This window comes from Plantactinospora sp. B5E13 (assembly GCF_039871775.1).
In the GTDB taxonomy this organism is placed as follows: Bacteria; Actinomycetota; Actinomycetes; order Mycobacteriales; family Micromonosporaceae; genus Plantactinospora.
In genome coordinates, this window is record NZ_JBDPLT010000028.1 from 1 (window position 1) to 57,671 (window position 57,671).

Consider the following 57,671-nt stretch of genomic DNA (forward strand, 5'->3'; position numbering starts at 1 on the left):
GTGGGCGGTCGAGGTGGGCGGGGTGGGTGGGGGGCCCGGCGCCCCCGCACCCCACGGCGGTGCGGGGGCGCCGGCGAAGTCACCTGTCGGTGTGGGTCGCCGCTCCGGTGGGCGGGGGACGTGACCGGAGCGGACGACCGTCAACAGGTGAGGTCGGTGGTTTCGGACGGGATGTCCGTGCCGGGAGACCGGAGGCTCCCCGACCGTCGGCGCCCGGTACCGACGGCCGGGGAGCCCGGCCGACCACCGTGGTCCCGCGGTCTAGGTCGGGAACGAGAACGGTGGCGGTGGCGGTGGCTACGGACCGGTGCCGGCCACCACCGGTGGTCGCAGGGCCGACGGGGTCATGTCCGGGTCCACCGCTGGTTCGCCCCGGCGTGGCAGCTCCAGACCAGTACGGTGGTGCCGTTGGCGGTGCCGCCGTTGTTGACGTCCAGGCAGAGCGTGGGGAACCGGACGCTGCTGATGGTGCCGTTGCTGTTGAACGTCCACTGCTGGTTGGTCCCGCCGTTGCAGTCCCAGATCTGCACCGGAGTGCCGTTTGTGGCGTTCGGTGAGATGTCCAGGCACTTGCCGAGCACCTGCAGCGTCTGACCGGCCTGGGTGAAGACCTGGTTGGCCCCGGTGTGGCAGTCCCAGATCAACGTCGCCGTGCCGTTGGCCGTGTTGGAGTTGTTCACGTCCAGGCAGCGGCCACTCGCGTCGCCACGCAGTCGGAAGGTGGTCGGGGTGCCGGTGCCACCACCGCTGACCCGGTAGACGACCGTGCCGTGCGCCGGCACGCTGGCCGAGATGGTGCCGGTGGTCGTCGTGGTGGCGTTCGTCCAGGCGTCCAGGAGGGTGAACGGGCCGCCGGTCTTGCCGATCGCCGCTGCCGTGGTCGAGACGGTCGTGGTGGAGCCGCCCTGGTTGAACAGGGCCACCGCGACGTCGCCGTTGGCGAGCCGCTTGGCCAGTACCCGCCGGGTGCCGTCGTTGCTCACCTGCACGGCCTGCAGGCCCAGCGGATCCTGGTTGATCGCGACCAGGTGCTGGTTGCGCAGGATGTTGAGGGTCGCCGTACTGGCGTTGCGCACGTCGTTGCCGGCCATCAGCGGAGCCGCCATGATCGCCCAGAGCGCGAAGTGGCTGCGCATCTCGGTGTCGGTCATGCCGCCGTTGCCGACCTCCAGCATGTCCGGGTCGTTGAACGAGCCCGGTGCGGCGTACCCGGCCAGGGGCACGTTGACGTTGACGATGTTCTGGATGCCCATCGGGTACCCGTTGGTCTGGCCGGTGTTCCAGGCGTTGGTGATGTCCTCGGTGGTACGCCACAGGTTGGCCACGTCGCCCCAGTTGCGCTGGGGGCCGGTCTTCTCGTGGATGCTGTTCGGGTTGATGCTGTAGACGATCGGGCGGCCGGTGGCGGCGAGTGCGTCCCGCATGATGGCGAACCTCGCCACCTGCTCGTTGATCGTCCCGGTGGGCGAGCACCAGTCGTACTTGAGGTAGTCCACACCCCAGGCGGCGAACTGGCGGGCGTCCTGGGCCTCGTGTCCGAGGCTGCCGGTCGAACCGGGGAACGCGTCGAAGTACTGGGCGCAGGTCTGGTCCAGTGGTCCCTGGTAGAGGCCGAACAGCAGACCGCGGGCGTGCAGGTAGTCACCCAGCGCCTTCATGCCGCTCGGGAACCGGGTCGGATGGGCCTGCAGGTTGCCCTGGGCGTCCCGGTCCGGGTTGAACCAGCAGTCGTCGACGACCACGTACCGGTAGCCCAGGTCCCGCATCCCGTTGGCGACCATGGCGTCGGCGGTCTCCCGGATCAGGCTCTCGTTGATGTTGCAGCCGAACGTGTTCCAGGTGTTCCAGCCCATCGGCGGGGTACGGGCCACCCCGTTGTTCAACGCCTGCGCGGGCTGCGGCGCCCGGGCCGGTTCGGTGACGGTCACCGCGACCGCCAGCAGCGTCACGGCCGCGGCGGCCAGCCATCGGGTTCTGGTGCGCATGGGTCCTCCCGTCAGGGGGTTCAGATGAATCGCCAGAGGTGGTCGGCGGTGCCGTTGTCGTCCCAGAGCACGATCTGGGCTCCGGCCGCGGTCGAGGCGCCGGTGACGCCGAGGACCCGGCCGCCGTTGGCGCACTGGATCCGGAAGTAGCCGTTGCCGCCGTGGCGCAGCCGCCAGCGGTGGTCGGCGGTGCCGTTGTCGGCCCACTGGAGCACCCGGGCGCCGTTGCCGGTGCCGCCGTTCTCCACCCCGAGCACCCGGCCGCTGTTCGTGTTCCGCAGTCGCAGGTATCCGCCGGTGTCGACGATCGCCGTCCAGAGGTGGTCGGCGGTACCGGTGTCGCCCCACTGGATGACCAGCCCACCGTCGGCCGTCGACATGTTCTGTACGCCGAGGACGAGCCCACTGTGGAGGTTCTGGATCCGGCGGGCGCCGTTGGGTACGAACCGCCACTGGTTGTCGGCGCTGCCGTTGTCCGCGTCCTGTACCGCCTGGGCGCCGGCCGAGGTCGAGCCGCCCGAGATGGCGAGCAGCAGATTGGTGTGCACGTTGCGGAGCTTGTGGGTGCCGTCGCCGACGTCGACCACGGTCCACCGGTGGTCGGCGGTGCCGGTGTCGCCCCACTGCAGGACGCGGGCGCCGACAGCGGTGGACATGTTCTCCACCCCGAGCACCTTTCCGCTGTTGACGTTCCGGAGCCGGATCGCGGTGCCGTCCGCGATCACCTCCCAGCCGTGGTCCGGGGTGCCGGTGTCGTTCCACTGCACCGCCAGCCCACCGTCGGCGGTGGACATGTTCTGTACGCCGAGGACGAGTCCGCTCGCCGCGTTGACCAGCCGGTACCCCGCCCCACCGCCCTGGTTGCCGCCCCCGCCGGTGTTCCAGTAGACGGTGTAGTTGTGCCCGTGCGCGTCGTAGAACGGGCCGAGGTTGACCGTGGACCCGTTCGCGGTGGCGGTGAAGGCGAGCGTGGTGCCGCTGGTCCGGGTGATCGACGACGGGCTCAGCGCGGGCAGCGCGGCCAGGGTGGTGTCCCCGTAGTTGCCGGAGAGCACCACCGGCCCGTACGTGGCGGCGGCGACGGCGGGGTTGTCGTTGGCGGCCCGCATCACCACCCGCATCGGCAACCGGACCGTCACGGTGTCACCGGAGGCCCAGGTGCGGGTGAGCACGGCGTACGTGCCCGGCGTGGTGGGGATGTTCTGCGCGGTGCCGTTCACGCTGACCGTGGCCCCGGTTGTCCAGGCCGGGATGCGGATCCGCATCGTCCACGATCCGCCGGCGCTGCCGGTCACGGTGAGCGTCGTGGTGTCGCTGACCGGGTACGAGGTGGTCTGGGTGACGGTGATGCCGCGTTGTGCCCAGGTGAGCACCGAGGGCATGAACAGGTTCACGGTCAGGGTGTCGCCGTTGTGGAAGTACACCGAGTCCATCAGCTTGGTGTTCACCTCGATACCGGTGCCCTGACAGCACCAGAACGAGTTGTAGTCGGTACTCCAGGTACCGCCGCCCCAGGCGGGACCGACCCCGCGCCGACCACCGGGGTGCAGCGGCGTGAAGTAGGTGACGTGCCCACGGCTGTCGGCCGGGTTCTGCTGGCCGATGAGGTGGTTGAGCAGCGCCAGCTCGTAGTAGTCGAAGTAGGCCACCCGGTTCGGGTCGAGCAACCAGAGTTCCCGGGTCAGCTTGAGCATGTTGTAGGTGTTGCACGCCTCGCAGGTGTCCCGGGCCAGGTGGCTGGCGATGGCGTGCGGGGCGCGGAAGTGTTCCGCCTGGCTGTTGCCGCCGATCGCGTACGTGTGCGCGTTGACCGTGATGTTCCAGGCGTTGCTGGCGATGTCGCGGTACCGGGTGGTGCCGGTGGCCTTGTACTCCCGGGCGGCTCCGATCCACTTGGGCACCTGTGTGTTGGCGTGCAGACCGTTGAGCTGGTCCTGGTTGGCGGCCAGCGGGTTGAGCACGGCGGCGTGGTCGAACCGCTGTGCGACGGTCAGCCAGCGGGCGTTGCCGGTCTGCTGGTAGAGGTCGGTCAGGACCGCGCTCATGCCACCGAACTCGGTGCCCAGCATGGCCTGCATCTGCGCGGAGGTGAGCCTGCCGGTGCGCCAGTCGACCCAGCCGGCGAGCGCGAGCAGGACGTCCCGGGCCTGCTCGTTGCCGAGGTAGCGCCAGACGTCGAGCAGGCCGGCCAGGGTCTTGTGGATGCAGTAGTAGGGCACGTTGCCGTTGCTGAGCGTGCGGGCCTCGAGGCTGCTGAAGTCGGACTCGGGGAATCCGGAGAGGTAGCCGGTGTTGAAGCCGGCGGCGCTGTTGTTGGCCTGGCACCGGGCGAGTTCGGCGACCATCCGGTTGGCCTTGTCCCGGCAGGTCGTGTCGCCGAGCACCGCCCACATCTGGGCCCAGGCGGTGAGGAAGTGTCCCTGCATGTGGGTGCGGAACGGGAAGTTCGGGGCGTCCCAGCCGCCGGTGGCCGCGGCGCCGTTGGTGGAGAGCCGGTGGTTGGCCCGGAAGTTGTAGAGCAGTCGTTCGACGTCGACGAAGCGCAGGTAGTTCAGGGTCCGGTTCTGGTTGTCCAGCCATCGGCTGTTGGTCAGGCGTACCTGACCGAGGTCGAACGGGTACGCGGCGACTCCGATGTCGGGTCGGGCGGGGGCCAGCGCGGCGTGCGCCGGTGCGCCGGTCACGGTCGGCCCGATGGCCGATGCGACGGTGGCGGCGCCGGCGACCTGCAAGAGACGGCGACGGTTCAGGGCGGGGTTCGGCATCGGGTGGTCTCCGTTGACGTCCGCGGTGGGGCAAGGCGACCGCGTCATGGGCAAACTTCGATGTGAGCGCTAACATACGCTGTCGTTAACACGCCCGCAACCCAGACTTTCCGGCGACCCCGTCGGTGGTGCCGCTGTATTCGGTGGCGCGCGGTTCCGATGTCGTCTGACGCCGCCGACGTCCGCGCCTCACCGCCGGACCGGCCACTTCCGTGGCGACAACGATCCATGACGGCGTAGGGATCCCTGCGCCGACCGGCCTATTCGGGTGTTCTCGGTGGAGTCGGTGGCTCTCCGTCCGGACAACGGAAAAACCGACGGCGGCGCTTGACTCGACTCCCGCGGTCAACCACAGTCAACCACCACACCACGGACGACCCCGGCGCCGACGGCTACCGGGGTCGACACAGGGTGCCCGACCGATCGTGCCGTTCCCCTCCGGGTCGGCGCGTGTCGGGCGAGGGCGCCCCGGTCGGCACCTGCGACAGCGAAGTGGAAATGCGAGCTACCCGTACCACCGAGACGAGCCTGGTCCTCGCCGCGCAGGCCGGCGACCCCCGGGCGCTCGACGAACTGATCACGGCGTACCTGCCGATGGTGTACACCATCGTGGGCAGGGCGCTGAGCGGCGATCCGGAGGTCGACGACGTCGTACAGGAGACGATGCTCCGCGCCCTGCGGGAACTGCGGACGCTGCGGACGCCGGAGAGCTTCCGCCCCTGGCTGGTGGCGATCGCGTTGCGCCAGGTCAGCACACACCTGCACCGGCACCGGGCGAACGCCGCCCGCGCGGTCGCCCTGGACGAGGTGACCGAGGTCCCGGACGCCGGCGCCGACCTGGAGGGCCTGGCCGCCTTGCGCGCGGACCTGTCCGAGCAACGCCGGCAGGTGGTACGGGCCAGCCGCTGGCTCGACCCGGACGACCGGGCGCTGCTGTCGCTCTGGTGGCTGGAGACCGCGGGGCGGCTCACCAGGGCCGAGGTCGCGGCGGCGCTCGGGGTGAGCCTGGCCCACGCGGGGGTGCGGATCCAACGGATGCGTAACCAGCTCGAGCTGAGCCGGTCACTGGTGGCCGCGCTGGACGCCCGGCCCGGCTGCGACGAGTTGGCCACCGTGCTGACCGGCTGGAACCAGGTACCGAGTCCGCTGTGGCGCAAACGCGTCACGCGGCACACCCGGACCTGTCCCAGCTGCCTGCGGGCCGGCCGGGACCGGATCGCGCCGGAGCGGCTGCTCGTCGGTCTCGCCCTGCTCCCGGTCCCGCTGGCTCTGGCGGCCACCCTGACCGGTAAGGGCACTGCCATGGTCGCGGGTGCCGGCGCCGCCTCCGCAGCGGTGTTCTCGGGCACGACCGGTGGCTCCGGAGCCGTCGGGGCGGGTCTGAAGGCGGGGTTGCTCGGCCAACTCGGCCAGGTGATCGGGGCACACCCGGTCGCCGCGGCGGTAACCGCCGGCACGCTCGTCGCCGGTGCCACCGTCACCACGGCGACCTGGCCGGAGCCACCGGCGCCCGTGGTCGTCATCGCGGCGCCGACGTCGGCACCGGCGACCAGCGGGGCGCCCAGGCCCACCCTGCCGGAGGTCGTGCCGTCAACGCCGGAGCCCGGCACGACCGCGCCGAGGCCGAGCCGTCCGAGTCCGACCGTCACCGGGCCGTCGGGCGGCGGCGGGTCGTCGCTTCGGCCAGGGTCGGTGGCACTGGAGCCGGTGAACCAGGCGGGCCTGCTCGTCACGACGACCGACGACGTCGGTGTGCTCGCCCAGGTCGGTGCGGACAGTCCGGCGTCGGCCCGACAGCGGGCCACCTTCGAGGTGGTTGCGGGCCTCGCGGAGCCGAACTGTGTCTCCTTCCGGGCGGAGGACGGCCGGTACCTGCGCCACTCGTCCTGGCGGCTGAGGTTGAGCGTGGACGAGGGGACCCCGCTGTTCCGGGGGGACGCGACGTTCTGCGTTCGTGCCGGTGCGGCGCCCGGTTCGGTCCTGCTGGAGTCGGCCAACTATCCGGGATGGTTCCTGCGCCACCGCAACCACGAGTTGTGGGTCGACCCGTCGGCGCCGTCCGCCCAGTTCCTCGCCGACGCGTCCTTCCGTCCCCGGCCTCCGCTGGTCCGGTAGCCGTACGGTCCGGCGCGTCCCGCCCGGCGGCAAGGGGTCCGGTGTGCGCCCGCCCGGCGGCAGCGGGTCCGGTGTGCCCGCCCGGGTCGCCGTGGGTCCGGTGTGTGCCTGACCGGCCGCCGTGGGTGCGGTCCGGACGAGGTGAGTCGGGTCGACCGCAGCCCTTCCGGTCGGCGGCGATGGACCGGGATCGCGAGTGCCGGACAGTCACGGGGGACCGGGGGCGGGGCGGACCGGCCCGCGACCGATCGGCCCCGGCCGGCGTAACAGAAAAGCGGTGTGACGTTTTTTTCGATCCGCGCCGAGGTCGAGATTGGAAAAGGCGTTATTGGTCCGGAGGCCCGAGCGTCGTGCCAAAAGGAATGCAGGTGGAGGCGGTCCGATCCGCGTATCGACAGTCGCCCCTTGAAGGTGCGGTAACAGTCTGGCAATATCCGGTACATCCATCCACGTGTTTGTCTCGCTACCTCATTCGGCGAGGTCGGGAGACTCGGGCGAAGTTGTTAGCGCTAACACTTGCCGCCGGGTCATCATGCCCGGGATCGACCGGGAGACCCGCAGGGCGGCCCCGCGACGACCTCCGGTACGCCGCACCGCGCCCGGCTGGCCCCCGACAAGAAGGAGAGACGTCATGAACGACACCGGCCGAGCGCCCCTGCCGGCGGCGCCGCCCGAACCGGCCCGCCATCCGGCGGCCCGCCCCCGACTGCGTCGTTGGCGGGCCGCGCTCGTCGTCACCCTGGCCACCCTCCTCGTCGGCACCGCCGCCATCGGATTCGGCCCGAATCCGGCGTCGGCCGCGACGGTCGACACGTCGGCCTGGTACGTCCTGCTGAACCGCAACAGCGGCAAGGCGTTGGACGTCTACAACCTGGCCACCAACGACGGCGCGCGGATCACCCAGTGGGCCCGCAACGACGGTGCCCAGCAGCAGTGGCAGTTCGTCGACTCGGGCGACGGGTACTACCGGCTGCGGTCCCGGCACTCGGGCAAGGTGCTGGACGTCTCCAACCGGTCGACGGCCAACGGCGCGGGGATCATACAGTGGACCGACACCAACGGGACGAACCAACAGTTCCGGTTGGCGGACTCGTCCGGCGGACACGTACGACTGATCAGCCGGCACAGCGGCAAGGCGGTCGAGGTGCAGAACGCCTCGACCGCGGACGGGGCGAACGTGGTGCAGTACGACGACTGGGGCGGCAACAACCAGCAGTGGCAACTGGTCCGGGTCGACGGCGGCACCCCGCCGCCCACCACCCCGCCGGCCAGCGGCACGTTCGGCAACCCGGTGATCTGGCAGGACTTCGCCGACGTCGACATCATCCGGGTCGGCGAGGCCTTCTACCTCTCCGCGTCGACCATGCACTACTCGCCGGGGGCGCCGATCCTGCGCTCGTACGACCTGGTGAACTGGGAGTTCGCCGGACACTCGGTGCCCCGGCTGGACTTCGGGTCGAAGTACGACCTCTCCGGCGGCCACGCCTACGTGGACGGCATCTGGGCTTCCACGCTGAACTACCGGCAGAGCAACCGGACCTTCTACTGGGCCGGCTGCATCGACTTCGCCCAGACCCACATCTACACGGCTTCCGCGGTCGACGGCACCTGGAGCCGGCACGCCACCATCCCGAACTGCTACTACGACGCCGGCCTGCTGATCGACGACAACGACACCATGTACGTCGCGTACGGCAACGGCACGATCAGCGTCGCCCAGCTCTCCGCCGACGGCCGGACCCAGGTCCGCAACCAACAGGTGTTCCAGACCCCGTCGAACATCGGCACCCTGGAGGGAGCCCGCTTCTACAAGCGCAACGGCAGCTACTACATCTGGCTGACCCGCCCCGCGAACGGCCAGTACGTGCTCAAGGCGAACAACCCGTTCGGCCCGTACGAGATCCGTCAGGTCCTGCTCGACCTGCCGGGACCGATCGCCGGGGGCGGGGTGCCGCACCAGGGCGGGCTGGTCCAGACCCCGAACGGCCAGTGGTACTACATGGCGTTCACCGACGCGTACCCCGGCGGCCGGATGCCGACCCTGGCGCCGATCACCTGGACCGGCGACGGCTGGCCGGTGCTGCAGACCGTCAACGGGGTCTGGGGCGCCAGCTACCCGAACCCGTTGCCGCCGCGCCCGGTCAAACCGCTCACCGGCGTCGACACCTTCGCCGGGACCACCCTCGGCCCGCAGTGGGAGTGGAACCACAACCCGGACAACAGCCGGTGGTCGGTGAACAACGGGCTGAGCCTGCAGACCGCGACGGTCACCAACGACCTCTACCGGGCCCGGAACACCCTCACCCACCGCATCCAGGGGCCGACCTCGACCGCGACCGTGGAGCTCGACTACTCGACCATGCGGGACGGGGACCGTACCGGACTGGCGATGCTGCGCCAGTCCTCCGCCTGGATCGGCGTCCGGCGCGACAACGGCGCCACCCGGGTGGTGATGACCAACAACCTGACCATGGACGGCAACTGGAACACCACCGGCACCGGCAGCGAGATCGCCAGCGCGCCGGTCTCCGGCGGTCGGATCTGGCTGCGGGCCAACGCCGACATCAGACCCGGCTCCGGTCGGCAGGCCCGCTTCTCCTACAGCACCGACGGCGTCACCTTCGTCCCGCTGGGCAACACCCTGACGCTCAACAACGCCTGGCAGTTCTTCATGGGCTACCGGTTCGCGGTCTTCAACTACGCGACCCAGTCGCTCGGCGGCGCGGTGACCGTACGTCGGTTCGAGCTCGCCACGCCGTGACCGCACCGCGCCGGCCCGGCCCGACCCCCGGGCCGGCGCGGCGGCGCCTCAGCCCCGGTCCTCCACCAGACGGCGGATGGCCGAGGCGGAGGCGCCGCGCGCCCAGTCCTCGAAGGTGTACGGGCGGGCGACGATCCGGCAGCGGCCGGCCGCCCCGAAGACGTGGTCGGCGAACGCGGCCCGCAGCGGCTCCTCGAAGAGGTCGAAGTCGCTGACCGCTTCGCCGCCGATGATGACCAGTTCGGGGCCGGTGAGGTTCACCAGCGTCGCGATCGCGGTGCCGATCACGGTCGCCGCCTGCGCGAACACCCGTACCGCGAGTGGGTCGCCCCGGTGCGCCAGGGCGACGACCTCGGCGAGCGACAGGTTGCCGCCGTGCCCCCGGGCGACCTCGGCGACGATGGCGGGGGTACCGGCGACCGCCTCGACGCAGCCCCGGCGGCCGCAGGGGCAGACCCGGTCGGGTGAGGTCAGCGGCAGGTGCCCGATCTCGCCGGCCACCCCGTGGGCGCCCTCGACCACCTCGCCGTTGAGGTGCAGGCCGCTGCCGATGCCGCGGCCGATCGTGACGATCGCGAACGAGGCGGTGCCGACCCCCACCCCGAACCAGTGCTCGCCGATGGTGAGCGCCCGGACGTCGTTCTCGACCAGCACCTCCCGGCCGAGACGGTCGGTCAGGATCGTGCCGAGTGGCACGTCGGCCCAGCCCATGATCGCCGACTCGCGGACCACTCCGCGTCCGGTGTCGACATCGCCGGAGACGGCGACGCCGACCGCGCAGAGCCGTTCGGCCCGTACGCCGAGCAGGTCCACCAGTCCCGCCACGGTCGCCTCGATCGCGTCGACCACCACGTCGAGGCCGGTGGAGTCGAGCGGGCGCCGGTCGGTGACGAGGATCCGGGTGGTCAGGTCGGTCGCGACGCCGACGATCTCGTCCGCGTTCACCTTGACCCCGAGGGCGACCAGGGCGTCGGGTACGACGGTGAGCGGGTTCACCGGCCGTCCCGGCTGCCCGTCGCGCTGCGATCCGAGATGGTCGGAGACCAGGCCCACCTCGATCAGCGGCCCGACCGCCTTGGTGACCGCGGCCTGCGACAGGCCGGCGAGCCGGGCGATGTCGGTACGGCTGATCGGGCCCCGGGTGAGGATGCTCCTGAAGACCTCGGCTCCCGCGGCGGAGGCTCCTCGGAGCAGCGAGACCGCGGCGGCTGCGCCGTTCATTCCGGGTTCCCCCCTGTGGTTGCGACGCCGGCCGGAACGTGTGACACGCATGATTCCGAACACGACGATAGTCAGCGGCCGGGGCGGCCCGGCGCACCGCGCCACGCCGCCCCGGCACCGGTTCCTACTTGGCGAGGATCTCCCTGGTCTTCGCCGCCATCTCCGGGAACACGTCCTTGTTCCGCTCCCCGGTGAAGTACGCCTCGAACAGCGGCTGGATCGTGTCGACGACCTCCTGACCGTTCGCGGTCGGCGGCGCCGGGTACAGCTCGCCGTTGTTGAGCGCGTTGACGAAGCCGGAGATGTCCAGCCCCTGCTGGGCCTGGGTGTCGACGGTGACCTTCAGGGACGCGGCGATCGAGGGCAGGAAGGTGGCGTCCACCCCGGCGGCCGACTGGCAGGCCTCCGAGCCCATGTAGGTGACCCACTTCCACGTCGCGTCGAGGTTCTTGGTGCCGACGTAGATGTTGTTCGCGTTGGAGTTGCTGATCATCGCGCGTCCCTTGGGGCCCTGGACGGTCGGCGCGACCCCCACCTTCACCCCGGGGATCTTGGTGATCGAGGTCGCGTCCCAGGTGCCGCCCTGGACCATCGCGACGGCGCCGGAGCCGAGCTGTTGTCCACCCGCGGCGGTCAGTTGGCCGAAGACAGGCATCAGACCCCGGTCACCCAGGCCGCGGACGTACTCGAGGGTCTTGATGAAGTCGGGGTTGTCGTACTCGAGCTTGGTCGGCCAGGCCGGCTTGTCACCGAGCCGCCAGCCGAGCGTCGAGACGAACGGGTTCCACGAGGTCTGGCCGTTGAAGTCGCTGGCGGCGAGGCTGCCGATGCCGTACGTCGCCACGTTCTTCTTGTCGAAGCCGGGCTGGTCGCCCCGGACTCCCTTCTTGTCGACGGTGAGCCGGGCGACGACCTTGTCGAAGCTGCCGCCGTCGTCGGGGTTCCAGGTCATCGTCGCGATGTCGTTGGCGGTGAGGCCCGCCTCGGTGACCTTGTCCTGGTTGAAGTAGATCGCGGCGGCCGCCCAGTCGAGCGGGATGCCGTACTGCTTGCCGTCGGTGTACTTCCACGAGTCGACGCCGATGTCGAAGACCGACAGGTCGTAGCCGCTCTTGGCGATCAGGTCGTCGAGCGCCCGGATCTGCCCCTGGCCGGCGTACGCGCCGAGCAGCGGGACGCTGTTCTGGAACGCGTCCGGTGCCGAGCCGGAGACGAACCCGGCGGTCAGCTTGGTGAAGTAGTCCTCGACCGCGTACTGGGAGATCTTGACGGTGATGCCGGGGTTCGCCTGCTGGAAGCCGGGCAGGCACTTCTGGTACGAGGCGGCCTGGCGCTCGTCCCAGGTCCACCAGTTGACCGTGTTACCGCCGCCGGCGGAGTCGTCGTTGCCACAGGCGGTGAGCGACGCCGCGGCCAGGCCGGCCAGGGCCAGCGCTGTCGCGATTCGCGATATCTTCATCAATATCCTCATTTCGGGGGTGGTCGGGTGCCGTCGCCGGCGCCCGGGTGGGTGTGCGGTGTGTGGTGGGTCCGTGCGGGATACGGTGGGGGACTCAGCCGCCGGGCCGGGGCGGTCGGTGTCCGGCGGGCGGCAGTCCGACCTCGCCGTACGCCGGCAGGTCGAGGTCGACCGTGCGGTCGGCGTACTCGACGGCCACCCGGCGCGCGACGCCACGCAGGTCCCGCAGGACCGCGTGCGCGACGGCGCCGTCGGCCCAGTGGAGGTCGACCTCGACGCCGCCCCGGGCCCGCAGGCCGGTCACCCGGCCGTCCGGCCACTCGGCCGGCAGCGCCGGCAGCAGCCGGATCCGGCCGCCGTGGCTCTGCACCAGCAGTTCGGCGATCGCCGCGGTCAGCCCGTAGTTGCCGTCGATCTGGAACGGCGGATGCGTGCTGAACAGGTTCGGCAGCAGCCCGCCCCACTCGGAGCCGTCGACCGGGGCGAGCCGGCGGTGGTCACGGTCGAAGGCGGTGATCGCCTCGAGCAGCAGGGCCCGGGCCTCGGCGGCGTCCCCGAGCCGGGCCCGCAGCGCGATCTTCCACGCCCACGACCAGCCCATCGCCCCCGGCCCACGACCCTCGAGGAAGCGGCGGGCCGCCTCGGCGAGCCCGGGCGCACGATCGCGGCCGACCAGCTCGACCAGGTCGAGCGGATAGAGGGCGACCAGCGGTGACAGGTGCCGGTGGTGCGGGTCCTGGTCCACGACGTCGGTCGACCACTCGCGGAGCCGGCCGTCCGGCCCGGCGGTCAGTTCCGGGAGCCGGTCGAGCGCGTCGGCGAGTTGTGCGTCGAGCGGGTCGTCCGCGTCGAGCAGGGTGATGGCCCGGCGGGCGCGGTCGAACAGGGCCCGGATCAGCGCCACGTCCATCGTGGTCGAGACGCCGAGCGCCTCGGGGCGGCCGTCCGGGCCGAGGTACAGGTTCTCCGGCGAGGTCGACGGGACGGTCCGCAGCCGGCCGGTGGCCGGGTCGTCGACCAGCCAGTCCAGGCAGAACAGCGCGGCCGGTCGCAGCAGCGGCCACACCACCCGCTCCAGCAGGTCCCGGTCACCGGTGAACTCGTAGTGGTCCCACAGGTTGTGGGTGAGCCAGACGCCGCCCATCATCCAGATCGCCCAGCTCGGCGCGCCGTGGCCCATGCCGACCGGCAGGCTCCAGCCCCAGAGGTCGCTGTTGTGGTGGGCGACCCAGCCCCGGGCGCCGTAGAGGCGGGCGGCGACGTCGGTGCCGGTGCGGGCCATCCGGCGGACCAGGGCGGCCAGCGGTTCGATCGAGTCGTCGAGTCCGACCAGCGGCGCCGGCCAGTAGTTCATCTGGGTGTTGATGTTGATGGTGTAGTTGGACGACCAGGGCGGCCGCAGCTGGTCGTTCCAGATCCCCTGCAGGTTCGCCGCCGGACCGCCGGCGCGTGACGACGCGCCGAGCAGGTAGCGGCCGTACTCGGCGACCACCGTCGCCCGCAGGCCCTCGTCGGCGCCGTGCAGGACGTCGTCGGCGACGTCCCAGGTGCCGCTGCGCCGGCCGCCGATCGCGAAGCGCGCCCCCGAGACATGGTCCCGCACGTCGGCGACATGCTCGGCGAACCGCTCGTCCGCCGTCCGTCGGAGGGCGGACGCGGCGGTACCGCGGGCGCGTTCCCGGATCTCCTCCCGGGAGGAGATCCGCCAGTCGGTGCCGTCCGGGTCGGCCCACCACAGTCCGGCCCGGCTCGACGTCGACAGGGCGATCAGCAGCCGGCTCGCCCCGCGGATCCGCAGGGTGTCGCCGACGGAGTCCCGGATTCCGTCCCCGTCCACCGCGAGCGCCGCCACCGCGACGTGGTCGAAGCCGTCGGCCCCGTGGTCGAGGTAGCGGTGCGGCGGCTCCACCGCCGGTTCGTGTGCCGGCGCACCGTCGACCGGCGCGACCACGTCGAGGACGATGCCGGTCGCGCTGGTGTGCCGGCCCACCTCCCGCAGCGGCGTGGTCAGCCGTACGTCGACGTCGAGCACCGGGCCGGCGGCGACGTACTCGACGAAGAGGCAGCCGGCCGGCGCGGAGACGTAGGTCCGGCGGTTCACGGACGCGCCGCCGACGACCAGTGACTCGGTCAGGTACGCCTCGTCGAGGTCGAGCACCCGGGCCGGTACGCCGTCCGCGACCGCCCCGCCGTGCGTGGCCAGTTCCAGGTCGACGAAGGGCAGGAACTCCTGCGAGTACGGGCCCTCGAAGGTCATCAGCAGTGCCTCGGCCCGCCGCAGGTCCCCGGCGTCCATCGCCGACCGGATCTCGGCGAGGCGGTCGGGGCCGGCGCCGCCGGCGACCAGCGCGGCGAGCGCCTCGGCCGGCCCGTCCGGGTGTCCCGACCAGACGGTCGCGTCGTTGACCTGGATCCGGGCCCGGGCGCCGCCGAAGGCCATCGCCCCGATCCGTCCGTTGCCCAGCGGGGTCGCCTCGACCCACTCCCGCGCGGGTCCTCGCCAGGCGAGGCGCAGCGTCCCGGCCATCACTTGATCCCGGAGAAGCCGATGGAGTTGACGATCCGCCGTCCGAAGACCATGAAGAGCGCGAGCATCGGCAGGGCCGCGACCAGGGTGGCCGCCATCAGCCCCGCCCAGTCGGGTTGCGCCTGCGGCGACGACTGTTTGAACACGGCGAGCGCGAGGGTGAGCGGCTGTACGGACTCGTCGCTGGCGACCAGCAGCGGCCAGAAGTAGTCGTTCCACATCCCGATGAAGCCGAGGATGGCGAGGGTGGCGATCGGCCCGCTGCTCATCGGGAGGGTGACCCGGAACAGCACCCGGAGCCGGCCGGCGCCGTCGAGCAGCGCCGCCTCCTCGGTCTCGGTCGACAGCCCGAGCATGAACTGCCGGAGGAAGAAGATGTTGAAGGCCGAGAAGAGCGCCCCGGGCAGGATCATGCCGGCGAAGGTGTTGAGCAGGCCGAGTTCCTTCACGAGCACGAAGTTCGGCAGCAGGGTGAGGATGCCGGGCACCATCAGCGCGGTGAGGAAGAGGCCGAACATGAACTCGCGGCCGCGCCAGTGCAGCCGGGAGAAGGCGTACGCGGCCAGCGTGGAGAAGAAGACGATGAGCGCCGTGGAGACGCCGGCGTAGACCAGCGAGTTGACCAGGTAGCGACCGAGTTGGACGGAGGCGCCGGAACCGCCCTCGGCGATCGACTCCTCGGTCGTCGCGAGCCCGAGTACCCGCCTGAACGGTCCCCAGGTGAAGTCGACCGGAAGGATCGAGGCCGGGTCGGCCATCATCGCGTAGTTGTCGGAGAGCGCGGTCCGCAGGATCCAGTAGAACGGGAAGACCGTCACGAAGAGGACGCCGACCAGGTAGGTCCAGGCGGCGATCCGGCCGAGGCTGAGCCGGCGTCGGCGGGTGGTGGTGGGGGTGGTCATGCGTTGGTGTCCGATTCGCTCGCGCGCAGCAGGCGCATCTGGAGGAAGGTGATGACGAGCAGGATCGCGAAGAGGGAGAGCGACATCGCCGAGGCGTAGCCGAAGTCGAACTGGCCGAACGCCTTGCTGTAGATGTACATCTGCAGGACGTTCGACGCGTTGGCGGGCCCGCCCTTCGTCGCCACCTGGACGATGTCGAAGACCTGGAACGCGCCGATGACGTTGAGGACGAGCACCAGGGCGAGGATCGGCCGGAGCAGCGGAAGGGTGAGCCGGCGGAACATCTGCAGCTCGCCCGCGCCGTCGATGCGCCCGGCCTCGTAGACGGTGGGTGGGATGGTCTGCAGGCCGGCGAAGATGATGATCGACGTGTAGCCCATCTGTTTCCACACGTTGATCAGCGCGATCGAGGGGATCGCCCACTCGCGGGAGGTCAGGAACTGCACGCCGTCGCCGCCGAGCGCCTCGATGGCGATGTTGACGATGCCGAGCTGGGTGTCGAGCATCCACGACCAGACGGTGGCGGCGACCACCCCGGAGATGAGGAACGGCAGGATGATCAGGCCACGGATGACCGTCGACGAGGTGAGCCGGTGCAGCACCGCCGCGGTGACGACCGAGACGGCGAGGCTGATGGTCACCGAGAGCACGACGAAGTAGACGGTGACGCCGAGCGAGCGCCAGAAGACCTCGTCGCCGACGAGTTCCACGTAGTTGTCGAGGCCGACCCAGGTGGGCGGGGTGAGGACCTTGAAGTCGGTGAAGCTCAGGTAGAGGCCGCGCAGCGTCGGGTAGACCGCGAAGACGGCGAACCCGACGAGCGCGGGGGTGATGAGCAGCCAGGCGAGCCGGGCGTCCCCGCGGTGGGCGGGGGAGTTCGCGTTGATCGGCCGTCGGGCCGTGCTGCCCCGCCGCGTCGGCCGCCGGGCCGGCCGCGGGTCGCGGGTGGGTGTTTCCAAGAGCGCCATTGGTCTTCCTGCTTCCGCGTGCTCGACCCGTCGCGGGCTTCCTCGACGGCCGGCGTCTGGGCCCCGGCCCGGTCCGGCAACTTGCCGCGTCAGCCTAAGCATGATTAATTTACGCCGTCAAGTAACTGTTTCTGGAGGCTGTGACCCATGCTTTCCGGCGCTGACGCCGTACTCGCCCTCCGTGCCGGCGGCACGGCCTTCATCGTCGAGGTGCGCCATCCCGCCCCCCGGGTGCTGCACTGGGGGGCGGATCTCGGTGCGGTGGGGGAGGAACTGCACGAGGATCTCCGGCTCACCGCGGAACCCGCCGTCCTCAACAACTCACCCGACGAACCCCGGGTGCTGACCGTCTGGCCGACCGAGTACGACGGCTGGTCGGGAGTTGCCGCGCAGACCGGGAACGCCGGCGGCCACGCGACCACCCCCCGGCCGGTGCTCGACACGTACCGGATCGACGTACCGGACGACGGGATCGGCGGCACCATCGAGTTCCACTTCGTCGACCGGGTCACCGCGCTGCGCTCGTCGGTCGGCTACGACCTCGACCGCTTCGGTGTGCTCGCCGTCCGGATGACGGTCGAACGCGACGCCGCGCTGAACAGCTCGACCGGCCACCTGCCGTACACCCTGGACGGGCTGCTCGCCCTGCTGCCGGTGCCGGAACGCGCCACCGAACTGCTCGACTTCACCGGGAAGTGGTGCCGGGAGCGGGCTCCCCGGCGTACCCCGTTCGGCTTCGGCACCCACCTGCGGGCCACCCGGCGCGGCAAGCCCGGCCACGACTCGCCGTACCTGCTGGTCGCCGGCACCGAGTCGTTCGGCTTCGGCCACGGCGAGGTCTGGGCCACCCACCTGGCCTGGAGCGGCGAGCAGACGTACCTGGCGGAACGGCTGCCGGAGGGAGCCGGCGCCTTCGCCGCGGTCACCGGCGCGGGGGAGTCGCTGCGCTCCGGCGAGGTCATCCTCGCCGACGGCGACCGGTACGCGGCGCCGACCGTGCTGTTCGTCTGGTCGGACCAGGGCACCGACGGTGTCGCCGACCGGCTGCACCGCCGGCTGCGCGCCCGACCCGGCCACCCCGGTACGCCCCGACCCCTGGTGCTCAACACCTGGGAGGCGGTCTACTTCGACCACGACCTCGACCGACTCACCCGGCTGGTGGAACGGGCCGCCCGGGTCGGCGTCGAGCGGATCGTGCTCGACGACGGCTGGTTCCACCGGCGGCGGCAGGCGGACGCCGGCCTCGGCGACTGGTTCGTCGACCGGGACGTCTGGCCGACCGGACTCGGCCCGTTCGTCGAGGTGGTCCGCGCCCACGACATGCAGTTCGGGCTCTGGTTCGAGCCCGAGATGGTCAACCTCGACTCGGACCTGGCCAAACGGCATCCGGACTGGGTCCTCGGCCCCGCCGTCGGCCTCGGCCCGAGCTCGCGGCAGCAGTACGTGCTCGACATCGCCCGGCCCGAGGCGTACGGCTACCTGCTGGACCGGATCGACGCCCTGGTCCGCGAGTACGCGATCGACTACCTCAAGTGGGACCACAACCGGGACCTGCTCGAGGCGGTGAGCCGGACCGCGGACGGCGAACGGCCCAGCGTCCGGCGCCAGACGCTCGCCCTCTACCGGCTCCTCGACGAACTGCGTGACCGGCACCCGGGACTGGAGATCGAGACCTGCTCCGGCGGCGGCGGGCGGGTCGACCTCGGCATCCTCGACCGCACCGACCGGGTCTGGGCCTCGGACTGCAACGACCCGGTGGAGCGGGTGCGGATCGAGCGGTGGACCCGGGCCCTCGTACCGCCGGAGCTCATCGGGTCACACCTCGGCTCGGCTCGGGCGCACACCACCTCCCGGACCACCGACCTGTCGTTCCGGCTGGCCGGGTCGCTCACCGCGCACGCCGGCATCGAACAGGACCTCACCGTGGTCGACGACGGGGAACTCGCGACCATCGCCGCCTGGTCGGCCATGTACCGCGAGTTCCGGCCGCTGCTGCACTCGGGGCGGGTGGTGAACGCGGACCTCGCCGACGAGGCCACCGCGCTCTACGGCACCGTGGCCCAGGACGGTTCCCGGGCGCTGTTCACCTGGGTACGGTTCCAGACCTCGGCGGCCGGCCAGTCCGGACGGGTCCGCTTCCCCGGGCTCGACCGGACCGCCCGCTACCGGGTGACGGTCCGGGAGGAACTCGGCGCGGCCAGCCGGCACCAGGGCCGGGATCCCGAGTGGGTGGCCCGGGCCGTCGAGGCGCCGATCGAACTCTCCGGTGCCGTGCTCGCCGGGGCCGGCGTACCGATGCCGACGCTCAACCCGCAGCAGGCGATGCTCATCGAACTGGAAAGGACCGTATGAACACCCCGACCATCCTCTTCGTCGGCGACAGCGTCACCGACTGCGGCCGGCGCGACGACCCGGCCGGGCTCGGCGACGGTTACGTCCGCGAGATCGCCGACACCCTCGGCGGGGCGGCGTCCGTGGTCAACCGGGGGATCAGCGGCGACCGGAGCCGGGACCTGCGGGCCCGGTGGGACCGGGACGTGGTGGCCGCCCGGCCGGCGCTGGTGAGTGTGCTCGTCGGGATCAACGACACCTGGCGTCGCTACGACAGCGACGACCCGACGCCGGTGGCGGACTTCGCGGCGAACTACCGGGCGCTGCTGGCCCCGCTCGCCGCCGTCCGGGTCACGCTTGTCCTGGTCGAGCCCTTCCTGCTGCCGGTGTCGCCGGAGCAGGTCGCCTGGCGGGAGGACCTGGAACCGAAGATCGCCGTCGTCCGCGACCTCGCCCGGGAGTACCAGGCCGCGCTCGTACCGGCGGACGCGGCGCTGAACGCGATCGGCGACCCGGCCGGGCTGGCGCCGGACGGCGTCCATCCGGGTCACCGGGGCCACCGGGCGCTGGCGGAACTCTGGCGGGACCACGCGGCGGAGGCGGTGTCGACGGTGCTCCGCCGTTGAGCTGGACCGCCGGCCCGGTCGACGCCGTCCGGCTCCGGAGAGGCACCCTCCGGGGCCGGGCGGCGTTGCCATGACGCGGCCGGCGGCCTCGGTTCAGTCGTCGTCGACCTGGGTGAAGGTGACGGTGTCGGAGAGGTAACCCGGGAAGCTGAGGGTGAAGACGAGCACGTTGTCGACGGTGTCCGCGTCCTGGACGCTCCCCACCGCGTAGCCCTGGGGGAGGTGCCAGTTCGTCGGGGTGAAGCGGAGCATCACCGGCTGGCTTATCCAGCCGCCGCTGCCGCGCATCGACATCCCGAGGTAGGCCGCCTCGGCCGGCGGGTGGCTCAGGCGTACCCGGAAGCCGGCGCCGGTGCCCTCCGGGACGAACTCCGACTCGGGATCGGCGATCACTCTCGGAACCTCGTCGACGGTGGCCCGCGCCGGCCCGGCGGGGGCGACGATCGCGACGACGGCGAGGGAGAGCGCGCTGACGGCACCGGCCCAGCGGCGTACGGGAATGGCGGGCATGGGACTCCTTTCGGCGGGAGCGGACGTCACGGCGGCACCGCCAGAGCCCACCAGCGGTGCTGTTTCGGGTGCCCGTCCGCGCGAACGTATCGACAGTCTCCCATGGCTCGGGAACGCTTCGTATCGTTGTCCGCCGATTGACAAAGTTTAAATCCCAAACTTAATATCCGGGCGTGTGGACGGCGCCCGGCCTCCGCGCGGCCAGACCCGAAGGAGCATCATGGCCGGCTTGCGAAGCACAGTGCGGGGAGTCCGCTGGCGGCTCGGTCTGGTGGCGGCCACCGCCACGACCCTGGTGGCCGGCGTCGGCCTGGTCGCGGCGACCGGCGCCCAGGCGGCGGCCGGCTGCCGGGTGGCGTACACGATCGCCAGCCAGTGGCCCGGCGGCTTCAGCGCGACCATCGGCGTGACCAACCTCGGCGACCCGGTCCGCGGCTGGAGTCTGGTCTGGACGTATCCGGCGGGGCAGCGGGTGACCCAGGCGTGGAACGCCACCGTCACCTCCTCGGGCAGCCAGGTGACCGCGACCGACGTCGGCTACAACGCCGCCATCGGCACGAACGCGACGGTGTCGTTCGGGCTCAACGGCTCCTGGACCGGCGCGAACACCGCGCCCACCTCGTTCACGCTCAACGGCGTCGCCTGCACCGGCAACGTCGGCGGCACCACCCCGCCGGCCACCACCCGGCCGCCGACCACCCCGCCACCCACCACCCGGCCACCGACGCCACCACCGGCGACCGACCCGATGGCCGCGGTCGCCGCCATGCAACCCGGCTGGAACCTGGGCAACTCCTTCGACGCGGTCGGCGCGGACGAGACCGCCTGGGGCAACCCTCGGGTCACCGAGGCACTGCTCGACAACATCCGGGCACAGGGCTTCAACAGCATCCGGATCCCGGTCACCTGGAGCAACCACCACGGCGCCGCCCCGGACCACCAGATCGACGTGGCCTGGCTCAACCGGGTACGGGAGGTGGTCAACTGGGCCCTCGCCGACGGCTTTTACGTGATGATCAACCTGCACCACGACTCGTGGCAGTGGATCAACACGATGCCGACCGACCGGGCAGGCGTGCTCAACCGCTACACCGCGCTCTGGACCCAGCTCGCCACCGCGTTCCGGGACGCCCCGGCCCGGCTCACCTTCGAGAGCGTCAACGAGCCGCAGTTCAGCAACAGCTCCGGCGACGCCCAGAACGCGGCCCTGCTGCACGAACTCAACACCCGGTTCCACCAGGTCGTCCGGCAGTCCGGCGGCAACAACGCCACCCGGCTGCTCGTCCTGCCCACCCTGCACACCTCGGCCGACCAGGCCCGGGTGGACGAACTGGTCGCCACCTTCACCGCGCTGAACGACCGTAACCTCGTCGCGACCGTGCACTTCTACGGCTACTGGCCGTTCAGCGTCAACGTCGCCGGCGGCACCCGGTTCGACGCCACCGTGCAGCAGGACCTCACCGACCAGTTCGACCGGGTGTACAACGCTTTCGTCGCCCGGAACATCCCGGTGATCATCGGTGAGTACGGCCTGCTCGGCTTCGACCGGCACACCGGCACCATCCAGCAGGGCGAGAAGCTGAAGTTCTTCGAGTTCCTCGGCCACTACGCCCGCCAGCGACGGCTCACCACCATGCTCTGGGACAACGGCCAGCACTTCGGGCGTACCTCGTTCCAGTGGAGCGACCCCGAACTGTTCGCCCAGATCCGGTCGAGCTGGACCACCCGCTCCGGCACCGCCTCCAGCGACCAGGTGTACGTGCCGCGCACCGGCACGATCAGCAGCCGGAGCCTCACCCTCAACCTGAACGGCACCACCTTCCAGGGCCTGCGCCAGGGCGCCACCGAACTGGCCAACGGCCGCGACTACACCGTCTCCGGCAACCAGCTCACCCTCACCGCCGCCGCGCTCACCCGGCTCGTCGGCTCCCGGGCGTACGGCGTCAACGCCACCCTGCACGCCCGCTTCTCCCAGGGCGTGCCGTGGCGGATCACCATCCTCACGTACGACCCGCCGGTGCTCGCCAACACGACCGGTACGACGAGCGCCTTCGCGATCCCCACCCAGTTCCGGGGCGACCAGCTCGCCACCATGGAGGCGAAGTACGCCGACGGCAGTTACGCCGGCCCACACAACTGGACCGCGTTCAAGGAGTTCGACGTCACGTTCGCGCCGGACTACGGCGCCAACAGCATCACCCTGAAGCCCGAGTTCTTCGCCGAGGTCAACGACGGTGCCCAGGTGACCCTCACCTTCCACTTCTGGAGCGGGACGACTGTCACCTACCACGTCACCCGGTCCGGCACCGGCGTCACCGGCACCACCGGCTGACCGCCATCGTGGACCCGGCCGGTCCGGTGCCGGCCGGGACCAGGGCACCGGCGGCCGGTCCGAGGCGGTGGCGCCGGCCGGCGGGCTACCGTACCGGCCGGTTCGGTGCGGTAGCGCCGGCGAGCAGGGACTCCGCCACACTCGTCCGGGCGTAGAGCACGTACCGGCCGCGCCGGTACGCCTCGACCAGACCGGCCGCGCGCAGCGCGGTGAGGTGCTGGGACACGCCCCCGGCGGAGAGCCCGGTCTGCCGGGCGAGTTCGGTGGTGGAACCGGGCGCGTCGAGGGCCGCCAGCAGCATGGTCCGGGTCCGGCCGAGCACGGCGGCGAGCGCTGCCGGCGGGTCGAGCCGGTCGCGGCTCCACAGCCGGGCCACCCCTCGGGGCGGATAGCGCAGGGTGGGCTGCCAGGGCTGGTCGAGCCGGGCGAACACCCGGGGCCAGACGAACACCGACGGCACCAGCAGCAGCCCCCGACCGGCCAACTCGACCGAGCGCGTGACGTGGTTGTTCACCACGTGCAGGGTGTTGTCGTGCCACCGTATCCGGGGGTTGAGGTCGGCGAAGAGGAGCCGGGTGCCGCCGTCGGTCAGCCGGTGGGCCCGGTACCGCACGTCGTCCTCGAGCAGCCGGAGCAGCCGTGGCCAGTGCGGCGCGAGCACCAGGTCCCAGTAGCCACGCACGACCTCGACGAGTCGACGCAGGCCGGCGACCGGATCCGCGTACAGCGGCTCCAGCGAGCTCGGCCGGGGACCGGGCATCTTGTCGAGAATGTCCCGCACCCGGTCCGGCTCCATGGCCGACAGTGACCTCAGTTCCAGCTCCAGGTCCGGCGACGGCACCACCGGAGGCGGGCTGATCAGGCCGGGAATGCTGCGGGTCGGCACCGGTACCAGGTCCGACAGCATTCGCCAGTCGAGGTCGGTCTGGGCGAGCCGCCGTCGGACCTGGGCACTCCACTCCGCGTGCATCGGGTGGGCGTCCGGGTCCTTGACCACCCGTACGCTCGCCACGACCTCCCACAGCGGGGAGAAACCGAACCGGATGTCGGCCAGGTCGCGTGCGGTGAAGACCAGCCGGAGCATGCCGCCCTCCCGTGGATTCGGCCCATCCTAAATCGTCGTCGACGCAGGACCCGGCTCGGCAGGGTCGACGCCGTGACCATCCGACGCCGCATCGACGTGCGGGACCGGCGCCCGCCGGCCCCCGAGCCCTCGCCCAGTTCGCTGTTCCGGGACGACGGATTCCGGAAACTCTTCTCCGCCGCCGCGGCCAGTACGGTCGGCACCCAGGTCAGTTTCGTCGCCGTACCGTTGGTCGCGGTGATCGCCCTCGACGCGACGCCCGGACAGGTCGGTCTGCTGGGGGTGCTGAAAACCGTCGCCTTCCTCCTGGTCGGCCTGCCCGCCGGGGTGTGGCTGGACCGGATGCGTCGGCGTGGCGTGATGATCGGCACGGACCTCGCCCGGGCGGTGCTGCTCGGGTCCATCCCGCTCGCCTGGTGGCTGGACCTGCTCACCCTCACCCAGCTGTACGTCGTCGTGCTGCTCACCGGCGTGCTGACGGTCTTCTTCGACGTGGCGGCCCTGAGTTACCTGCCCAGCCTGGTGGGCCGCGATCGACTGGTCGACGCCAACTCCAAGCTGGTCAGCCTGGAGGCCGCCGCCGGGGTCGCCGGGCCGAGCCTCGCCGGCTTCCTGGTGCAGGTCACCGCCGCGCCGGTGGCGCTCGCGATCGACGCCGCCACCTTCCTCTGGTCGGCGCTGGTCCTGCGCCGGATCCGCCGCCCGGAGCCGCCGCCGGTGCCGGCCGACGGTCGACCGTTGTGGCGCGGCGTCGGCGCGGGGATCCGGTTTGTTCTCGGCCACCCGCTGCTGCGGCCGATCGCCGTCACCGGCGCGGCCACCAACCTGTTCCTCCAGATCGCCACCGTCACGCTGCCGCTGCTGGTGCACCGTGAACTCGGTTTCTCGGCCGGCATGCTGGGCCTGTTCTTCAGCTGCGGCGGAGTCGGGGTGCTCCTCGGGGCACTGACCGCCAGGCGGTTCGGGGAGCGTCTCGGCGTCGGACCGACCCTGCTGGTGTCGGGACTGCTCAGCACGCCGGCCGGGTTCCTGGTAGCCCTGGTCGACCGGGGCGGCTGGCTGTGGGTGGCGATGCTGGGCTGGCTGGTGTTGACGTACCGGATCGGACTCGACAACGTGCTGCTGGTGAGCATCCGGCAGCGGGTCACCCCGGATCCGATGCTGAACCGGATGAACGCCACGATGCGTTTCCTCTTCACCGGCGTGCTGGCGATCGGTGCCGCGGTGGTCGGCGTGCTCGGCGAGGTCGCCGGCGTACGGGTCGGCATGTGGGTGGCGGCGCTCGGCCTCGCGTTCGCCTGGCTGCCGCTGGTCGTCTCGCCGGTGCGTGCCCTACGGGCGGCAGACCGGATCCGGCCCGCCGGCCCCCGTCCCGGTACGGGACAGCGGCGGGCGGGCCGGAGTCGGCTCAGCGGAAACTGAACACGAGCGGGAAGGCGAGTACGACGAACCAGGCCCAGACGGCGTAGACCAGGATGTACCGGGTCTGCCACTGTTCGAGGCGGCCGAAGGGCATCCGGCCCCGGACGAAGCCGAGGAACAACCAGGCCGACCAGGCCAGGTTGGTGAGCAGGATGAGATTCTCGCCCAGCGCCGCCGTCTTGTTGGGGCTGAAGCCCCACTCGGTGATCCGGCCGGTGATCGCCACCAGCACCAGGACGTCGATGACCAGGGCGCTGACCACGAGCGCGAGCTGCAGCCGGTCGAACAGGCCGGGCCGGGCACCGGGGTCGCGGGCGGAGAGGGCGTACAGCAGCAGGCCCAGCACGACGACGAGCAGCAGGTCGAAGAGGATGAGTGCGTCCCGCTCGACGTTGATGCCGTTGGTGGTCCAGACCATGGCGACCAGGAAGGCGAGCAGCGCGGCCACGAACAGCGGGGTGAAGACCCGGGTCAGTACCGGAGCCATGTTCTCGATGACGCTCTGCTTGGCCTCCACCAGCCAGGCCGCCACGACCACCGCCGCTGCCGCGCCGCAGGGCAGCAGCCACGCCTGGATGAAACCCTCGGCGTCCAGGCCGATGGCGTTGAAGGTGCCCACGGTGAAGGCGGTGAGCACACCACCGCCCAGGCCGATGAGGGCGAAGTAGATCAGCCATTCGCCGGTGAACCGGATGAAGTCCATCCGGCGTCGGTCCGAGCGCCAGTCACCGCCGACGTAGGCGACGCCGACGACCAGCCAGAGCGCCAGCGGCAGGTGGATCGAGGTGAGGATGACGCTCTGCGAGTCGTCGGCCAGTGGGTACGCGTTCGCGCCGACCGCGCCGAGCACGAAGAGCGCGGCGAGCACCCCGATCACCCGGGGGCTCACCCGGCGCTGCCAGGCGAAGTACGCGGCCAGCGCCGGCAGCGCGAAGAGGCTGAGGTTCCGCGCGTAGAAACTGCCCTCGTCGTCGAAGCCGATGCCGAACAGGCCGGGCACCTTGACCGAGAGGGCCGCGAGCGCCGCGCATGCCACCATGACCGGCAGTTCCCGACGGGTACGGGCGGCTGCGGCCGCGTCCGGCTCCCCGGGGAGGACGAGCTGCTTCCACAGCCGTTCGGAGTGCTCGCGGGCGAACTCGCGGGACAGTTCGTCGAAGCTGCCCATGCGTTTGACGCTGATCAGGAACGCCTCGTCGGTGCGCAGGCCCGCCTCGGTCAGCTCGGTGATCTGGCTGCGGAGGTGGTCCTCGAGCTCCTCACCGTCGGTGTGTCGCAGTTCCCGGCGGCGGCGCAGGTACGTCCGCCACTCGGCGATCTGCCCTTCCAGGTCGTATTCGCTGGCGGCGGTCATCGTCCCAGCTCCCAGGCGGGTGCGGGGATCGGGGTGAGTGCCGACTGGGTGTTGTTCCAGACCCCACGCAGGGCGTCGACGACGGTGGCCCACTGGCGGCGCTGTTCGGCGAGCTCGGCCCGGCCCTGGTCGGTGATCCGGTAGTACTTGCGGCGCCGTCCCCCGGGTGGGGTCTCCCAGAACGACTCGACGTGTCCGAGTCGTTCCAGTCGGTGCAGCAGGGGATAGAGCAGACCGTCGGTCCACTCCAGTTCCCCGCCGGACAGGTCGTTGACCTGCTTGAGGATCGCGTAGCCGTAGCTTTCGCCCTCGGCGAGGATCCCCAGCACGAGTGGCGTCGCCGAGGCCGCCACGAGGTCCTTGGTGATGTGCATGTCTGCCCCTAACCCTAGAGCTGCAATGCATAGTAGTTCTAGGTATCAAGGACGCGCAATCCGGCCTCCGACGGAAGGGGCGGGGGAGGGCGGACCAGGGCGTACGCCGTTGCGGATGGCCGGCGCACGCCCCTGACGCCTGGGAGGTGAGGCGTCGCGAGGGCACGCTTTTTCTCGGCGGCGAGACGGTGAAGATGCTCGCGCTCTCGGTGACCGTCTACGCCGGCACCGGCTCGCCCCTGCTGGCCGCGCTGGCCTACGTCGCCGGCCTCCTGCCCTACGCCCTCGGCGGCACGCTGCTGCTGGCGTACGCCGACCGGTGGCCGCCGCGAGCCGTGCTGGTCGGCTACGACCTGGTCCGCGCCGCGGTCGCCGCTGGCCTGCTGTCGCCCACCACGATGCTGGTGCTGGTGTTCGTCACCGGCATCCCCAGCGCGGTCGCCTCCGCGGCGCGCGGCGCGCTGCTGCCCGAACTGCTCGACGGCGACCGGTACGTGCTCGGCCGGGCCGTGTTCTCGATGGCCGCCGGCGGCGTGCAGGTGCTCGGTTTTGCCGTGGGCGGGATGCTGATCGCGGCGCTCGGTCCATGCGGCGCGCTCTGGATCACCGTGGCCAGCTGCCTGCTCTCCGCTGCGCTGCTGCGCCTGCGGCTGGCCGAGCAGCCGCGTCGCGGCACGGCCGCAGGGCACGCGGTACGCGAGACCTGGCGCGGCCCGGGCCGGTCACCGCGGCGCTGCTGCTCGCCGTGTCCGGGTTCGGGGTCGCGTACCAGTTGGGGCTGGCCCGGCGCTTCCGGTCGGCGGCGCCGGAGGCGAATCGAGGCCAGGCCTTCGGGCTGGCGTTGACCGGGACCATGACGTTGCAGGGGCTGTTCGCGGCCGGCGGCGGGGCGTTGGGCGAGGTGTCCGCGCCCGGCCTTGTCGTCGGCGCGGCGGGCGCGGCGTCCCTGCTGGCCGTGTTGGGTCTCTGGCGTGTGCTGACGTCGCCGAGCGCGTAGCGGCGCACGAGGAGCGGTCGATAACTCCACCAGCCCTGTCACGCTGTGGACGAGCCTACCGTTGCGGGGCAGGCCCGGGCACAGCCGCGAGCGGCCCGGGCGTCGACAGGGAACACCTCCGGGAGGATCGATGGACTTCGGGCTGGACGCCACGACGCTGGCGATGCGGGAGCGGCTGCTCGCCTTCATGGACGAGCGGGTCTATCCGGCGGAACCGGTCTTCGAGGAGCAGATCCACGGGCGTACCGACGACTGGAGCGTGCCGCCGGTGGTGGCGGAACTCGCCGCCGAGGCCCGCCGTCGCGGGCTGTGGAACCTTTCCTGTCCGGCGAACACGGCGCCGGCCTGACCAACCTGCAGTACGCGCCGCTGGCCGAGATCACCGGGCACAGCCCGCACCTGGCGCCACCGGCGCTCAACTGCGCGGCCCGGACATCGGAAACATGGAGCTGCTCGCCCAGTTCGGTACGGCCGAGCAGCGTGAACGGTGGTTGGTGCCGCTGCTGGAGGGGCGGATCCGCTCGGCGTTCGCGATGACCGAGCCCGACGTCGCCTCCTCGGACGCGACGAACATCGCGACCCGCATCGTCCGCGACGGCGACGACTACGTCATCAACGGTCGGAAGTGGTTCAGTTCCGGGGCGATGAACCCGCACTGCGAGATCCTGATCGTGATGGGCAGGACCGACCCGGACGCGCCCCGGCACCGGCAGCAGAGCCAGATCCTGGTGCCGCGGGACACCCCGGGCGTGACGGTCCGCCGCAGCCTGCGGGTCTTCGGGTACGACGACAGCGACCACGGCGGGCACGCCGAGCTCGACTTTGTCGACGTACGGGTCCCGGTGACCAACCTGATCGGCGGACCGGGTGACGGGTTCGCCATCTCCCAGGCGCGCCTCGGACCGGGCCGGATCCACCACTGCATGCGCCTGATCGGCATGGCCGAGCGGGCGTTGGCGCTGATGTGCCGCCGGGTCACCGACCGGGTCGCGTTCGGTCGGCCGCTCGCCGAGCAGGGTGTGCTCCAGGAGTGGATCGCCGAGTCGCGGGTGCGTATCGAGCAGTGCCGGTTGCTGGTGCTCAAGACCGCCTGGCTGATGGACACCGTCGGCAACCAGCACGCGCACACCGAGATCCAGGCCATCAAGATCGCCGTACCGTCGGCGGTGGAGTGGATCCTGGACCGGGCGATCCAGGCGCACGGCGCGGCCGGGGTCAGCCAGGACACCCCGCTCGCCCGGATCTGGGCCGGCGCCCGGGCACTGCGGCTGGCCGATGGGCCGGACGAGGTGCACCGCCGTTCGCTCGCCCGTCACGAACTACGTCGACACCGGCCGATCGACACCTGAACCCCGGCCCGGGTTCACCGGGCCGGGGCGTCCACCGGGGTCAGGCCGGAACGATGTTGTGGTTGACCCGGAACAGGTTCAGCGGGTCGTACGCCTTCTTCACCGCCTGCAGCCGCTGGTACGTCTCCGCCGGGTAGGCGGTCGGCACCGTGGCCGGGGTGGCGTCGGCGGTGGAGAGGAAGTTGACGAAGCGTCGGCCGGTGTCCCAGGGCCGGACGGCGCCGATCAGCGTGTCGAGGTAGCCGGTGAACGCCTCGGCCTGGTCCGGCCCGCCGATCGCGACCGCGTACAGGCTGTAGCCGGCACCCCGGGTGTCGATCGGGTTCCCCGGTTCCGGACGCCGGTCCAGCGCGCCGCCGAGGTGCCGGATCTCGAGGATGGTCAGCGGGCTCGGCGTGTCCGGGCCGGCGAGCGTGACCAGGGTGTCGACCAGTTCCGGGGTGAACTCGCGCAGCAGGGCCGAGCGGTCGACGATTGGGATCGGCATCGGCGGGTCGTTGTGGATGGTGCCGATCTGCGGATAGGGCAGCTCGGCCACCGAGTCGATCAGTGTCGGTCCGAGTGCGCGCAGCGGCGCGACCAGCCGGGCACCCTCCTCGGCCGGTCCGACGTACCCGATCCGTACGTGCACCACGAGCTGACCACGCAGCGGTTCCGGCACCTCCGGGGCCGGCGGCAGCCGCAGCAGCGCGACCGACGAGGTCAGCTCGTCCGGCGCGGTCGCCGTCCAGCGGCCCCAGGCGACCAGCACCTCGGCGGCCCGGTCGCCGGGGAAGAAGAGCCCGCCGCCGTAGATCCGGGTGATCGGGAAGAGGTCGAACTCAAGCGCGGTCACCACGCCGAAGTTGCCCTTGCCGCCGCGCAGCGCCCAGAACAGCTCCGGCTCGGTGTCGGCGGTCACCTCCCGCAACTGGCCGTCCGCGGTGACCACGTCGATCGCGCGTACGTGGTCGGCGGCGTACCCGAAGGTGCGGCCGATCGGGCCGAGCCCGCCGCCGAGGGTGTATCCGACGGCGCCGACGGTGGTGGACGAACCGTTCAGCGGCGCCAAGCCGTGCCGGGCGGCCTCGTCGATGACCCGCTGCCAGCGCACCCCGGCGCCGACCCGGGCGGTACGCCGGTCGGTGTCGATCGTCACCGTCTCCATCCGCCGCGTGGTGACCAGCACCGCGCCGGTCGAGGCGAGCGCGGAGTGGCCGGTGGCGAGGATGGCGACCGGCAGGCCGTGGGCCGCCGCGAACCGTACCGCCGCCTGGACGTCCGTCGCGCCGGCGGCACCGACCACCAACGCCGGCCGGTGCGGTACGGCGAGGTTGTAGCCGGCGCATTCGGCGGCGTACCCCTCGTCGTCAGGGAGCAGGACCGGGCCCACGGTGTCGGCGGCGAGCTGGGCGACCGCGCCCGGCGCGAAGGATCCGGCACCATCTGACGGGAGAACAGTTGAACTCACGGAGGCTTGCCTTTCACTGCAACGGCCTATTCGCCACCATTGAAGCAGGAAATGGCGTTCCCGCTGCCGAGACGAGCCTCACAAGGTTGGCTAACCAGAGGTCTTAACGGCCCGTTCAAAATTGTTGTGCGGCGGCTCCACCCGCGCTTGGCGGTGGTGCGTGGACGCCGCCCGGCGGGCGCGTAACGCGCCTGCCTTATGACGATTCCCACAGGCTTCCATGGCGCACCAGCGCCGCCGTCCCGGCCGTGACGTGTCCACGAATATCAGATAACAGTCGGGGGAGCCGCACTCCCGGATGCGCCCGGCCAGGTCGCCGGTGAAGAGCCGGATCGCGTCGCGCGCGATCGTGGAGAGCACCGCGTTGCCGTCGGCCGGGGTCAGCCAGGTCTGGTCGCCGTCCGGGGTGGCCTGCGGGACCAGTGGTGCCGGGCGGGCGATCTGGTTGATCTCGGCCAGGTCGTCGGCCTGCCGGCGTCCGGTACGGGCGCTGTCGCGGCCGAGCCGCCACAGCGCGTTCCGGAGCCGGTGCGCCGTCCGGAGCTGGTCGGCGCTGACGTGGACGGTCGCCGGGTCCAGCCGCAGGCGGGAGAGTCGGAGCCATTCGGCCAGGTCGGCCGGCTGGTGGAGGACCTCGTAGCGGGCCAGCACCCCCGGCCCGCCGGTGGTCAGGAACTCCAGGCACAACGCACCGGGGTCGAACAGGTACGCGACGCCCTCCGGGGTGCGCAGGGTCAGCCCTGCGGCGGTCGGCGTCATGTGGTTACTGTAGTCGCCGTGCGTACCGGTTGAACCGGTACGCGTGGGTGGGGTGGCGGGACCCGTCCGGTCGTCAGGCTCGGAACTCCCGCGGCCGAATCCACCCGCCCCATGTCCGATCAGTTGGTGTCAGCGTGCGGAAAGGCGATCCAAACGGAATCCGGGAAAGGCGCGGACGAGATCGGAATGAAGCTCGATGTCCGCGACCATATCCAGAGGTATTTGATCCCCGCGCCATGGACACACAAGACCTGGACCGGATTCACGCCGGTTGACCGACAACGGTTGGCCGTCGGAATGACCGCCGATCTCTTTCCGGTGGACCGTCGATCCGGACAGTAGGTCCGCGTATCACCCGGAGGTGACCGAATGAGCCGGGACCACGAAGGTGAACAGGCCGTCCAACGGATGGCCGGCGAGGGCGGCCCCGGATGGGGCTCGTCCATGTTCGACGCGGACGTCGGCGCCTTCGCCGGCCTCGTCCGGCAGCAGCGCCTGGTCGCGCTCTCCGGTGCGGACGCCGAGGGGAACCTCTGGTGTACGACCCTCGCCGGCGACGAGGGGTTCGTCGACAGCCCCGACCGCCGGACCCTGGTGGTCCACGCCCTGCCGCCGGTCGGTGACCCACTGCGGGACGCCTTCGTCGAGCCCGGGGACTTCGGCATGGTCGTCCTCTCGCCGCAGACCCTGCTCGGGTGAAGGTGGCCGGCACCGTCCACCGGGACGGGGACCGCCTGGTGCTGCGGACGGAACAGGTGGTCGGCAACTCGTTTTTCATGACGCTCGGGAACATCCACCTCGATCCCCGGTGCGGACTGGTCTTCCTGGACTGGGAGACCGGTCGCAGCCTGCAGTTGAGCGGGACCGGGCGGATCAACTGGGATCCGGGGCAGGTCGACCGGTTCCCGGGGGCCCGGCGGGTGGTCGAGTTCACCGTCGACCACGTGGTCGACATCGAGGCGGCCAGCCCGCTGCGGTGGCGACTCGAGGCGTACTCGCGGCTCAACCCGCCGGCACCGGCCGGCGCGTTCCCCGGGGAGCCGCACCCGGCGGGAGCGTCCGGCCCGACGTCGCGCTGAACGGCGTCCCGTGGTCCGCCGCCGGCCCGGGCGGCCCCCGCGCTCCTTCCACGCGGGTGGCCGCCCGGGCCGGCACTCAGGCGGTCACCTCGAACGTGTCGTTGTGGATCACGCGGTTGCTCTCGTAGAAGCGGTTCAGTTCGTTGCCTCCGCTGCTGTTCTCGAAGGCCGGGATGTAGCAGGCGTTCCACCCGCCGCTGTCACCGGGCTGCCGGATGTCCAACCAGCCGACCTGGCAGCCGCTGAAGGTCCGCCCGTACGTGTGTCCGCCGGTGAAGGCGCCCTGCCGGGTCGACCGGAACGGGTACTCGTCGCAGCTGTATCCGTCCGGCGCCCGGTACTGGCCGGGGCAGGCCCGGTTGTGGTTCTGGGTCTGGTCGAACGAGTCGGTGGTCCGGGTCAGGATCCGGGGCAGGTTGTGCTCGAGTGCCATCCGGATGTGCTGCCGGTAACTGCCGTTGGCCGGGCTCGGGGTGTAGACCGGCCGGACCGACGGATAGACGCAGCCCGGCTGGTTCCATCCGGGTATCGCGTTGTCGCAGCGGAACTCCGGACTCGACGCGCCGACCGCGTTGGAGAACTGCGGATTCCAGGTGGCGTTGAGGAAGTAGTAGTAGAGCATCATCGAGGCCTGGTGGACGGCGCCGGGCGCGGTGGCGGTCGTGCCCGCGTTCAGGATGAAGTTCGCCTGCGCCCCGACGTAGTCGAAGCGCTGGGTGCCGCCGCCGGTGAACCCGCTGCAGCCGTACTCGCAGTAGCCCTCGTGGGTGATGTAGGTGCCGGCGACCTGGCCCAGCAGACCGGTGGCCCGCACCGTGACGTTGTACCGGGGCCGGCCGTCGATCGACCCCAGGTCCGCCATGAACGTGGTGGTCATGTCGATGATGCCGACCAGCGCCCCGGACGGGACGAGGAAGACGTAGAGCGTGACGGGTGCGGTGGCGCAGGCGCCGAACCGGGCGAACTCCCAGGCACCGTTGCCGCAGTTGACCGCGGTGGTGCCGGCGCCGGACGGCGCGGTCTTGGTGGGCGCCGCCTCGCGGGTCAGCTCACCCATCTCGACACAGATCGCGGTGCCGCCCCCGGCCGTGGCCCGGGTGGCGGCCTTCGCGAGTTCCGGCGCGCAGCTGTCGGGCAGCGACCGGTGCGACAGGGCGGGGTCGGCGGGCGCTGCCGAGGCCGGTCGCCCCGGCAGCAGGGCCACGGCGCACGCCACGGCCGCGGCCAGCGCGAGCAGGCGCCGTCGTACGGTGGGATCGAGCATTCGTCCTCCTCAGGCTCGGTGGCGCCGCCGGCCGGAGGAGTCCCGACGGGCGGCTGGCCCGCAACCTACTGAGGCGGATTGGACGGCCACTGGAGCCGGACTGGACGCCATCGCCCCCGTACCCGGTCATTTCTCTCCATGTCGCGCCACGGCCACAATCCTGCGGTATCACCCCGAAAGTCGGGCATACTACGCGGGTGACGCCGGTATGTCGGAACGGTTTCTCCCCGGTCGACGGAGCCGAGGTCATCCACCGGGGCGTTTGCCCCGAATCTGTCGGGGCACAGCAACCGGTTGACAGAACAAGCAAGCGACGGACAGGAGAAGGATCGACGTGCCCGAGCACGGCAGCGAGAGCGAGAACCCGGCAATCCCCTCCCCGACTCCGAAGCGGAGCCGACCGAGGGCCAACCAGGACTGGTGGCCCAACCAGCTGAACCTCCAGGTGCTCCACCAGCACTCACCCCGGGCCAACCCGTTGGGCGAGTCCTTCGACTACCGGGAGGAGTTCAAGAAGCTCGACGTCGAGGCCCTGAAGCGGGATGTCATCGAGGTGATGACCACCTCGCAGGACTGGTGGCCGGCGGACTACGGCCACTACGGACCGTTGTTCATCCGGATGAGCTGGCACTCCGCCGGAACGTACCGCATCGAGGACGGTCGGGGTGGCGGCGGTGACGGCGCCCAACGCTTCGCCCCGCTCAACAGCTGGCCCGACAACGCCAACCTGGACAAGGCCCGCAGACTGCTCTGGCCGGTCAAGCAGAAGTACGGCCGGAAGATCTCCTGGGCGGATCTGCTGGTCTTCGCCGGCAACTGCGCCCTCGAGTCGATGGGCTTCAGGACCTTCGGGTTCGGCTTCGGGCGCGAGGACGTCTGGGAACCCGAGGAGATCTTCTGGGGACCCGAGGACACCTGGCTCGGCGACGAACGCTACAGCGGAGACCGGGAACTCGCCGCTCCGCTCGGCGCCGTGCAGATGGGACTGATCTACGTCAACCCGGAGGGGCCGAACGGCACCCCCGACCCGCTGGCCGCCGCCCGGGACATCCGCGAGACGTTCCGCCGGATGGCGATGAACGACGAGGAGACGGTCGCCCTGATCGCCGGCGGACACACCTTCGGCAAGACCCACGGCGCCGCCCGCGCCGACGAGTACGTCGGACCCGAGCCCGAGGGCGCCCCGCTCGAGGAGCAGGGTCTGGGCTGGCGGAACAGCTACGGCACCGGCAAGGGCGCCGACACCATCACCAGCGGACTCGAGGGCGCCTGGACCCCCACCCCGACCACCTGGGACAACAGCTTCTTCGAAACCCTCTTCGGGTACGAGTGGGAGGTCTGCGAGAGTCCGGCCGGCGCGAAACAGTGGAAGCCGAAGAGCGGTGCCGGGGCGGACGCCGTACCCGCCGCCCACGACCCCTCGGTCCGGTACGCCCCGATGATGGCGACCACCGACCTCGCGTTGCGGGTCGACCCGGTCTACGAACCGATCTCCCGACGGTTCATGGCCAACCCGGACCAGTTCGCGGACGCCTTCGCCCGCGCCTGGTACAAGCTGCTGCACCGGGACATGGGCCCGGTCACCCGCTACCTCGGTCCCTGGGTGCCGGAACCGCAACTGTGGCAGGACCCGGTCCCGCCGGTCGACCACGAACTGGTCACCGACGCGGAGATCGCCGCCCTGACCGATGCCGTGCTCGGGTCCGGGCTCTCCGTCCCGCAACTGGTCTTCACCGCCTGGGCGTCGGCGGCGAGCTTCCGCGGCACCGACCTGCGCGGCGGGGCCAACGGGGCGCGGATCCGCCTGCAACCGCAGCGCGACTGGGAGGTCAACGAACCGGCCGTGCTCGCCACCGTGCTGCCGGCCCTGGAACGGATCCAGCGGGAGTTCAACACCTCGCGATCCGACGGCCGACGGATCTCGCTCGCCGACCTGATCGTCCTGGCCGGATCCGCCGCGGTCGAGCAGGCGGCCCGCAACGCCGGCTACGAGGTCACCGTCCCGTTCGCGCCGGGGCGTACCGACGCCACCCAGGAACAGACCGACGTGGCGTCGTTCGCCGTCCTCGAACCGCGGGCGGACGGGTTCCGCAACTATCTGCGGGCCGGACAGAAACTCTCCCCGGAGACCCTGCTGCTGGACCGGGCCAACCTGTTGACGCTGACGGCGCCCGAGATGACCGTCCTGGTCGGCGGTCTGCGGACGTTGAACGCGAACCTGGGGCAGCTGCCCCACGGCGTGCTCACCGACCGGCCCGGCGCGTTGACGAACGACTTCTTCGTGCACCTGCTCGACCCGGACATCGAGTGGAAGGCCAGCGCCTCGACCGAGAACGTGTACGAGGGTCGCCGCCGTACCACCGGCGAACCGCGCTGGACCGCCACCGCCGTCGACCTCGTCTTCGGTGCGAACTCCCAGCTCCGGGCCATCGCCGAGGTCTACGCCAGTGCCGACGGGCAGGAGAAGTTCGTCCAGGACTTCGTCGCCGCCTGGGTCAAGGTGATGAACCTGGACCGTTTCGACCTCCGCTGACCCACGGCCGCCCCGGGCAGTCACCACTGTCCGGGGCGGCCTCCGACCCGACCGGCGGTGCGGGCCACCGAGCCGTGGCGCCCGCACCGCCGGCTTCGCTCTCAGCCGGAGAGGGCGAACGGAATGGTGACCGTCGACTGGGCGCCCTGGGCGGCGGTCGCGTCGACCCGCAGCGTGGTCGGTGCCGAGCCGATCGCGTTCCAGACCTCCAGACGGACGCAGCCGCGGTTCAACGCGGCGAAGCCACCCGAGACGCTGCGTATCCCGGCTGCCTGGGTGTAGAGCTCGGTGCCGGGCAACGGGTCGGTGGCGAAGTAGGCGTACGTCTCGGTCCGGCCGTAACTGCCGGAGCCGGTGAAGTCGTACGAGATCCGGGCCTGCACCCCGGCCCCGACGGCGGTGCCCGCGTCGACGTGCAGCGCGAAGCCCGTCGCCCCACCGGCCTGGTACGTCCCGGTCAACCCGCACAGCCGGTGGGTGACCGGGTTGCTCGGGGTGCCGTCGTGGTTGCCGTTCGCGGCGGGCAGGGTGACCGTGCCGGCCCCGGTGCCCGGGCTGCCGGACAGTGCCCCGCCGGACCGGACGAAGAGCCGGTTGCTGGTGGTCGGCGGTCCGGTCGGCGTCGGCGTGGGGGTGGGGGTTGGCGTGGGGGTGGGGGTCGGCGTCGGGTTCGACGGGCCGCCGCCGGCGTTCCCGCCGCTCCAGGTGTGCGCCCCGGTGGTGGCGGTACGGCCGGCCGGCACGGTCAGGGTCCGACCGTCGGAGAAGGTCACCGTGATCGGGTTACCCGTGATGTTCGAGGCCACGTAGGTCCGCGCCCCGCCCCGGGTGAAGACCGCGTAGAGCGGGGTGTTCGCGGTGACCGTGGTGTCGACCTGGCCGAGCGCCGCCAGGTTGCGCAGCCAGTGGAAGGTGTGGGCGCGGCTCTCGCCCTCCTCCGGCGGATATCCCGGGTTGGCGCGGAAGGCGGCCAACGCCGCGTCCGGGTCGCCCAGCGCCCGGAACGACCACAGGATGTCCTGCCACACCGTCGGCGGCCCGCCGTTGTTGGTGACCAGCTCGGACCAGTTGGTGTTGACGTAGGCCGGCCGGTAGCCGAGATAGAGCGAACCACCGGTGATCGGCAGCATGTTGATGCCCTGGATCATCTCCGGTTCGGCGCTGAACCAGGTCGCGTACGCCCCGCCGTCGCCCCAGACCATGCCGACCGTGCGGTGCCCGAACGCGGCCGGGAAGTTCTGGTCGGCCGAGTCGAACCAGTACTCCTGGATCGCCTGCGCCTGGGTGGTGTAGATGAACAAGCCGGCGTCCCGGACGGCGGTGTTGCCGGTGGCCAGTCCCCACTGGATCAGCGCGCTGGCGAAGTTCATCCCCTCCGAGGACGACTCCTGGTTGTTGCCGGCACCGAACGAGCCGTGCCCGGAGGCCCAGTCGTGTCCCGCGTAGATGTCGAAGTCCCGCAGGAACGGGAACATCGGATCGGCCCGGTTGATCCCGTTGGCGTCCCGGATCAGCAGGTCCACCATGCCGCCGTACCGGTCGGCGGCGGCCCAGCCCGGGTCGAACCTGGCCAGCGTGGCGGCGGCCGCGATGTAGTAGCCGTAGTGGAAGTGGTGGTCGTTCAGCTCCTGGTCCGAGCCGTACGACGCCGGGTAGCCGACAAGCGTTCCCCAGGCCCGGTCGTAGTGGAACAGCCGTCCGGTCTCGCCCGGGGAGGCGGTGAACCAGTCGGTCAGCCGGGTCCGGATCGCGTTCAGCAGCAGGTCCCGTTGGGCGGTCCGGCCGAGCAGGTCGGCGATCTCGGCGAGCCGGGCGGCCCGGCCCAGCCCCTTGCCGGTCCAGTAGGTGTCGTTGCCGAATCCGGCCAGCGGGTCACCGGTGGCGGCCTGGTCCAGGTAGCCGCCGAGGGTGGCCAGGTCGGCGCCGCCGGAGGTGGCCACGGCGGGCAGTTCGGGCAGGATCCCGTGGTAGCGGATCGCGGTGCCGAACGAGCCGATCCCGACCAGGGTGCGCAGCGGACCGCGCGGCGAGACGTACGTCTGGGGGATCGGCGAGCCGCCGGAGAGGTTCTTCCACTGGTGCGGGTAGAGCGCGGCGACGGTGTTCCGTTCGGTGCCCTCCCGGGCGGTGGTGGTCAGCGTGTACGTGCTGTGTACCGTGCTGGTCGCCGGGTCGAACCGCCAGTCGACCCGGGTGCCGGTGACGTGCGCGTGGGCGTACCGGCCGTAGCTGTCGGCCAGGGCGGCCCGGTCGGCGGCCGGGGTGCCGGTGGTGGTGGGGAGCAGGGCGACGGAGAGGTAACCCCGGCCGGCCAGGGTGGAGGTGACGGTGTTCCCACTGACCGTCCACGTCGCGCCGCTCGGGGCGTACGCCATGTAGTCGTGGCCCCGGACGGTGAACCCGATCCGGTTGCCGCTGTTGCTCCAGACCGTCGGTGTCGCACCGAAGCCGAGCTGGGCGTTGCCGCCGGTGACCTGGGCGTAGACGAACGGCAGGCCGTGTCCGATGGTGGCCCGCAGGCTGCGGCTGCCGTCGGACCACCAGGGCGAGACGGTCCAGTCGGTCCAGCCGTCCACCAGGACGTCGGGGGCGTTCAGGCCGGTCATCCCGAGGGTGAACTCGGTGCTGTACGGGTAGTGGTACTCGCCGACCGTGGTGGGGGTGCCGGAGACGGTGGCGGTGGTGGGGTAGCCGACGCCGAGCCCGCCGGCCGCCGGCTGGAAGGACATCGGGTGGGCGTGCAGCGGCGGGGACCAGGCGCAGTCGGTGCGCTTGAACAGCAGCGCCGACCACCAGTCGTTGGTCGGCACGGCGCTGGCGGGGGCGTTGGCGGTGACGTACCGCCGGGGGTTGGTGGCGAGGTCGGCGCAGCCGGACGGGCCGGCGGCGCCGGCGGGGCGGGCGGTGGTGTAGCTGCCGGCGCCGAGCGGGTCGGCGCCGGCGCCACCGGGCGCGGCGAGGGTGACGGCGACGACGGTGAGGGCGACGGTGACGGCTGCGGCGGCGAGCGCGACCAGGCGGCGGCCTGGCCGGTGGGGACGGATCATGATGCCTCCGGGCGGGGCGGCACGGTCGGGAGGACTTCCCGGCTATTGCTGGATTGTTGCGGAAAGGCCAGCAAAGACACAGAGATCCGTCGATTCGGTGCCCTGATTTTCACATCCGGACAACCGCCCCGAATTTCGGTAATCCCGCCACCCGGACCCCGTCCAGGCCCGCCCGCCGCCCCGTAGGCGGCGATGTTGCCGCTACCGGCAGTCGCCTATGCTGGTGCGGTGGGTGAGCCGGCGGAGGATCTGGGCCGCCTCGAGGCCTTCACCTACCTGACCGTGCCCGAGCGCGCGGTCTACCTCGCCATCATGCGCCGGTTCACCTCCTCCCTGATGACGGATCTCTCCGCTCAGCAGGTAGTCGAGGAACTCGCCGCCCAGGGCGTCGACCTTTCCCTCGACACCGCGGTCAGCCGGTTGAACCAACTTGTCGGCTGGGGCAATCTACTTCCGAGCTCGCACACCGTTCGGGTGAAGAGCATCGAGGAGTACCGGCGGGCCCGGTCCCGCTACCAACTGTCGCCGCTCGGGGAACGGGTACAGCGGCAGGCGGACGAGGTGCTGTCGAGCGTCGACGCCGCCCGGGAGATCAGCCGGGAGTTGCTCGGGCTGATCGCCAACGGTCTGGGCGACCTGGCGGACCGTCTCGAACAGCCGGGCGGCCTCGATGCCGCCACCGCCCGGGAGACGGTCGCCACGATCTTCGCCCAGTTCTGGACGTTCCGTGACTCGGTGCGCGACTTCTACGCGTTTCTCGGCCAGGTGCTGGCCCGGTACGACCTGGACAGCGCGGAGTACCTCGGGTTCAAGGACCTTCTGCTCGACTACGTCGAGTCGATCACGGAGGAGATCGTCCTTCTCGCGCCGCGGATCGAACGTCACCTGCAGCGCCTCTGGCCATACCTGCCAGGGCTGTTGGCGGGCCTGAACGACGGCGGACTGGCCGGCGCCGCCGCCGACCTCGGTGTCGCAGTACACCGCAGCCGAGGACACGACGTTGCCGACTGGACCGCTTTGCGTGCCTGGTTCAGCGACCTCGACGGTCGCAGAAGCGAGGTGACCCAGCTCCGGGAGGCCACCATGCGGGCCCTGCAGTCCCTGCTCGCCAACGCGAAACGGATGGTCCGCTCCACCGGGCACGGCGCGTCCCGGCGTCGGGAGCTGCTGCGCCTGGCGAACTGGCTGGACAGCGCCGACGAGGAGACGGCGAACGACCTCTACACGTCGGCGTTCGGGCTCTACTCCGCCCGGCATCTTGGCATCGCCGCCGATCCGCAGCGGGTAGTACCCGCGACGGCCAGCTGGTGGTCGAGCCCTTCGGTGCACGTTCCCGTCGCACTACGGGACCGTGGAGTCCGGGCGCCGCGCGGCCGTGCCGCCCGGATCGCCGACCACCGCGCGCAGCAGCAGGCACTGGTCGCAAAGGCCGCGGCCATCCACGAACTGCGGGTCGCGGCGGCGGCGGAACTGCTGTCCGCCGCGCCGGACCTGGGTGCCGTGTACCTGTCCAGTCCGGCCGTGCATCTTCTGCTCGAACTGATGGCGCAGGCCCTCGGTGCCGGCGATCCTCTGCTGGGCAACGCCGTCACCGTGGTCGTCGACCTGAGTCTGCGTTGCGAGCTCCTCAGCAAACCGCGGAACGTGCTGACCCTGCGCTCGCCCGCCGGGAACTTCACCGCCCAGGACGTCGACATCTCGATCAGTCGCTTGGTGGACGCCGGTGGCTGACGAATCCGACATCGCGTTGGCGACCGAGCGACGCCGGGCGGTACGAGCCCTGCTGGCCTCGCCGCTGCTGCTGACCGACAACGACGATTTTGCACTGGTCCGTCGGCATGCCGAGTGGTTGAAGAGCTGGTTCGGCAACTTCCTCGGTTACCGGCTCGTCGTGGAGGCGGGTTTCGCTCGGCTCTTCAAGCCGGGTCTGGGCCCGGGGCGGGGGAGACCGTTGCTGCGGGCGACGGGACCTTTCACCCCACGCATGTACGCCTACCTCACGCTCGCCGTAGCGGTACTGCTCACCGGACCGGAGCAGGTGCTGCTGTCACAGCTCATCGCCGACGTGCGGTCGGCGGCGGTCGAGGCCGGCATCGGACTCGGCGACGCGCAGCGTCCCACCGAACGCCGTGCGCTCAGCGCCGCGCTTCGGCAGCTGGTGTCGTGGCAGGCACTGCGCGAGGAACAGGGCACGGTCGCCAGCTTCGCCGACACCGACGACGCCGAGGCACTGCTCACCGTGAACCGCGACATCGTCGCCCATCTGATGGCCACACCTCCGGGACGGGCCGCCACACCGGCGGACTTCCTCCGGAGCGCGGCCGAGCCGGGTCCGGGCGGGCCACGACACAGCGTGCGGCGGCGGCTGGTCGAGGAACCGGTGACGTACCTCGACGAGCTGACCGCCACGGAGCGCGCCTGGCTGCGCCGTGAGCAGCGGCGTGACGAGCGGTCCTTCCTGGAATACGCCGGTCTGCAGGCCGAGCTGCGCACCGAGGGGGCGGCCCTCGTGGACCCCGACGAGGAACTCAGCGATGTGCAGTTTCCCGGAGTCGGCACCGTGGCCCAGGCCGCATTGCTGACGATCGGGATGCTGGTCGAGCAGGTACGCCCTGCCACAGGACAGCTGACGATCGGGGCACCCGTACCGGCCGACACCCTGGACCGGATACTTGCCGATCTGACCGACCGGCACGGCCGACGGTGGGCGGGCCGGTACGTCGACGATCCACTGCTGCTGCGAGAGGCGGTCATCGCGTTGCTGACCAGCATGGGACTCTTGGCGCGTTCGGCGCCCACCGTCGCCGACACCGACTCAGACGAGACAGTAGCCGCCGAACGTGCGGTCGACGCCCGTGCGGCCCGGGGCGAGGCACCCGCTGGCACCCTGGTGCTACTCGCGGCGGCGGCCCGCTACGCCCCGAACGAGGCGGTACGGTCATGAGCCCGGCGGCGGTGGCGGCCAGCCGGGCGGAGACCACGCCGGAACATCCGTACCGGTATCGGCTGTACCGGGCCGGGATCTGCAACGTCTGGCAGTACGACGACCAGGTGTTCCAGTTCGAGGGCGGCCGGCTGCTGCTGCGTGGTAAGAACGGCGCCGGCAAGTCGAAGGCCCTCGAACTGCTCCTGCCGTTCCTGTTGGACGGCGACGCCAAGCGTCTGGACGCCACAGGCGCCGGCCGTACCACCTTCCGCTGGTTGATGGGTGAGGGTGCCAGCGGGGTGAACCGGCAGGGGTACGTCTGGCTGGAGCTCCGGCGAGTCGACGAGCACGGTTCGGCACAGTTTCTGACGCTGGGGGCGATTGTTCGATGGTCGTCCTCGACCAGCGAGGCGCGACTCACCTACTTCATCACCCCGCTGCGTGTCGGTGTCGACGTCGACCTGGTGGTGGACCGGCAACCCGTGCCCATCGAGCGGCTACGGGAGATGCTGGGCGAGTCGGCCCTGCTGGGTAGCGCCCGGGACTACCGTGCCCGGGTGGGTCGTGAACTCTTCGGAATCGGCGACCCCGGCCGGTACCGCAACCTCGTCCACCTGCTGTACCGGCTACGCCGCCCCACCATCGGCGACCGGATCGAAGCCGGACAGCTCACCACCGAACTGGGCGAAGCACTGCCGCCGGTCGACGATGACGTGCTCGACCCGGTCGCGCACAACCTCGACGACCTGGAAACCGTCCGCTCCGATCTGGGCAGGCTGGAAGCCACGCATTCGGCGCTGGCCGACCTGATGACGGCGTACCGCGGATATCTTCGCGGCGAGCTGCGTCGTCGGGTGGCGGCGGTCGACGAGGCCCTGTCCCAGCTCCGCGCCCAACGCCGCCAGGCGGGCCAGGCGGAGCGGGAGGTCGCGACGGCGTTCGAGGCGGAGCAGGCTGCCGCGGCCGAGGTCGAGCGCTGGGAGCACGAGGGGCGGCAGGCTCGTACCGAACTCGAGGCGCTCCGTGACAGCGCGGCGTACCGGGCCGTTCAGGAGCTGGGGCAGCGCCGCATCGCGGTACGGGCACTCGAGTCGGCGGCCCGATCCGCCGCGCACGCGGTGGACGCCGACCGGCAGACGTACACCGATGTCGCGGCGCGGCTTGTCGCGGAGACCGAACGGCTGGCGGCCACCGTCACCGAGTTGCGTGAGGACCACCGACGCATCCGTGGGCTCGCCGCCGAGTCGGGCCTGGACACCGCGCATCTCGGCGCGGTACCGGAACTACGTCGTACCGGTGTGCCGGCGGCCCCCTCGACCCAGGTTGTCGACCACCGCCTGGCGGCGCAGGAGTTCGGCGAGCATCGGGTGCGGGTCACCGCGGCAGAAGAAGCGGTGCGCGCCCGACGGACGGCGGTCGCCGACGTACGCCAGCGACTGGACGAGGCGGACGCGGCCGCCGTCGTCGCCGCGCGGGCGGAAGCCGACCGCGACCTGCTCGACGGGCAGCAGGGCGAGACCCAGGACCGGTTGACCGAGGTGACGAACAACCTCGTCGCGGCCGGCGGTGTCTTCGCGCGCGCCGTGCAGGAATGGATGGCACTGCCGGTTCTGGCCGACGCGGATCTCGTGGCGGTACGGGAGGTACTGCTCGGCGACGATCCGCTGCGGGCGGAGACGCCGGCCGAGGTCCGCGCGGCCGCCGAGGCCGCCCTGGCACCGCTGCGCGCGGCGGCTGAGCACCGGCGCGACAGCCTCCGGTCCCGGCGGGCAGAGCTCCAGGCCAGCATCGACGAGGTACGGGAGGAGCATGGTCGGTGGAGTGCGATGAGCGATCCGGAACCACCCCGGTCCCGGTTCCGGACCGACGTCCCGGCGCGTCCGGGCATCCCGCTGTACCGGCTGATCGATTTCGCCGATCACCTTGACGATCGGCAACGGGCTGGGATCGAGGCGGCGCTTGAGTCGAGCGGCCTGCTCGACGGAGTGTTCACCGAGGGCGCCGCGCTGCGGGACGCGGTCAGCGGCGAGGTGTTGCTGCGCCCCGGCCAGCCCGTCGCCGCACCCACCCTGCAGGAGGTGCTGGTGGTGGTGCCCGGAGCGGAACACGTGACGGCTCTGCTTCGCAGCATCGGCCTCGGACCGGCCACGAGCGCCGGCAGCTGGATCGCCGACGACGGCCGGTGGCAGCTCCATGTGGCCCACGGCGCCTGGACGAAACCGGCGGCGGAGTACGTCGGCGCGGCCAACCGCCAAGCCCTGCGCCGGCGGCGCCTCGCCGACCTGCGGGAACGCCTCGAGACCCTGGCATCCCGCCTCGCCGATGTCGACCGACAGCTCATCGGCAACGATCGTGAGCGCGACGCACTGGCCGCGGCAATGCGCGTCCTGCCTGACGGTGCCGAGCTGGTTCGGGCCTGGGCACGTCGGGACGAGGCGGAGTCCGCCGTGCACCGGCTCGCCCGCCAGGCGGCGGACGCGAGGCGTCGGGCCCGGGAGCTCCGCCGTGTCGCCGACGACCGCCGGGCCGCCGCACGCTCCGCGGCCGAGGCCCACCTGCTTCCCAGCGAGCGGGACGGGCTGAACGACATCGACCAGCGTCTGCGACAGCTCTCGGCAGAGCTACCCCGGCACGCCAGGTCGATCGGACAGTTCGCCGGCCAACTCGTGCCGTACGAGTCTCTGATCCAGCGGCGCGTCGAGGCGGCCGATCGGGTCACCAGCACCGCTGACGAGGCTCAGCGGGCGGCCGAGGCCCACGCTGCCGCGCAACAGGCGTTCGCCGTGCTCGAACGGTCACTCGAAGCCGAGCCTGCGGAGATTCACCGGCAGGAGTCCGCTGCCGAGGAGCGTCTCCACGGGGCCGACAACCAGTTGCCGGCTGCCCGCCGCGTCCACGAGCACGCCCGGGACCGTCGGGTCCGGGCCGAGGAGGCGCGAGACCAGGCCCGCAGACTGCTGACCGACCAGGAGCAGGTCGCCCTGGCCGCCGGCACCGCTCTGCCTCGGGTGCTGACCCTGCCCGGCGTTGGTCCCGCGCTGGCGCTGAACCGCGACGTGCCGGTGGAGTTGGGCACGGGCACGCCACCGGAGCGGATCCGGCAGCTGGATCAACTGGCCAGCCTGCTCCGCGACCTACTCGGCCGGCCTCAACGGGACCTCAGCGAGAACGCCCTGCACCAGCGCTACAACGATGTGCGCAGCAGACTGCCCGGCGGCTTCGACCTCATTTGGGAGGACCGGGACGGGGTCAAGGTCATAGAACTCGCCGACGACATTGGGCAACACCCGGCCGCGGTGGCGACCGGGCGTCTCGGCGCGGAGCTGGAGCAGAAGCGTTCTGCGGTCGCCGAGCGGGAGCGGCACGCGTTCGAGCGTTTCCTTCTCGGCGAGTTGGGGGACGCGCTGGCGCGGCAGATCCGTTCCGCCGAGAGCCTGGTGTCAGCCATGAACGCCACCCTCGCTGGGGTCCGTACCTCCCACGGGCTCGGCGCCCGGCTGGTCTGGACGTTGAGAGACGACGCGGACGCGGACGTCCGTACCGCCGTGGCCCTGCTCAGGACTCCGCTCGAGCTGCGGAGCCGGGACAACAACGATCGCCTGCGGGAGGCGCTCTCCCGCCGGGTCGAGGACGCGCGACGTGCGGACCCGTCCGCCGGTTACGCCGTGCACCTGCGTACGGCACTCGACTACCGCAGCTGGTTCGGCTTCACGGTCAGGGTCACCGACCAGGCCAACCCGGACCGCGAACGCACTCTGTCCGCGCGTACCGCTATGTCGCAAGGCGAGCAGCGGGTGGTGTCGTACCTGGTTCTGTTCGCCGCTGCCGCCGCGCATTTCACCTCCGTCGGAGACGCGTATCCGCAGGCTCCACGGCTGATCCTGCTCGACGACGCGTTCGCCAAGGTCGACGAGCCGACCCACGGTCGTCTGCTGGGCCTGTTGGTGGACCTCGACCTGGACGCCGTGCTGACGAGTGAACGGCTCTGGGGCTGCTTTCCGGAGGTGCCGTCGCTGGGTATCTACGAATGCCTCCGCGATCCCACCCAGCCCGGCGTCGCCACCCTGCACTTCCGCTGGGACGGCCGCCGCCGCACAGTGCTCACCTCATGATCCCGGTTGGTGCGCTCCAGTACCTGCGGTCGCCCGGGCTGCGACCGCTGTGGACGGCAGTACACGCTCGGCTGGTACGCAACGGTCGAAGAGTCGGCGGACGGGTGACCCTGAACGGGCTCGGCGACGAGGAACGCGAAGCCCTCGGCCGGCTTCTTGGCCAGCCGGTCGGTGCAGCGCACACGGTCACCCTTGCCGACCTCGATCAGCGGCTCTGGACGAGCGCCGCAGGAACCGGGCTGCTCGGAGTGGTGGAAGCGGTCGTCGGTCCCATTCCCGACCTACGCGTCGACGCCGCGACGGAGCGGGCACGGCGGGCGCTGCTGCGGGACCACGCCGACGCCGCCCTGATCGCCGCCGGCCTGGGTGACCGTCCCTGGACGTCCGAGTGGCTGGATCGGCTGTGGCGGCAGGGACTACCGGCCCGGCTACCAGCGGCGGAGGTACGCCGGGTAGTCAGCCAGGCAGCCACGACACTCGGGCTGACCGTGGGCGAGCACGCGCGTACCTGGTCTCGCGGCGAGTTGGCTCAGCTGGTTACCGGTAGCGCGCACGGGCTCGACGATGACAGCCCACTGACCCGCCTCGTCCTGCGAGGGCTCGCCCTCGCCCTCACCGGTACCCCCGACTACCCGTCGGGCGCGGTGGAACGCCGGGCCCTCTGGGATGCCGCCGGGGTGGCCAGCGACACCGTCGCCACGACGGTGCTCACCTACGGACTGCGTCCCCCGGGCGACGGTTGGCTTCGGAGCCGTGCCGACGCCGGCGCCGAGACACACCTGACACTGCGGGAGATCCGCCGTCTCACACCCCTGCGGCTGGCCCCACAGACCGTCTACGTGTGTGAGAATCCACGGGTCCTTGAGGCTGCGGCGGAGGCCGGTTCCAGTACGGCGATCATCTGCACGTTGGGAAATCCCAACACCGTGACGTTCGCTCTGCTCGACACCGTCATGGCATCGCCGGACGTGCATCTGCGCTACCACGGAGACTTCGACTGGCCCGGCATCGCTATCGCCGACCGCGTCATCCGGCGCTACCGCGCCCAGCCCTGGCAGTTCACGGCGGTCGATTATCAGCGGGCCGTGGCACAGGCCGTCGAGCGGGGAACGCCGAGGCAACCACTTGCCGGCCGCCCGCTGCCGACCCCGTGGGATCCGGTCCTCTCCCAGGTTATGGCGGAGACCGCCACGGCGATCCACGAGGAGGCGGTGATCGAGAGTCTGCTCGCCGACCTCGGGTGCACCGCGCGGTAACCGTGCCGGGCCGGCCGGGGCGGGGACGGGTGGCCAGGACGTCAGCGGCGCGTCATGCGGCCGCCGGTACAGCTTCTCCAAGGAAGTGCTACCGGCGGCCGCAGTGGCCAACGACCTCAGTCGGCGGTTACCGGCGGGCTCACCAGTTGGCGCAGTAGCCGACGCTGACCGTGCTGGCGCCCGGCTTCAGGGTCCGGTTCCAGCCCACCCCACTGATCCGGTACGTGCCGTCTGCCTGGACCTGCCGCTGGAAGTTCCAGGCGTCGTAGATCTCGCCGTCGAGTTCGAGGTAGCCGTACCAGTCCACGGGCTGCCCGGTGGGGTTGGTGGCGACGACTGTCGCACAGTAGCCGCCGCCGCTGTCGGAGTCCCACCGGGTCATGTTCCGCAGCACGATGTCGACGTTGCCGGTGGTCGGGCCGACCAGCCGGCCCACGCCCCAACGGGCCGTGGCCTGGTAGCCGGTGCCGACCGGGTCGGCCCAGTTGCGGATCGCGGCACGGGCGCCGTCCGAGGCGTCGTTGACCTGGAAGTCCAGGCCGTGGAAGGTGTCCGGGCCGCCGTACTCCAGCAGGCTGATCGCCGCCTCGACGGTGTAACCCGTCCCGGTACGGACCGCCGCGCTGGTCAGCCGGCCCGCCTGGAACGCCTCGTCACCGGTGCCGAACGAGACGACGTTGTCGGCGTTGATCCGGATCTGGGTGTCGTCGTAGCGGTAGGGACCGTTCTTGGCGTTGCCCGCGTCGACGTAGATCTCCACCGAGTCCTGGACCCACGGGTCGGACCCGGAGACGTCCACCACCGGGTCGGCGACCTCGGCGAGCACGTAGAGCGTCCGGTCCCGCCACAGGGTACGGACCGTGGCGATCGCACCGTCCGTGCCGGAGACCTGCTTGGTGGTGGTGACCGCCCGGGCGTCGGCCCAGGCGTCCTCGACCGCACCGTCCACCTCCGGCGCCGTCCGGGCCTGGGTGACCTCCAGGTACGACAGCGGCTCGACCAGGGTCAGCGTGCCCACCGCCCCCGGGGAGTTCCAGCCGGCCGTCTCCCCGTTGTCGGCGACCCGGACGTCCAGGGTGCGGGTGTCGCCCTGGGCCGCCCCGGTCAGCGGCAGGTGGGCGACGACCGCGTAGCCGCCGTCCCGGTCGGCCGCCACCGCGGGTACGTCGCCGGTGCCGTCCCGCGCCACCGTGTACGTCCGGTCGGCCAGCACGAAACTGACCTCGTCACCGGCGGAGGCCGCGGGGTCGTCGACCGACACGTAGGCGGTCAGGTGGTCCGGGGCCCAACGCAGCTGGAACCGCGCCACCTCCTCGATCGGGTGCAACGGCAGCTGACGCCAGGTCAGGTCGGCGGTGGCCGCCCCGGTGAGGGCGACACTGCCGGCGAAGACGTTCGCGGTCCGCAGTCGCGCCGGCAGTTCCCCGTCGACCGCCCCGTGGTACGCGGGCTTGGCCCGGAGGCTGTCGTCGAAGACCAGCGGGGCGCCGTTGCCGGACCGCCAGGACCGGCCGTCGGTGAGGCCCCAGACGGTGACCACGGAGAGGTGGTCGGCGTACGCCCGGAAGATCCGGAACGCGTCCCGGAAGAAGTACCCCTGCTCGATCAGGTTCGCCTGGGTGACCGGGGTGCCGGTGGTGACGTCGAGTTCGGTGACCGCCTGGGTCACCGGCAGGTCCTCGAACGCGGCCAGCGCGGACTCGAGGCTGCTGACCGGGGTGGCCAGCGACACGTGGAACTGGTGGCCGACCCCGTCGACCGGCACGCCACGGGCGACCAGCCGCTCCACCAGCGCCCTGTACCGCGCCTGCTTGCCGCTCTGTTCGGTGTTGTAGTCGTTGATGAACAGCTTCACCGGGTCGGCGCCGGCGACCGCGTGGACGTCGTTGAACGCCTGGTCCGCGTACTGGAACGCGAGGTCGATGAAGTTTTCGCCGAGGATGCGGTACCACTCGCTGCGGCGCAGCCCGTCGGCGAACTCGCCGCTGTCGCTGACCACCTCGTTGACCACGTCGAAGGCGTTCACCGGGTTGGTGTCGGAGCCGAACGGGCCGTACCGGTCACTGAGCGACTCGGCGACCGCGAAGATGTGCGTACGCAGCCGGTCGCGCAGGATCTGCTGGTCGGCGGCGGAGGTGCCGAGCGGGGCGCCGGCGGAGTCCTGGAAGAACCACGGCGGGGTCTGGCTGTGCCAGACCAGCACGTGCCCGTAGAGGCCGAGGTTGTTGTCCCGGGCGAAGTCCGTCAGCGCGATCGCCTGCTCGTGCGGGCGGAAGGTGCGCTCCGCGTCGTACCACGCCTCCGGCTTCATGTGGTTCTCCGGCGTGATGTTGGTGAAGTGCCGGGTCAGTAGCTGGGCGGCGGCGCCGACCGTCTCGCGGCTGTCGATCGCGACCCCGACCGGGAAGTCGGTGGTCTCGTGGATCGGGGTGAGGGTCTCGATGACCGGCGGCTGCGGCACCCGTACGACGATGTCGTCGACGAGGAGGTCACTGGTGTTCCCGGTCTCGCCGTCCTGCCAGCGGGTCTCGAGGTAGAGCAGCGCGCTGTCGGCGGCCGGCATCGTGAAACTCGCGGTCACCTCGGTCCAGCCGGTGTTGGTGATCCCGTCGAACTGGGCGAGGGTGCTGAACGACTGGCTGTCGCCGGCGGTGCTGGCCAGGCTGAGCCAGACCTGGTCGGTCGGCTGGCCCTCGGCGAACCGGAGCCAGGCGCTGAACTCGTAGGTCGCGCCGGTCTCGAACAGGCCGCCCACCTCCCGGCCGAGGCCGGCGCCCTGGTTGACCCGGTCGCTGACCAGGGCCGCGGCCGCGCCGCCGTGCGCGACGTCGGTGCGGGCGACGGTCGGGGCACCGGGGCCGCCGTCACGCGGACCCCAGCCGTCGAGCCCGTCCTCGAAGTCCGTGTTGATCACGACCGTGCCCGGCTCCGGGCCGCCGGTGCCGTCCGGTGTGGTGATGCTGACGTCGTCGAGCAGGTACGGCGTGGTGCCGTCGGCCTCGACGTAGAGGGTGGCCGAGGTCAGGCCGGCGGGCATCGTGTAGCTGCCGCCGATCCGTACCCAGGTGTCCGCGGTGGTGGTGACGTTGTCACCGACCCAGGTGTAGGTGTTGTCACCGCCGGCGGCCGGGGTGGCCTCCACGGTGAAGTGGACGCCCGCCGAGCCTTCGGTACCCGCCGGAAGTTTCGCCCACGCGCCGATAACGTACGTCGCGCCGGGTTCGAACAATGTGGTCACACTGGTCGCCGTCCCCTGCCAGTTCGCGGTGCGGTCGGTGACCGAGAGGCTGCTGCCGCTCTCCCGCCCCTCGGGCGCTGTGGCGAGCGTGACGGGTCCACGTGGAAGCCACGGGGCGTACGAGTCGGATTCGAAGTCGTTGCTCAGCACGACCCGGTCCGCCGCCTGGGCGGGCGTCGCCACGGCAACCGACCCGACCAGGCTGAGCAGGCAGGATGCCAGGAGTGCGGGCAATTTTCGGGATGGTGGACTCGAGCGGTCTTTGCGGCGCATGAAGGGGCTCCCTACCCGGGCGGGACGGCGCGTGGGTGGTGCCGGGAAACGTTCCGGCAGATCCAGACGCGCGAATGCTAACCGGGCGACGGTGGCTGGTCGAGACGCGCCGTCCGATCGGCTGACGGAGATCCGTCGGGTCGGGTACGACCCCGAAAGTTTCGGGGTCTCTGTCGTCGGGTGTTTCGGGGCCGGGCGTGCTGTCGGTGCGGGAACCGGGCGCCTGGCTCAAGTAATCCTCAAGATCCGCTTCACCTGGTCCGTCGCCGCGAGAAATGCACATACGCTCACCTGCACCCCGCCCGGCCGCGGCCGGGCCGGCCACGGTACCAACCACAGGCCGCAAGAGAAGGAGGGGAGAATGCGACGTACGCGATCGCGTATCGCGCTTCTCACGCTGTCCGCCCTGGTAGGAAGCGTTCTCATGGCAACCCCGCCGGCAGGTGCGGAGCCCGGCACCGCCACGGCGGGTCCGGCACGGTCCGACCTGGAGGGTCAGGATCCGGTACGCCTGGTACGCGTCCAACTGACCGGCGCCGACATGCTGGACAAGGTGGCCGCCGCCGGCTTCGACCTCGAGCACGGGCTCCGGCGGGTGCCGGCCGGCATCGAGGGCCGGGCGGTGGTGACCGCCGCCCAGATCGCCGAACTGACCGCGATGGGCGTCGAGATCCTCGGCGACGACGAGGGCTTCGTCTGGAGCGACGAGGCCGACGGCGGTCTCCGGAACTCCGGGGCGCGGTACGCCCAGCCGGCCGCCGCCGCCCAGGCGACGGTACGGGTCGTCCGCGCCGACTGGTTCACCACCAAGGGCCAGGGCTTCCTGTACGTCGAGGCGCGGACCACCGAGGGGCAGCAGGCGGACCCGGTCGTCGGGATGCAGGTGGAGAACAACTCGGGCCGGGGGACGCCGTTCGACTTCGCCCGGACGATGAGCCGGTTCGTCGACTCCGGGCAGTACATGTTCCACCGGGACCTGTTCAAGCTCGACAAGCGACCGAGCCAGATCCGGGTCACCAGCTCGACCGGTGGGGTCGCGGTCGGCGACGTCTCCGACTGGCTCGAGGACGCCCCGCCGCCGCTGACCGAGAACCAGGGCTACCGGTACGACTTCGTCGACGGCTACCGGACCCCGCAGCAGCTCTACGCCCGCGCCCACGAGATCGCCCGGCAGTACCCGCAGATCGCCGAGATCATCTACCTGCCGAACCGGACGAACGGCTACCAGCGCAAGGCGCAGGCCACCATCGGCGGCACGGGCGAGTCCGCGGTCGTGGTCAGCTCGGCGGCCTGGGGACACGAGGGCGGCAACGACGTCACCGTCGAGTTCGTGGACCGGTCGGAGGCGGATCTCCCGCTCGGCGTCGAGGTGAACGGCACGGCGGTCCGGGTGCTGCTGGCCACGGACGCCGCCGGTGCGCCCGCGAGCACCGCCACCGAGGTGGCGGCGGCGCTGGAGAGCGGCTCCCGGGGGCTGGTCGACCGGGCGCACCCCTACCGCACCAACGCGGGCACCGGGATCGTCGCGCCGACGTCCGGTCCGGTCGCGCTGACCGACTTCCTGGACCAGAAGCGGGTCGGGGCGCCCGAGGGTGAGGTGCCGCGCGGTCCGGCCACCATCCCGGTGCTGCGGATCGGCAAGCACCGCGACGGCCGCAAGCCCGGCGTGCTGATCCAGGCGCAGGACCACGCCCGGGAGTGGGTGCCGGCGACGACGTCGCTGGAGTCGGCGGAGCGGCTGGTGCACAACTACAAGACCGACCGGGAGACGAAGAAGATCGTCGACAACACCGACGTCTTCTTCATCCTCTCCAACAACCCGGACGGGGCGAACTACAGCTTCTACAACTTCGCCTCGCAGCGCCGGAACATGACCAACCACTGTCCGGACGCGAACGCCGACCCGGCCCGGCGCAACTCCTGGGGTGTCGACCTGAACCGGAACTACCGGGTCGGGTCGGGCCACGACGGCTACTCGGGCGCGTCGACCAGCTGTGTCAGCGACACCTTCCAGGGGCCGGAGAAGCTCTCCGAGCCGGAGGCGAAGAACATCATCTGGCTGGTCGAGCGGTACTCCAACATCAAGTTCATGATGTCGGTGCACTCCAACGGCGGCCAGCTGTTCTGGCAGCCCGGGGCGTACATCGCCGACGGTCGGATCACCACGCCCCGCCCGCCGCTCGGCGACGAGGCGTTCTACTGGCAGTCGGCGGCCCGGATCCTGTCGCAGGTCAAGGCGCACCGGGAGACCGTGGTGACGCCGGAGAACGTCGGCGGCTCGTCGGACGTCCTCTACTCCTCGGCCGGCAACGTCCGCGAGGACCTGTACCACACGTACGGGATCTACGCCTTCGGCTGGGAGGTCGGTGGCTCGGTCTACAACCCGGCGACCGGCAACTGGCAGGGTGGCTCGTTCCAGCCGCCGTGGGACGGGGATCCGGCGCTGGTCAGCGGCCACGCCGAGACGATGGAGTACGCCAACGGGATCATGGAGATGTTCCGGGTCGCGGCGGAGTGGGGCCAGGACAGGAAGGATCCCACGTCCCGGCTGCTGCCTGGCGGCGGAAAGTACTCCGGTCCGGTCGACGTCCGGTTCGAGACGAACGAGCCGGCGACGATCTACTACACCACGGACGGCAGCCGGCCGACGCTGCAGTCGCCGCGCTACGAGGCGACCGAGTTCCGGGAGCCGGGCCAGGTGTTCCACGTGACCGAGACGACGACCTTCAAGTGGTTCTCGGTCGACGCGGCCGGCAACGTCGAGCAGAACTACGACCCGACGAAGAAGCACGGCCGCGACCGCTACCGGACGGCGACGGTCACGATCCGCTGACGCCAGCCTGCTGACCACTGCCCCGTCGGTGCGGTTCCCCCCGTACCGGCGGGGCAGTGTCGTGTCCGCCGACGGGCCGCGCCGAAGAGCTCAACGCGGCTCGGGGCTCACCAGACCGGTCTCGTACGCGGTGATGACCAGCTGTGCCCGGTCCCGGGCGGCGAGCTTGCTGAGCAGACGTCCGATGTGGGTCTTCACGGTGCCGAGCGTGACGTACAGCTGTTGGGCGATCTCCGGATTGGACAGCCCTCGGGCGACCAGGGACAGCACCTCACGTTCCCGATCGGTGAGCACACCCAGACTGGGCGACGGGCCGGAGACCGGTCGGCCCTGGCGGGCGAACGCGGAGATCAGTCGCCGGGTGACCCGGGGGGCGAGCAGCGCCTCGCCGGCGGCGACCACCCGGATGCCGGCCAGCAGTTCGGCCGCCGTGCCGTCCTTGACCAGGAATCCGCTGGCCCCCGCGCGCAGCGCGGCGTAGACGTACTCGTCCAGGTCGAAGGTGGTCAGGATGAGCACCCGTACCGAGGAGGTGTGGGGATCCGCGCAGATCCGTCGGGTCGCCTCGATCCCGTCCATCTCCGGCATCCGGACGTCCATCAGCACCACGTCCGGCTGGTGGTGCCGGGCCAGCCGGACCGCCTCGGTGCCGGTGCCGGCCTCACCCACCGCGACGTAGCCCGGTGACACCTCGAGCAACGCCCGGAAACTCTCCCGCAGGAGGCCGTGGTCGTCGGCGAGAAGCACGCCGATGTCGCGGACGGACTGTCCGTCCGGGTCGGACGACGGATCCGTCATGCGGGCTCCTCCACGGGGTCGTACGGGATCTCGGCGACGACCTGGAACCCGCCCTCCGGCCGCGGACCCGTGCTCAGGGTGCCGCCGTACATCGTCACCCGCTCGCGCATCCCGATGAGGCCCTGCCCGCCGGTCGGCCGGCCGGCCGACCGGGACGGGCGTCCGTCGTCCAGGACCTCGATGTGTACGCCGCCGTCCCGGCCCCGAACCGTCACCTGGCAGTGTCCGGCGTTCGCGTGCTTGACCACGTTCGTGAGCGACTCCTGGACGATCCGGAAGACGGTGAGGTCGACCGCCGGGGGCAGCGTGTCGGCGCCGTCCAGCCGCAGGTCCAGCCGGAGCCCGGCGGAGCGTAGCCGGTCGGCGAGGTCGGACAGGTCGGCGGTCCCGGGGGACGGGCTGAGGTCGACGGCCGGGTCGTCTTCGGAGCGCAGCACGTCGAGCACCCGGCGGATCTCGGTGAGCGCGGACCGGCTGGTCCGCTCGATGGTCACCAGGGCGGCCCGCGTCTCGGCCGGCCGCTCGTCGGCGATGTGGTTGGCGACGGTGGCCTTCACCGCGATCAGGCTCATGCTGTGCCCGACGATGTCGTGCAGCTCCCGGGCGATCCGTAGCCGCTCGGCGGCGACCGCGTCCCGGGCGAGTCGGCGGGCCAGGCCGGCCTGGACCGTCCGGCGCCACCGGAGCAGCCGGCCGACCACCCAGGCCGTGGTGAGCAGCACGGCGACCGTGCCGACCTCGACCTGCCACCACAACGGCACCTCACTACCGGGCGCGTCGGCGGTGCCGATCCCGGTCCGGTGGTAGAACCACGTTATGGTGACCGCCGGCGCGACCAGGCCGCCGGCGAGCGCGACGGTCGCGACGACCGGGCCGGCCGAGGTCGCCACCGTGTAGAGCGCCAGCACCACCGGGGCGTACGTCACCCAGATGACCCCGGGTCCCACCACACCGAACGCGGTCGCGGTCGCGGCGACCACCGTCACGCCGCCGAGCACCGCCACCGGCCAGCGGCGGCGGACCGCCAGGGGCAGCGCCACGGCGGCACCGGTCAGCCAGACCACCCAGGCCGGGCCGGTGAAGGACGGGCCCGGCGGATCGAGGGTGGCGTGGATCGCCAGGTACGCCAGGACGCCGGCGACCGCGGTGTCGACCACGGTGCGGTGTACCTCGGATCCGGCAGCCGGCGCCGGGACGGGACCCCGTCTGGAACCCATGTGCCCACCGTATAGCGGCGACGGCCGTAGGGGATCCGACCGTGGTCGGACACGGGTTTCCGACCGTGGTCAGACGCGGCTGGACCCGCACCGCTGGAACCATTTCCGCCATGATCCTGGTGAGGGAACTGTCCAAGCGGTACGGACCCACGCCGGCGCTCGACCGGTTGTCGTTCGAGGTCCGTCCGGGTGTGGTGACCGGCTTTCTCGGCCCGAACGGGGCGGGCAAGTCGACCACCCTGCGCATCCTGCTCGGCCTGCACCGTCCGACCTCGGGGCAGGCGTTGATCGGCCATCGCCGGTACGACCAGATCCGCCACCCGATGCGTGAGGTGGGTGCGGTGCTCGACGCCGACGGCGCCCACCCCGGCCGTACCGCCGTCGGGCATCTCGCCTGCCTGGCCCGCAGCAACGGGATCGGCCGGGCCCGGGTGTCCGAGGTGCTGGAGCAGGTCGGCCTGGCGGGCGTGGCGGACAAGCGGGTCGCCGGGTTCTCGCTCGGCATGCGGCAGCGTCTCGGGATCGCCGGCGCGCTGCTCGGCGACCCGGGCGTGATCGTGCTCGACGAACCGGTCAACGGCCTGGACGCGGCGGGCATCCGGTGGATCCGTTCCACCCTGCGGTCGCTGGCCGCACAGGGCCGTACGGTGTTGCTCTCCAGCCACCTGATGAGCGAGATGGCGCTCACCGTCGACCGGGTGCTGGTCATCGGTCGGGGGCGACTGCTGGCCGAGACCTCGGTGGCGGAGCTGCGTGGCCGGTTCGCACGTGACGTGCTCGTCCGGTCGCCCCGGACGGCCGAACTCGGTCGCCTCCTGACCGGTCTCGGCGCGACCGTCACCGGCACCGACGACGGCGGTCTGGTCGCGGTCGGCGTGGACGCGCCCACGATCGGCGACGCGGCGGCGTCGGCGTCGATTCCCCTGCACGAACTGACGCCACGCGGCGCCACGCTCGAGGACGTCTACCTGGAGTTGACCAGCGAGGCGGTCGAGTACCCGGCTACCACGGAGAGGACGGCACGATCATGACCATGGTCTGCGGCGGCCCGACGACGGGGGAGACCGGCGGCGGGTCGCCACCGGTCGTGTCCCGTGCGCGGGTGTTCCGGGCCGCGTTGGCCGCCGAGTGGTGGAAGCTGCGGACCGTCCGGTCGACGTACGGGTTCCTCGCCGCCGCGATGCTGACCACGCTGCTCGGGCTGCTCGTCCTGTTCCTCCTGATCCGGTCCTTCGACCAGGCGACAGCGGCGGAGCAGGCGGACTTCGAGACGGCCGACCCGACCGTGGCGGTCATGCCGTTCGTCGGGTTTTTCGTCGGGGCGATCGGCGCCATGGTGGTCACCGCCGAGTTCCGGACCGGCGCCATCCGTCCGGGCCTGCTGGCCGTGCCGCAGCGGCGGATCCTGTTGGCCGCGAAGGCCACGCTGGCCGGCGCGGTGAGCCTGCTCAGCGGACTGCTGTTCGGACTGTTCGCCTTCGCCTGCGCGATCCTGCTGCTGGGTGACCGGCCCGCACCGCTCGACCCCTGGCCGACCTGGACGGACGCGCTGCCGACGGTGTTCTGCGCCGCGCTTGTCGTGATGGTCACCAGCATCGTGGCCCTGGGCCTGGGTTTCGTGCTGCGCTCGACCGCGTCGACACTGGTGACCCTTGGCGCGCTTGTTCTGGTGGCGCCGGCATTCGCGCACTTCCTGCCGACGACGTGGCACCTGAGGCTCAGTTCGGTCCTGCTGCCGAACCTGGTCCCGCAGCTCACCGGCGCCGACCACCCGTACCTGTTGTCGCCCGCCGGCGCGGTCGCC

The 57,671-nt window shown here is 71.3% G+C and carries 34 protein-coding genes and 2 pseudogenes (1 of these 36 running past the window's edge); 18 read left to right on the top strand and 18 right to left on the bottom strand.

Annotated features, from left to right (window positions below; genetic code table 11):
- Positions 1–344: 344 nt before the first annotated feature.
- Complete coding sequence (locus ABGB05_RS23345; protein WP_347655601.1) at positions 345–1,985, bottom strand: ricin-type beta-trefoil lectin domain protein; 1,641 nt, start codon at positions 1,983–1,985, stop codon at positions 345–347.
- Positions 1,986–2,005: 20 nt separating this feature from the next.
- The gene (locus tag ABGB05_RS23350) at positions 2,006–4,750 is read right to left on the bottom strand and encodes a beta-L-arabinofuranosidase domain-containing protein (protein WP_347655602.1); all 2,745 of its coding nucleotides are present in this window, start codon (positions 4,748–4,750) and stop codon (positions 2,006–2,008) included.
- Between the two features lie 498 nt (positions 4,751–5,248).
- Between ABGB05_RS23350 and ABGB05_RS23355 the strand changes: the two genes are divergently transcribed.
- Both ABGB05_RS23355 and ABGB05_RS23360 read left to right on the top strand, forming a co-directional pair.
- On the top strand, positions 5,249–6,865 hold the full coding sequence (locus ABGB05_RS23355) for a sigma-70 family RNA polymerase sigma factor (protein ID WP_347655603.1): 1,617 nt from the start codon (positions 5,249–5,251) through the stop codon (positions 6,863–6,865).
- A 631-nt stretch (positions 6,866–7,496) separates the two neighbouring features.
- Entirely contained in the window at positions 7,497–9,626 is a 2,130-nt protein-coding gene (locus tag ABGB05_RS23360) for an RICIN domain-containing protein (protein ID WP_347655604.1), read from the top strand.
- 48 nt (positions 9,627–9,674) lie between these two features.
- Here ABGB05_RS23360 and ABGB05_RS23365 read toward each other — a convergent pair whose 3' ends face one another.
- The 5 genes from ABGB05_RS23365 to ABGB05_RS23385 form a co-directional block, all read right to left on the bottom strand.
- Positions 9,675–10,847, bottom strand: coding sequence for an ROK family transcriptional regulator (locus ABGB05_RS23365; protein WP_347655605.1), 1,173 nt, complete (start codon positions 10,845–10,847; stop codon positions 9,675–9,677).
- 124 nt (positions 10,848–10,971) lie between these two features.
- A complete protein-coding gene (locus ABGB05_RS23370) occupies positions 10,972–12,306 on the bottom strand; it encodes a sugar ABC transporter substrate-binding protein (protein ID WP_347655606.1) in 1,335 nt (444 codons plus the stop codon).
- Positions 12,307–12,400: 94 nt separating this feature from the next.
- The gene (locus ABGB05_RS23375) at positions 12,401–14,833 is read right to left on the bottom strand and encodes a glycoside hydrolase N-terminal domain-containing protein (RefSeq protein WP_347655607.1); all 2,433 of its coding nucleotides are present in this window, start codon (positions 14,831–14,833) and stop codon (positions 12,401–12,403) included.
- Positions 14,833–15,735: a carbohydrate ABC transporter permease gene (locus ABGB05_RS23380; RefSeq protein ID WP_347655608.1), complete on the bottom strand. Its 903-nt coding sequence runs from the start codon at positions 15,733–15,735 to the stop codon at positions 14,833–14,835. The genes ABGB05_RS23375 and ABGB05_RS23380 overlap by 1 nt, the downstream gene beginning before the upstream one ends.
- Positions 15,732–16,703 carry a sugar ABC transporter permease gene (locus ABGB05_RS23385; RefSeq protein ID WP_347655609.1) on the bottom strand — a complete coding sequence of 324 codons (972 nt, stop codon included), beginning with the start codon at positions 16,701–16,703 and terminating at the stop codon, positions 15,732–15,734. Before ABGB05_RS23385 ends, ABGB05_RS23380 begins: the two co-directional genes overlap by 4 nt.
- Before the next feature lie 147 nt (positions 16,704–16,850).
- On the opposite strand from ABGB05_RS23385, the gene ABGB05_RS23390 reads away from it, so the two are divergent.
- Both ABGB05_RS23390 and ABGB05_RS23395 read left to right on the top strand, forming a co-directional pair.
- Positions 16,851–19,055, top strand: coding sequence for an alpha-galactosidase (locus ABGB05_RS23390; protein WP_347655610.1), 2,205 nt, complete (start codon positions 16,851–16,853; stop codon positions 19,053–19,055).
- On the top strand, positions 19,052–19,660 hold the full coding sequence (locus ABGB05_RS23395; protein ID WP_347655611.1) for an SGNH/GDSL hydrolase family protein: 609 nt from the start codon (positions 19,052–19,054) through the stop codon (positions 19,658–19,660). Before ABGB05_RS23390 ends, ABGB05_RS23395 begins: the two co-directional genes overlap by 4 nt.
- A 93-nt stretch (positions 19,661–19,753) precedes the next feature.
- On the opposite strand, the gene ABGB05_RS23400 is transcribed toward ABGB05_RS23395, so the two are convergent.
- Positions 19,754–20,170 (bottom strand): hypothetical protein, encoded by a 417-nt coding sequence (locus ABGB05_RS23400; protein WP_347655612.1) that lies wholly within the window; start codon positions 20,168–20,170, stop codon positions 19,754–19,756.
- A 220-nt stretch (positions 20,171–20,390) separates the two neighbouring features.
- Here ABGB05_RS23400 and ABGB05_RS23405 point away from each other — a divergent pair, with 220 nt between their 5' ends.
- A complete protein-coding gene (locus ABGB05_RS23405; RefSeq protein WP_347655613.1) occupies positions 20,391–22,502 on the top strand; it encodes a cellulase family glycosylhydrolase in 2,112 nt (703 codons plus the stop codon).
- Positions 22,503–22,587: 85 nt separating this feature from the next.
- On the opposite strand, the gene ABGB05_RS23410 is transcribed toward ABGB05_RS23405, so the two are convergent.
- Positions 22,588–23,586 carry a DUF5937 family protein gene (locus tag ABGB05_RS23410; RefSeq protein WP_347655614.1) on the bottom strand — a complete coding sequence of 333 codons (999 nt, stop codon included), beginning with the start codon at positions 23,584–23,586 and terminating at the stop codon, positions 22,588–22,590.
- A 72-nt stretch (positions 23,587–23,658) separates the two neighbouring features.
- Here ABGB05_RS23410 and ABGB05_RS23415 point away from each other — a divergent pair, with 72 nt between their 5' ends.
- Complete coding sequence (locus ABGB05_RS23415) at positions 23,659–25,008, top strand: MFS transporter (RefSeq protein ID WP_347655615.1); 1,350 nt, start codon at positions 23,659–23,661, stop codon at positions 25,006–25,008.
- Here ABGB05_RS23415 and ABGB05_RS23420 read toward each other — a convergent pair.
- Together ABGB05_RS23420 and ABGB05_RS23425 are read right to left on the bottom strand one after the other, a co-directional pair.
- Positions 24,995–26,362 carry a permease prefix domain 1-containing protein gene (locus tag ABGB05_RS23420; RefSeq protein ID WP_347655616.1) on the bottom strand — a complete coding sequence of 456 codons (1,368 nt, stop codon included), beginning with the start codon at positions 26,360–26,362 and terminating at the stop codon, positions 24,995–24,997. The genes ABGB05_RS23415 and ABGB05_RS23420 overlap by 14 nt on opposite strands.
- A complete protein-coding gene (locus tag ABGB05_RS23425; RefSeq protein WP_347655617.1) occupies positions 26,359–26,736 on the bottom strand; it encodes a PadR family transcriptional regulator in 378 nt (125 codons plus the stop codon). The genes ABGB05_RS23420 and ABGB05_RS23425 overlap by 4 nt, the downstream gene beginning before the upstream one ends.
- A 164-nt stretch (positions 26,737–26,900) precedes the next feature.
- Here ABGB05_RS23425 and ABGB05_RS23430 point away from each other — a divergent pair.
- Positions 26,901–27,733, top strand: a pseudogene (locus tag ABGB05_RS23430) (MFS transporter); the annotation flags it as partial.
- Positions 27,734–27,863: 130 nt separating this feature from the next.
- Positions 27,864–29,082, top strand: a pseudogene (locus ABGB05_RS23435) (acyl-CoA dehydrogenase family protein).
- 40 nt (positions 29,083–29,122) lie between these two features.
- Here ABGB05_RS23435 and ABGB05_RS23440 read toward each other — a convergent pair.
- Together ABGB05_RS23440 and ABGB05_RS23445 are read right to left on the bottom strand one after the other, a co-directional pair.
- Entirely contained in the window at positions 29,123–30,532 is a 1,410-nt protein-coding gene (locus ABGB05_RS23440; RefSeq protein WP_347655618.1) for an FAD-binding oxidoreductase, read from the bottom strand.
- 90 nt (positions 30,533–30,622) lie between these two features.
- The gene (locus tag ABGB05_RS23445) at positions 30,623–31,291 is read right to left on the bottom strand and encodes a CGNR zinc finger domain-containing protein (RefSeq protein WP_347655619.1); all 669 of its coding nucleotides are present in this window, start codon (positions 31,289–31,291) and stop codon (positions 30,623–30,625) included.
- A 369-nt stretch (positions 31,292–31,660) separates the two neighbouring features.
- Here ABGB05_RS23445 and ABGB05_RS23450 point away from each other — a divergent pair, with 369 nt between their 5' ends.
- Together ABGB05_RS23450 and ABGB05_RS23455 are read left to right on the top strand one after the other, a co-directional pair.
- A complete protein-coding gene (locus tag ABGB05_RS23450; protein ID WP_347655620.1) occupies positions 31,661–31,990 on the top strand; it encodes a hypothetical protein in 330 nt (109 codons plus the stop codon).
- Positions 31,987–32,370 carry a pyridoxamine 5'-phosphate oxidase family protein gene (locus tag ABGB05_RS23455; protein ID WP_347655621.1) on the top strand — a complete coding sequence of 128 codons (384 nt, stop codon included), beginning with the start codon at positions 31,987–31,989 and terminating at the stop codon, positions 32,368–32,370. The genes ABGB05_RS23450 and ABGB05_RS23455 overlap by 4 nt, the downstream gene beginning before the upstream one ends.
- Positions 32,371–32,446: 76 nt before the next feature.
- Here the strand turns inward: ABGB05_RS23455 and ABGB05_RS23460 are convergent, their stop codons facing one another.
- Complete coding sequence (locus ABGB05_RS23460) at positions 32,447–33,634, bottom strand: hypothetical protein (RefSeq protein ID WP_347655622.1); 1,188 nt, start codon at positions 33,632–33,634, stop codon at positions 32,447–32,449.
- A gap of 334 nt (positions 33,635–33,968) precedes the next feature.
- On the opposite strand from ABGB05_RS23460, the gene katG reads away from it, so the two are divergent.
- Complete coding sequence (katG, locus tag ABGB05_RS23465; protein WP_347655623.1) at positions 33,969–36,167, top strand: catalase/peroxidase HPI; 2,199 nt, start codon at positions 33,969–33,971, stop codon at positions 36,165–36,167.
- A 101-nt stretch (positions 36,168–36,268) separates the two neighbouring features.
- Here katG and ABGB05_RS23470 read toward each other — a convergent pair whose 3' ends face one another.
- Positions 36,269–39,214, bottom strand: coding sequence for a glycosyl hydrolase (locus tag ABGB05_RS23470; protein ID WP_347655624.1), 2,946 nt, complete (start codon positions 39,212–39,214; stop codon positions 36,269–36,271).
- Positions 39,215–39,442: 228 nt separating this feature from the next.
- Here ABGB05_RS23470 and ABGB05_RS23475 point away from each other — a divergent pair, with 228 nt between their 5' ends.
- Genes ABGB05_RS23475 through ABGB05_RS23490 form a run of 4 tightly spaced genes read left to right on the top strand, consistent with a single transcriptional unit; the run spans position 39,443 to position 47,508 of the window.
- Entirely contained in the window at positions 39,443–40,945 is a 1,503-nt protein-coding gene (locus ABGB05_RS23475) for a TIGR02677 family protein (RefSeq protein ID WP_347655625.1), read from the top strand.
- Positions 40,938–42,158: a TIGR02678 family protein gene (locus ABGB05_RS23480; RefSeq protein ID WP_347655626.1), complete on the top strand. Its 1,221-nt coding sequence runs from the start codon at positions 40,938–40,940 to the stop codon at positions 42,156–42,158. The genes ABGB05_RS23475 and ABGB05_RS23480 overlap by 8 nt, the downstream gene beginning before the upstream one ends.
- The gene (locus ABGB05_RS23485; RefSeq protein WP_347655627.1) at positions 42,155–46,252 is read left to right on the top strand and encodes a TIGR02680 family protein; all 4,098 of its coding nucleotides are present in this window, start codon (positions 42,155–42,157) and stop codon (positions 46,250–46,252) included. Before ABGB05_RS23480 ends, ABGB05_RS23485 begins: the two co-directional genes overlap by 4 nt.
- Positions 46,249–47,508 carry a TIGR02679 family protein gene (locus ABGB05_RS23490; protein WP_347655628.1) on the top strand — a complete coding sequence of 420 codons (1,260 nt, stop codon included), beginning with the start codon at positions 46,249–46,251 and terminating at the stop codon, positions 47,506–47,508. Before ABGB05_RS23485 ends, ABGB05_RS23490 begins: the two co-directional genes overlap by 4 nt.
- Positions 47,509–47,647: 139 nt before the next feature.
- Here ABGB05_RS23490 and ABGB05_RS23495 read toward each other — a convergent pair whose 3' ends face one another.
- Positions 47,648–50,980 (bottom strand): endo-1,4-beta-xylanase, encoded by a 3,333-nt coding sequence (locus tag ABGB05_RS23495; RefSeq protein WP_347655629.1) that lies wholly within the window; start codon positions 50,978–50,980, stop codon positions 47,648–47,650.
- Positions 50,981–51,443: 463 nt separating this feature from the next.
- Here ABGB05_RS23495 and ABGB05_RS23500 point away from each other — a divergent pair, with 463 nt between their 5' ends.
- The gene (locus ABGB05_RS23500) at positions 51,444–53,852 is read left to right on the top strand and encodes a M14 family metallopeptidase (protein WP_347655630.1); all 2,409 of its coding nucleotides are present in this window, start codon (positions 51,444–51,446) and stop codon (positions 53,850–53,852) included.
- A 90-nt stretch (positions 53,853–53,942) separates the two neighbouring features.
- Here ABGB05_RS23500 and ABGB05_RS23505 read toward each other — a convergent pair whose 3' ends face one another.
- On the bottom strand, positions 53,943–54,650 hold the full coding sequence (locus tag ABGB05_RS23505) for a response regulator transcription factor (protein ID WP_347655631.1): 708 nt from the start codon (positions 54,648–54,650) through the stop codon (positions 53,943–53,945).
- Complete coding sequence (locus ABGB05_RS23510) at positions 54,647–55,867, bottom strand: sensor histidine kinase (protein ID WP_347655632.1); 1,221 nt, start codon at positions 55,865–55,867, stop codon at positions 54,647–54,649. Before ABGB05_RS23510 ends, ABGB05_RS23505 begins: the two co-directional genes overlap by 4 nt.
- Before the next feature lie 110 nt (positions 55,868–55,977).
- Between ABGB05_RS23510 and ABGB05_RS23515 the strand changes: the two genes are divergently transcribed.
- Positions 55,978–56,898: an ATP-binding cassette domain-containing protein gene (locus ABGB05_RS23515; protein ID WP_347655633.1), complete on the top strand. Its 921-nt coding sequence runs from the start codon at positions 55,978–55,980 to the stop codon at positions 56,896–56,898.
- Positions 56,895–57,671, top strand: partial view of an ABC transporter permease gene (locus tag ABGB05_RS23520; RefSeq protein WP_347655634.1) — the 5' portion only. Its footprint extends 72 nt past the window's final position; 777 of the gene's 849 nt are visible here — the first part of the coding sequence; it begins with the start codon at positions 56,895–56,897; its stop codon lies off the right edge, out of view. Before ABGB05_RS23515 ends, ABGB05_RS23520 begins: the two co-directional genes overlap by 4 nt.

Coding starts and splice junctions, on each gene's coding strand:
- ABGB05_RS23345 (WP_347655601.1), bottom strand. CDS start 1,985: ATGCGCACCAGAACCCGATGGCTGGCCGCCGCGGCCGTGACGCTGCTG.
- ABGB05_RS23350 (WP_347655602.1), bottom strand. CDS start 4,750: ATGCCGAACCCCGCCCTGAACCGTCGCCGTCTCTTGCAGGTCGCCGGC.
- ABGB05_RS23355 (WP_347655603.1), top strand. CDS start 5,249: ATGCGAGCTACCCGTACCACCGAGACGAGCCTGGTCCTCGCCGCGCAG.
- ABGB05_RS23360 (WP_347655604.1), top strand. CDS start 7,497: ATGAACGACACCGGCCGAGCGCCCCTGCCGGCGGCGCCGCCCGAACCG.
- ABGB05_RS23365 (WP_347655605.1), bottom strand. CDS start 10,847: ATGAACGGCGCAGCCGCCGCGGTCTCGCTGCTCCGAGGAGCCTCCGCC.
- ABGB05_RS23370 (WP_347655606.1), bottom strand. CDS start 12,306: ATGAAGATATCGCGAATCGCGACAGCGCTGGCCCTGGCCGGCCTGGCC.
- ABGB05_RS23375 (WP_347655607.1), bottom strand. CDS start 14,833: ATGGCCGGGACGCTGCGCCTCGCCTGGCGAGGACCCGCGCGGGAGTGG.
- ABGB05_RS23380 (WP_347655608.1), bottom strand. CDS start 15,735: ATGACCACCCCCACCACCACCCGCCGACGCCGGCTCAGCCTCGGCCGG.
- ABGB05_RS23385 (WP_347655609.1), bottom strand. CDS start 16,703: ATGGCGCTCTTGGAAACACCCACCCGCGACCCGCGGCCGGCCCGGCGG.
- ABGB05_RS23390 (WP_347655610.1), top strand. CDS start 16,851: ATGCTTTCCGGCGCTGACGCCGTACTCGCCCTCCGTGCCGGCGGCACG.
- ABGB05_RS23395 (WP_347655611.1), top strand. CDS start 19,052: ATGAACACCCCGACCATCCTCTTCGTCGGCGACAGCGTCACCGACTGC.
- ABGB05_RS23400 (WP_347655612.1), bottom strand. CDS start 20,170: ATGCCCGCCATTCCCGTACGCCGCTGGGCCGGTGCCGTCAGCGCGCTC.
- ABGB05_RS23405 (WP_347655613.1), top strand. CDS start 20,391: ATGGCCGGCTTGCGAAGCACAGTGCGGGGAGTCCGCTGGCGGCTCGGT.
- ABGB05_RS23410 (WP_347655614.1), bottom strand. CDS start 23,586: ATGCTCCGGCTGGTCTTCACCGCACGCGACCTGGCCGACATCCGGTTC.
- ABGB05_RS23420 (WP_347655616.1), bottom strand. CDS start 26,362: ATGACCGCCGCCAGCGAATACGACCTGGAAGGGCAGATCGCCGAGTGG.
- ABGB05_RS23425 (WP_347655617.1), bottom strand. CDS start 26,736: ATGCACATCACCAAGGACCTCGTGGCGGCCTCGGCGACGCCACTCGTG.
- ABGB05_RS23445 (WP_347655619.1), bottom strand. CDS start 31,291: ATGACGCCGACCGCCGCAGGGCTGACCCTGCGCACCCCGGAGGGCGTC.
- ABGB05_RS23450 (WP_347655620.1), top strand. CDS start 31,661: ATGAGCCGGGACCACGAAGGTGAACAGGCCGTCCAACGGATGGCCGGC.
- ABGB05_RS23460 (WP_347655622.1), bottom strand. CDS start 33,634: ATGCTCGATCCCACCGTACGACGGCGCCTGCTCGCGCTGGCCGCGGCC.
- ABGB05_RS23470 (WP_347655624.1), bottom strand. CDS start 39,214: ATGATCCGTCCCCACCGGCCAGGCCGCCGCCTGGTCGCGCTCGCCGCC.
- ABGB05_RS23485 (WP_347655627.1), top strand. CDS start 42,155: ATGAGCCCGGCGGCGGTGGCGGCCAGCCGGGCGGAGACCACGCCGGAA.
- ABGB05_RS23490 (WP_347655628.1), top strand. CDS start 46,249: ATGATCCCGGTTGGTGCGCTCCAGTACCTGCGGTCGCCCGGGCTGCGA.
- ABGB05_RS23500 (WP_347655630.1), top strand. CDS start 51,444: ATGGCAACCCCGCCGGCAGGTGCGGAGCCCGGCACCGCCACGGCGGGT.
- ABGB05_RS23505 (WP_347655631.1), bottom strand. CDS start 54,650: ATGACGGATCCGTCGTCCGACCCGGACGGACAGTCCGTCCGCGACATC.
- ABGB05_RS23510 (WP_347655632.1), bottom strand. CDS start 55,867: ATGGGTTCCAGACGGGGTCCCGTCCCGGCGCCGGCTGCCGGATCCGAG.
- ABGB05_RS23515 (WP_347655633.1), top strand. CDS start 55,978: ATGATCCTGGTGAGGGAACTGTCCAAGCGGTACGGACCCACGCCGGCG.